Raw genomic sequence first — 43643 nt, forward strand, 5'->3', positions numbered from 1 at the left:
CTTTAATTTAATTTATAAGGCTTCGGGTAAGTTTGCTGGTGAGTTTAAATTATTAAGTAAAAAACTCAAATATGAGGCAAAACTATTTGAAGTATCTAAAATTAAAGAGCGATTTAGTCGTGATTGCCCAGCAAATAAGCCTGATAAACCCATCATAACCGAAATAACAGATATAACTGATTCAAGTGTTAAAGTGAACTGGAAAACTAACAGTGAAGACCCTTCATTACTCTATCGGGTACTTAGAGATTATGTAGACTTAGGTATTGAAACCTCAAATATGAGTTTTGTTGATAATGGTTTAGCACCAGATACAACTTATTGTTATAACATAGTAGCAGTTAATAATAGCCCTGAGCATTCAGAACCATCTGATGAGATGTGCGTAAAAACTGAAGCTGAAGATTTAACCGCACCGAATACTCCCTCATTATTAAGCGCAACTGCAGTTAGTTCAAGAAGTATTGAATTATCCTGGGCGCAGCAAAATGATGCCGATGCATTTATTGTGTATGAAATTGGGCAGTCGGGTAATTATATTGCTCAAGAACAAGTAACTACCTCTAATGCAGTTGTTGGAGGACTTGTGGCCGATACAGAGTATTGCTTTGCGGTGACGGCTATTGATGCAAATGGCAATGAATCGGACTTCACATCGCAAGCTTGTGCTACAACAAAAACAGCTGAAGAAGCTGTATGGGATATCTTTATTGCTTGTGTTGGACGAGATTACCAAGTAACTGCGAAGTTAGACTTAGATGAAGAATACTCGAGTGCAGTATCAGTTGTTGGTACTGGTAATGATTACGGCGGCACAGCATTGGCATTCAACCTTTATGGTATATATGGAGCTGACACCGGCATACTCAATGCTGATATAAATTGGACGTTTGAAGGCTCTTCTAGTGTAAGAAAAGAACGCTTCTCGGCTAATTTATCAACTGGCGACTCGGGGGATGTACCTATGGAATTTGTTGTCGATAATGGTGGTTGTGATGCTGTGATCCGATTTATAAAAGATCAACCAATGCAAAATGGCGTCTTACCTGCTCCAAGTTGGCCTATGATTGATAATAATCAAACCTTGTTAGGATATTAATGAGTTAACGTGTTTTATTCAATCAATAATAATCGGGGCTTAAATAAAGCCCCGACGACTTTACTGCTTGAAGGAGGGCCTAGCATACAAACCCATACCTTCTCTGTAGTCAAAAATAAATTACATATAAAGCCATTACTTAGCACTTATGCGATAGCTATATTTTTAATGTTATTAGGTGTGTCTCTTGTGCTGGTAAATAGTTACTTCTACTTTACAGAGTGGATTACTGACTATTTATGGTTGATAGCTCTAGGTATTGTTGTAGTAGGAACAGCCTTATTTTTTAGCCGCTATTTATACATAGTGATCATAAACCTACATAGTAAGCAAGTCACTAGATATGATCATTTATTCTTTAAAAGAATCTTACCGGAAAACTTACTATCCCAAAATGTAATAGGTTTTCAAGTACTAAAAAAAGAAATCTCTAAAGGTAGGGATAGGGTGACAATACCAGTTTATGAAGTGAATTTAGTATTGCAAGATTATTCACGACTATTGCTGTTTCATATAAAAGTGTCAGGTAAAGCTGAAACATTAATAGAAGAATTTAAAAAAATATCTCAATTAGCTCGGTTATGAATTGAGTTGAGGTTCCACTTAATGGGTTTAAGTCGATTAAACTATCCATATATCCCCAAAAATTCACAGTAAATGAACGAGAAAATTGTTATGAAATTATTGAAAATCAGATGCAATTAGTTGTGTGAATAAGGTACATTTCGTGAAAATATAGAGTTCAAAAATAGTTTTTTTGAAAAGAAGTGGGGCGACTGACGAGACTTGAACTCGCGACAACCGGAATCACAATCCAGGGCTCTACCAACTGAGCTACAGCCGCCACAAAAAGAAATACACCTTGTTTGGTGTGGCGCGCATAATACATAAAAAATCTTGCAATGGGAAGAGTTATGTTATGCTTTTACTAAATAATTTATTTTAAATGGCCTTATGGTGATAAAAGCAACTGTAATCCGTTCAATGTGGTTAGCTATTGGTTTGTTAAGTCTATCGTTGGGAATTCTTGGGGTGTTTTTGCCTTTGTTACCTACTACGCCTTTTGTTTTACTTTCAGCTTTTTGCTTTTCGAAGTCTTCCTCTCGGTTACATTTGTGGCTGTTAAATCATAAGTTGTTTGGACATTTAATAAGTGATTGGGAAAAGCATGGTGTTATACGTACTAAGGTAAAAATCATCGCTACTTGCTCTATGTTGTTACTGGTTTCTTACCCGTTGGTTTTTATGCCTTTCGCTAATTGGTTAAAAGCGATTGTAATTATAAGTATTGTATCCGTGCTTGCATTTATTTGGAGCAGACCATCAAGTCCTAAAAAAATATGAATTAAAATATTTACTTGCCGTAAATTGTAAGTGACGTTATTTCCAAAAGACTTTATAATTCTGAAAATTACCTAAATCAACAACAAAGGATGGATACATATGGACTCTGCAGTTAAGTGGTTAAACGAAAACTCTGACATGCTTTTACATTATGGTTTGCAAGCGATTGTAGCGGTAGTTATTTTCCTTGTGGGCATACGTGTAGCCAAAATGGCTGAAAAGCTAACTAAAAAGGCGATAGAAAAACGTAAAGTAGATAAAGCAGTTGGTTCTTTTCTAGCAAATATTGTTTACGCATTAGTATTTGCGGCAACAGTGTTGATGGCACTTTCGCAAGTGGGTATTGAAACAACGTCATTTATAGCAATTTTAGGTGCTGCAGGCTTAGCGGTTGGTTTAGCATTGCAAGGCTCACTGTCAAACTTTGCATCAGGCGTATTGATTATTATTTTACGTCCATTCAAATCGGGTGAATTTATCGAAGCTGCAGGACATTCAGGTAGCGTATCAAAAATTGAGATTTTCTCGACAGAATTATTAACGCCTGATAATAAAACAATCATCGTTCCTAACTCAGCTATTATGGGTGGTGCTATTGTTAACTACAGTCGTCAGGAAAGACGTCGTGTAGATATCATGGTAGGTGTAAGTTACGACTCGTGCCTAAAGCAAACTCGAGAAGTACTTGAAAATGTTATTAAATCAAATGATAAAGTGCTAAAAGATCCTGAGTTTTTCATCGGTGTACACTCTTTGGGCGATTCAAGTGTTAACTTTGTAACACGTTCATGGGCAAAAACTGAAGATTATTGGGCAGTGTATTTCTACCTACAAGAAAACTTTAAGCTAGCTCTGGATGAAGCAGATATTACAATTCCTTTCCCGCAAATGGATGTGCATTTAAACAAAATTAGCGAGTAATAGGCTCTTATAATGAAATTAAAATATTTAGCGTCTCTAATGGCATTGACACTTACTAATGTAGCTATTGCTGAAGATAAAGCATGGGAAGCAAGTAGTGAGCTAGGTGCTATTATCACCAGTGGTAATACAGAAACGACAACGTTTAAGTTTGGTGCAAATGCTAAACATGATATTGGTCAGTGGACTAACGAATATAAACTGAATGCACTTTACAAAGAAGATGAAGTAACTTTAGAAAGTGGTTTAAAAGAAACGCAGCGCACGAATGAAAAATACGGCGCTGCAATTCAAGCAAACTACAATCTAGGGGAAAAACATTCGCACTTATTCGTTGGTTTAACGCATGATAGTGATTACTTTGGTGCATACCGACACGAAACAGTATTATCAGGCGGTTATGGTTTCCGTTTAATTGATGAATTGAATATGACTTTGGGCTTTGATTTTGGTCCTGGTTATAAGTATTTTCAATACTCTGAAAAAAATAATGATTTTTTCAAAGACGGTCGCCCAAAAGCGGGTGAGAGTGATGATGAGTGGATTGCATTAGCGAAAGCTGATTTTAGCTGGACAATTAATGATAATGCTAAATTTACTCAGGGAATCAAAGTTGAATCAGGTAGCACGAATACCAAAAGCATTTCTGAAACAGCGCTATTAACTAAAATTAATGGCTCACTGCAGATGAAAGTTGGTTTTAATGTTACTCACAACTCAGATGTAGATGCCGATAAAGTAAATACAGATACAGAAACTGTGCTGACTTTAGTATATAGCTTTTAATTTCTAGCTTAACAAAATTGTAAAAGAGCGTTTAACGCTCTTTTTTTACATCTAATAATACTTGTTTAAATTTTTGATATAACTTATCTCGGGAAAAGTCATTATGACTTAGTTCGTAACAAGCCGATTGGGCTCTAGAGTACTCTTCTGAGTTGTTTAGAAGATTGCTGAGCATTTCTATAGACTTATCAAAATCATTTGAAAGCACTAAACCGCATTTAGTCTTTTCTATAAACTCCTTTTGCCAGCCACCATAATTTATCGCAATGGGGGTTTGTGATGCTAAAGCATCGAAAAGTTTATTTGCTGAATTGTGCCACATTTCTTCAACTGGACCGAATAAGCTTAAACATAAATCAGCTTCTCGATAGAGATACTTAACTTGTTCTTTAGCTATAGGGTCGAGAATGTATAAATTTTTGTTGTGTACCCCTAGCGATTTTGCTTTTGTAATCACTTCTTCTTTTTGCATGCCATTACCAATAGCTACAAAACATAAATTCGGATGCCTTTCGATAGCTGCTTTCGCTAGATCAACAATATAATCAACGCGATTTATTAACCCAAAAGTGCCTGCATAGACGATTAATTTTCGCCCATTAAGAAAGCTTAAATTATTATCTATAAAGTTTTGATTTGACGTTACCTCCTTGAATAACGCTATATCGCAACTATTTGGGATAACAGTAATGGAGTTTTCAGGAATTCCTTGCTTTTCCACACCACTTTTCATGCCTGGAGATAGTGCTATAACATGTTCAGAATTCTGGTAAATATACTTTTCAAAAGCATAAAGCATCTTGATGAGAAGTTTGTTCTTAATTGCTCCGACTGCAATTGGTAATTCAGGCCATAAGTCTCTCACTTCGAAAACCATAGGAACTTTTTTAAGTTTTTTATAAATAATCGCAGGGATACCAATTGTTAAAGGTGTGCTGGTGGCAAACAATACATCACATTTAATCGACAATGCTTTTGAAGAAGATACTAACGAGAATTTAATGAATTTAGCTATCCGTTTAATAAACGAATCTTTATTTGAGTAAGGCAAGTGGTAAACATGCAAAAGAATACCTTCGATATTTAATTCATTCCAGCCGGGTTTTAAAGAAAACTCTTGAGAATTCAAAAAAGCAGAAGATGTAACAAAAGTTACCTGGTGACCATCAGCCACAAGCCTTTTGGCAAACTCATAAGATCGAGTGCCGCCGTTACTTTTTGGGGTAGCAAAATATTGATGAAGATAAAGAATTTTCATTATATTGTTAACGTGTGGGTGAGTTTAGCTGGGGATTCTAGCTTAAAAGGCACTTTAGTACCTTAGTTTTCGATTTGATTGTCATTTTTTTTATATTTTTGGTATTATCTCGCGTCGATTTTCTATAACCACACTATCACTTTTTATTGTCATGTCAGGTTTAAACTTAGTCAGGGAGATATCAATGGCGCGTTTCTTATCGGTGTTTTTGGTGTATATGTTTGTCTTTTTTTCAGCTGGCACTTATGCGATCTCAAATCAACAAATGGCGGCATTTAAAAAGCTACCTGCTTCACAACAAGCAGCACTTGCCAAACAAATGGGGATCAACTTAAATGACTTAAAGCCAAGTGTAGCTAATACAAATAATACCTCGCAAATCGATTTTCAATCGCAAATAAAAGGCTATGAAGAAGAGCTCCCGCTTGCCACAGATTTCGACTCAAAATTTGAACCTCAGAAAGATACTTTATCTCTTTACGGAGCAGAAGTTTTTAACAATCCAGAATCGACATTATTAAGCCAAACAATTTCATCAGTTCCTTTTGATTATGTTTTGGCAATTGGTGATTCATTAAATATCAATTTATATGGCAAAGAATCTGAGTTTTATGAATTAGTCATAAATTCGAATGGAAAAATTATTATTCCAGGTATTACGCCTCTTGTTGTTGCTGGTCTCACTTTTTCACAAGCAACAGAAGTTATTACTTCTGCAATAAAACGTGAAAAAATTGGCATGCAGGTAACTGTTGCAATTGGACAGATACAACCTGTTAAAGTTTTTGTTGCAGGAGAGGTTAACTTTCCCGGTGATTATGTTCTGCCACCCTTTTCAAATGTAGTAAGCGCAATAAGCTTTGCTGGTGGGGTAAGCAATATAGCTTCATTAAGAAATATTACTATACGAAGAGGTAATCAAATCGTATCTAACTTCGATCTATACCAGTTATTACAAAAAGGGATTGCAAGTGGCAACACTATTCTTCGAACTGGGGATGTTGTTTTTATTCCATCAGCAGCCAAGCAGGTAAGTCTTTTCGGAGAGGTTAAGCGTCCTGCGATTTATGAATTAAAAAATGATGAGACGTATTTTGATGCTGTTCAATTTGCTGGGGGATTTTCGCCATCTGCATTCAAGAAAATTATTCGTGTTAAACAGCTTTCGGGTAGTGAAAATACTGTTATTAAGTCTATTGCACAAAATCAACTTGAAACGCTAATCCCAATTGATGGTGATGAGATATATATCGATAAGAAAAGTCAACAAGCATCTAATAGCGTAGCTTTGATTGGCGCAGTTTCTAGACCTGGTTTTTACCAATGGCATAAAGATCTATCTTTAGCACAATTATTTAGCACCAAAAATAATATTCTTTTACCAATTAGCGATTTAGGTTATGCACTTGTAGTTAGGGAGCAAAAAGAAAAAGTTGAAGTTTTTCAATTTGAACCTAAACAAGTCGAAAAAAATGACTTTAAATTAGTCAAGAATGACAAAATTATTATTTTTAGTCGTTTTGAATTAGAAAAGAATGAACGAGCTATGCTCGAAAATTATGCTTTATCACAACAAGATTTTGAATCTGAAGCAAGCTTGTATAAGTGGAATAATTATAAAAAACGATCTTTTGAACACTATATTAAACCGGAAGACGAACTTGTAGATAAAGCGGGAACACAAAATTTAAATAGAAAGGCTGAAATTGTTGAGTTACCAGAAGTATCAATTAAGTCTCCAATTTACATTGAAGAAATTTTTACTAATGAAACGCAAGAAAATTTACCTGAATTAGCGTTTTATAGCCGCACTAATTTGTTACCGAAATTGCTTCAACAGTTGGTGATGCAAAAAACAGGCGTTCAAGGTGCAAATATTGCAGAAATTTCGGGACGAGTAAAATACCCTGGTTTGTATCCTATTCCAGTTAATGGAAAAATATCAGATCTAATCAATGCAGCTGGGGGACTTATTGAAGGAGCTTATTTAGATCAAGCGGAGCTATCTCGTCAGTTTATGGTAAATGAATATTTATCAGTCAATAATATCGCAATAGATTTAGGTTCAATTTTGGCTGGTGATGTTGCCGCTGATATTCCATTGAAGGGAAGAGATTATCTTAACATTTTCCAAATACCTAATTGGCAGGAAAATATTTCAGTAACGCTTAATGGTGAAGTGAAGTTACCTGGTAAATATACTATTCGAAAAGGCGAAACCCTAAAGGATGTTATAGAACGTGCAGGCGGATTTAGTGAATTTGCTGATGTAGATGCAATTGTCTTTACAAGAGAGTCTTTGAGGCTAAAAGAACGTGAGCAGATTAGGCAATTAGCTGAGTCAATGAAAAAAGACTTAATAACCAATAATCTTAATTCTGAAAACAGTATTTTAGGAACTTCAAACACGTCTGGAATTGATAAATTAATTGATCAACTATCAGATATTGAAGCTGTTGGTCGTTTAGTAGTCGATGTAAATTCAGTACTTAATAATGAAATTAACCTCTTGTTGGAAGATAAAGATACTCTCTATATTCCTAGTAAAAAACAGTCAGTTAACGTGATTGGTGAAGTTTTTGTATCAACATCGCACTTGCATCAGGATAGTTTTACTGTAGATGATTACATCGGGTTAAGCGGTGGCATGAAAGATAAAGCGGCGACAGATAAAGTATTTATCGTCAAAGCAAGTGGTAAAGTTGTTATCCCTAGCAAAAACAGTTGGTTTGCTGTTGATACTGTTACATCACAGATTCAACCAGGAGATACTATTGTTGTTCCTCTTGATAGCCAATACAAAGATAATTTAACACTGTGGACACAAGTTACCCAGATCGTATATCAGTTAGGCGTTGCTGTTGCTGCAATTGGTAGTTTGTAATGCGATGTATTAATTCAACAGATGAAATAGTGCTTGGTGATATTTTTATAAGCGATTTGGAATAACAATACGCCTATTTTATTTTGACTAGTATTTCTGCAATGCTAATTGTCGTTTATGCGATAATGTTACTTAACAAGCATTAATTTAAGGTGATTACTTTACCTACAGAGTCTGAAGGTGTTTGTGGTCTATCTTCACAAGCTAATCAATTTTGGGGATTAGCATCTATTGAAGGTATCCTTATTTGCAGTTAATTCTTGGAGTCATGAAATAAGTGAGTATCAATTTGATAAAGATGTTTATGACGCTACTGCAAAAAAATGGATACGTTAAGTTGGTTTTCTACGAGTTGCTGAGCCTAGCTTGTTAGAGGCGTATCACAAAATGACCTCGGAATATTTAAATATCTAATTTTCATAAGGTTTTGCATTCTAAATGAATACTAATTCTGACAACAAAAAAGTAAAAGTTTGTCATTTATCTAGTGTACATCAAAGGTATGATACTCGTGTTTTCTTAAAGCAGCTGACGTATTTGAGTGAGTATTATGATACTCATTTTATAGTTGCAGATGGTCTGTCAGATGAAGTAAGAAACAATGTAAATATTATTGATGTTGGTAAGCGTAAAGGTCGGCTTGAACGTATTTTCAAATCGACTGATGATATATATAAAAAAGCCCTAGAGGTTGACGCCTCTATTTATCATATTCATGACCCTGAATTACTCCTTATTGCAAGAAAATTGCTTAGCAAGGGTTATAAGGTCGTTTTTGATGCACATGAGAATTTTTCTAAGCAGTTATTGTCTAAGCCTTACCTTAAGCCATGGCAAGGTAAATTACTATCAAAGTGTGCGAGCATGTTTGAGTCTTTTACGTTGCCTAAATTATCGGGATTAATAGCAGCAACGCCCTCAATTGCAAATAATCTCATGAAATATAACCAAGTTGCCACAGTTAATAATTTCCCAATGTTAAAAGAGTTACACTCTGAACAGTCTAATTGGGATGCTAAAAAACAGCAGGTTTGTTATGTCGGGGCGTTTGGAACTATTCGAGGCGCGAAAGAGCTATTTTCAGCTGCTGAACACTTTCCGCATGGAATAAATCTGAAAATAGCTGGTAATAGTTCAGAAACTTGGTGCCAACATTCACTTGAACGCGGCGATTTAAGCGGAGTGCAGTATCTGGGTTCTCTAAATCGCGAGCAGGTTAAGGAGCTATTGTCTGAATCAATGGCTGGCATTGTAACATTTTTGCCACTCCCAAATCATATAGATGCACAACCTAATAAAATGTTCGAGTATATGTCTGCTGGAATCCCGGTTATTTGTTCTAACTTTGAGCTTTGGCGAGATATTATTGAGAGCAATGAATGTGGATTGGTTGTGGATCCCGAAGACCCAGATGCAATTGCCCAAGCTATAGAAAAGCTTGTTTCTAACCCGGAATTAGCTGAGAGGTTGGGTAATAATGCACGTAAAGCTGTTACTGAAAAATACAACTGGGAAACTGAATTCAACTTTCTAAATGATTTTTACGAGGCGATATTAAATGATTAAAGTTGTAACTGTGATAGGCGCTCGGCCTCAATTTGTTAAAGCAGCTGTCGTCTCAAAGGCATTGGCGAAAACAGGCCTAATCGAGGAAAAAATTATTCATACTGGGCAGCACTTTGATGCAAATATGAGTGATATTTTCTTTGAGCAAATGGAAATACCCAAGCCTCATTATTCATTAGATATTAATTCTGGCGGGCATGGTGATATGACCGGCAAGATGTTAATTGAAATTGAAAAAGTACTAATAACAGAGCAGCCTGATTGGTTGCTTATTTATGGTGATACTAACTCGACTTTGGCTGGCGCATTGGCTGCATCAAAACTTCATATTAAAGTAGCGCATGTTGAAGCTGGATTACGAAGCTTTAATATGAGAATGCCTGAGGAAGTAAATCGTATTTTAGCAGATAGAGTAAGTGCGCTTCTGTTATGTCCGACTGACACTGCCAAATTAAACCTTTTCAATGAAGGTTATGACAAGATTGATACATCGATCGAAGTGTGTGGCGATGTGATGTATGACGCTGCGCTTTATTATTCTCAGAAAAAAAGTGATTCGCGCGAAGTTAATGGATTACTAAATAAAGGTACTCCCTTCATTCTCGCGACTATTCATCGCGCAGAGAATACAGATGATAAAATTCGCTTAGAAAATATATTCTCTGCATTTGAATCAATACATCAAGATGTTGAAGTAGTCCTTCCACTTCACCCGAGAACGCGCAACAAACTAGCTCAGTTCGATCTAAAACCCAATATTACGTTTGTAGAACCATTGGGTTATATAGAAATGCTTAAATTATTGAAGCATTGCGAGTTAGTGATTAGTGATAGTGGCGGTTTACAAAAAGAAGCATTTTTCTTTGATAAATATTGCATAACTGCGAGAGATGAAACTGAGTGGGTGGAGTTAGTTAATGCGAATGTAAACTTTTTAGTAGGGGCTAACAAAGAGCTATTGTTAGATAAATATGAAGAAGTTAAGACATTAGCGTTTCCCGCAGGTGTTGCAAAGTTTTATGGCTCAGGCGACGCTTCTGAAAAAATAGCTCAGATGTTGTTAAAATAGAGAATAGAATTGTATGAAGAATCAATTGATTAATAAGTTTGGCAATAAAACCGCCAAAATAGGCATTGTTGGGCTCGGCTATGTCGGTTTGCCGCTTATGTTAAGGTATAACGCGATTGGATTTGACGTGCTGGGCATTGATATTGACCAGATAAAAGTCGATGCGTTATTAAGTGGTCAAAGTTATATTGAGCATATTCCATCTTCCTCTATTCAACAGGCGTTGGCTAATGGTTTTGATGCAACTACTGAGTTTTCAAGAGCGTCTGAATGTGATGCGTTAGTGTTATGTGTACCCACGCCACTGAATAAGTACCGTGAGCCAGATTTAAGTTTTGTCATTGATACAACAGAAGCGCTCGCACCATACTTTAGAAAAGGGCAAGTGTTATCATTGGAAAGCACAACCTATCCAGGTACGACTGAAGAAGAGTTGCTCCCACGCGTGGAAGCGCACGGTTTTACCGTTGGTGAAGACTTTTTCTTAATCTATTCACCAGAGCGTGAAGACCCAGGTAACCCAGATTTTGAAACTCGCACTATACCCAAAGTGTGCGGTGGTCACACTGCAGCCTGTGCCGAAGTGGGTATTGCATTATATTCACCTGCAATTGATCAGGTTGTGCCAGTGAGTTCAACTAAAGCTGCTGAGATGACTAAATTATTAGAAAACATTCATCGTGCAGTCAATATCGGCCTTGTTAATGAAATGAAGATCGTAGCAGATCGTATGGGCATAGATATATTCGAAGTGGTGGATGCCGCGGCAACTAAGCCATTTGGTTTTACACCGTATTACCCTGGCCCTGGTCTCGGCGGGCACTGTATTCCTATTGACCCATTTTATCTAACCTGGAAAGCGCGCGAGTATGGTTTACATACGCGTTTTATCGAGTTATCAGGTGAAGTGAACACCGCGATGCCTGAATATGTCGTTAATAAGTTGATGGATGGCTTAAATCAGCATGGTAAAGCTTTAAAGGGTAGTAAGGTACTGGTACTTGGGATTGCTTATAAAAAGAATGTTGATGATATGCGTGAATCGCCGTCAGTTGAAATTATGGAGTTAATTGAAGCGAAAGGTGCTGAAGTAGCGTATTCAGACCCTCACGTACCAGTGTTTCCAAAAATGCGCGAGCATAACTTTGACTTGTCTTCGGTTGCGTTGACACCTGCGTCAGTTGCAGAGTTTGATGCTATCGTGTTAGCAACAGATCACGATAAGTTTGATTACTGCTTAATCAAAGAAAGCGCGCAGTTATTGGTAGATACGCGAGGCAAATATAGAGCGCCTGCGGACCACATTATCAAAGCCTAGTTTTAAGAGGATTTTCAATGAAGAATTTTGCCCTTATTGGTGCGTCTGGTTATATTGCACCTCGTCATATGAAAGCGATTAAAGAAACAGAAAACCATTTATCGGTGTGTTTTGATATTAATGATTCGGTAGGTATTATTGATAGTATTTCGCCGCAAAGCGAGATGTTTACTGAATTTGAGCGCTTTTATGACTTTGCCCACAAATTAAAGCGAGATGCAAATACCCAACTTGATTACGTGACGGTGTGTTCACCAAACTACTTACATCATTCTCACATTACTGCGGGTCTGCGTTTAGGCTGTGATGTCATTTGTGAAAAGCCGTTGGTACCAACTGTTGAGCAGCTTGACGATTTAGCTTTAGTGGAAAAAGAAACGGGCCGTAAAGTATACAACATTCTTCAATTGCGCCATCATCAAGCGATTTTAGACTTAAAAGAGCAAGTAGCGAACGCAAGTTCAGATGAAAAGCATGAAGTAGAACTCACTTACATTACATCACGCGGTAAGTGGTATATGGAAAGTTGGAAAGGCGACCCGCGTAAATCGTTTGGTGTAGCAACCAATATTGGTGTTCATTTCTTCGATATGCTGCACTTTATTTTTGGTGATTTGAAACGCAATGACCTGCACTTTATGAATGAAGATAAAGCATCTGGTTATTTAGAATATGAAAAAGCCCGTGTTCGTTGGTTTTTATCGATTGATGCCAATGATTTACCTGAATCGGTAAAAGGAAAACAGCCAACATTCCGTTCAATTACCTGTGATGGTAATGAGCTGGAGTTCTCAGGTGGTTTTACTGACTTACACACTGTGAGTTACCAAGAGATTCTAGCTGGACGTGGTTATGGTATTGAAGATGCACGTCATTGTGTGCAAACCGTTGAAGGAATTCGAAAAGGTAAAGTGCATATTGAATCTGAAGTGGAAGTTCACCCGTTTGCTAAAGAATTAATCTAATGAGTAACTATACGGTACATGACAGCGCCATCGTTGATGATGGCGCATTAATTGGCGACAATACCCGAATTTGGCACTTTGTGCATGTGTGCGGTGGCGCACAAATTGGGCAAGGTTGCTCACTTGGTCAGAATGTGTTTGTTGGCAATAGAGTCACAATTGGCAATAACGTAAAAATTCAAAATAATGTGTCAGTTTACGATAATGTTCACCTAGAAGACGACGTATTTTGTGGACCAAGTATGGTGTTCACCAACGTGTATAATCCACGTTCGTTTATTGAACGCAAAACGGAATACCGAGATACTTTGGTGAAAAAAGGTGCCACCTTAGGCGCCAATTGCACGGTAGTTTGTGGTGTTATCATTGGTGAGTATGCACTGGTTGGCGCTGGCGCTGTTGTTAATAAAGATGTACCGTCATTTGCTTTAATGGTGGGCGTACCTGCAAAACAAATAGGTTGGATCAGTAAGTATGGCGAGCAGTTGTCGCTGCCGTTAACAGGGGATGGTCAAGCGGTGTGTGAGCACACTGGAACCAAGTACCGTTTAAAAGATAGTCAGCTATCAATTGATATGGATTAATTAATGCAGTTTATCGATTTACAAGCGCAATATAAGCACCTGCAAGACAAAATAGACGCGCGCATTCGCAGTGTACTGGAACATGGTATCTATATTATGGGTCCTGAAGTACAAGAGTTAGAGCAGCACCTGGCAGAGTATGTTGGCGTTAAGCATGCAATCACCTGCGCGAATGGTACCGATGCGCTGCAACTCACCATGATGGCATTTGATATTAAAGCGGGTGATGCTGTTTTTTGCCCTACTTTTACCTTCTTTGCGACTGCAGAAGTGGTTGCGTTTGCGGGGGCTACCCCAGTGTTTGTTGATTCTGATGAAGCGACATTTAATATTTGCCCGCAAGACTTAGAGCGTCAAATTGAAAAAGTGATTGCCGAAGGTCAGCTTACTCCCAAAGCGATAATCGCAGTTGATTTGTTTGGTTTACCGGCAAACTACCCAGAATTAGAGCGCATTGCTAAAAAGTTTGGTTTAAAACTTATTGAAGATGCTGCGCAGGGCTTTGGTGGCGAAATCAATGGACAAAGAGCGGGCAGTTTTGGCGATATCGCCACGACTAGTTTCTTCCCTGCAAAACCATTAGGCTGTTATGGTGACGGTGGCGCTTTGTTTACCAATGATGATGAGCTTGCAGAATTATTACGCTCTTACCGAGTACACGGTAAGGGAAGTGATAAGTATGACAATGTCCGCATTGGTATGAACAGTCGTTTAGACACTATTCAAGCTGCGATTTTATTAGAAAAATTAGCTGAGTTTCCCACTGAATTAGTGAAGCGAAATGCAGCTGCAGAAAAGTATACAGCGGAACTTTCTGCGCGTTTTAATACACCACATGTACCGGAAGGTTACTTAAGCTCTTGGGCGCAATATACGCTGGTTGATGAAAATCGCGATGCGATAATGGCAGAGTATAAAGCACAAGGTATCCCGACTATGATTTATTATGGTACGTGCATGCATGAGCAAACCGCATTTAAAGATTTGGGATACAGTCATGGAGACTTTCCAGTAGCAGAACGACTAGCAAGGCAAGTATTTAGTTTGCCGATGCATCCGTATTTGTAGGAGGGGATATGAGATTTTCTCTTTTAATATTTTGTTTATTGTGGATAGCTGCTTGCTCTGAAGATAGACCAAATGAAAAGCAATTAAGAAATCAAAATATTGATAAGCTTTGGGGGGAAACAGTTACACCCTATCTTCAAGATGACTTATGGTTAGAGCAGTATACTTATGATGCAGGCCAAATCTTGATGGTACCTTTACATTTGGCTTTCAAGACAAGTGATGAAGATAAAATACAGGAGTTTCATGATTTTTTTAGTCGTTACTCTATCGTAATGACTGAAAGTGTTAATGAAAACCGCCTAAAGCAGCTCCAATTTTGGTATTTAACTTCGCAATACTTGACCTTTGTTTCACAGCGCGATGAGTGGCAACAGTATCATTCTGAAATAAGTAACTTTATTTCAGAATATTTAACTGACTTATGGTTTTATCGACCTATCCATGTGTTTGGTATTCATACAGATGGACTGAAAGAGCGAATACTTTGGAAATTGGAAAATAAAGATTATTTTCCAAAATATAAAAGAGCTACCTTTGACGAAGAGTTTTTCACTTTTGTGATAGCTGCAGATTTGAGTACATTAAAAATGGAACACAGTGATACTCATAAACAGACTCAAAAAGATATTCTTGATTTAGCGTTACTCGTTTTTGAAAGTGAGGTGGTGTACACATCAGATGGTTGGTTATACCAACCTGGACAATGGCAAGATTATGATGATTACTTATACGCAGGCCATGATGTTTTGACTGATTCGATGGAACCTAAACCAGTAGAGGGCATTGCACTAGATAGTTCGCATGCACATCGTTTTTCGTTATGGTTCGACTCTCTAATTAACAGTTCAGAATACAATAGCTCAAGATATTTATATTATTCAGATTTGAAAAAAGGTTTTATCAAACAGTTTATTAATAAGATAATAGAGCCCATCTCAAGTGAGTTTCCGGGTATGAGAATGAAAAATTATAGTGATGGTCATAACGGTATTTACCGCTATCGATTTCATGATGGTTCAGAGTCGGCTATAAAACTTGGATATGAAGCGTATAATTTGTCAGGAACACTATTCAGTGGCTTTTACCCTTTAATGAATGACGAGTTCGTAAATACGCAATATGCAGCAGCGTGTGACCTTTTTCCATTAGCTGAAGAGGTTGTTTTACTTTATATGGGTCTAGGGCCAGCAAGAGCAAGCCATGATTTGGTTAGTATGCCAAACTTCTTTACAAATGGCTTTGCTGAACTTATATGCTTGAGTTCAATTAAAATTAAGCAGTATTAGGAAATTTCTTTGATGACTAAAGATGTAGATTTTGCACAATTAAGTGTTTCTGATTTTATTAAACCTTTATTAATTCATAAGTTCAAAATAATCTTATCGACACTAATATTTTCTATAGCGGGTGTGTTTTATTCATTATCTTTACCAAATATCTACAAGTCTGAGGGGGTCTATATTCCAAACCTTGATGAAGGCGCAGGAGGAATATCAGGTTTAGCTTCGAAATTTGGAGGATTAGCATCTTTAGCTGGCATTAGTCTTGGATCTACTGAAGGAAATGAGTCTTTGATAGCAATTGAAACTTTAAAGGCAAGAGTTTTCATTCTCAAATTTATAAAGCAACAAAAAATAGAGGTAGAGTTATTTGCTGCGGAAGGTTGGAATAAAACTACTAATGAATTGCTAATAGATGAAGACATATATGATGTTTCAAAAAATGAGTGGGTTAGAGAAGTTGATGAAGGGGAATCCGTCAACCCAACAGATCTTGAATTATATGAAGCGTTTTTGGAGGTTTTAGAGGTTAATGTTGATGACGAAACAGGTTTGATTCGATTAGCAATTAAGCACTACTCTCCAAGTTTAGCAAAAAAGTGGCTGGAGCTTTATGTTGTTGAAGCTAATTCATGGATGAAAAATCAGAAACACAGCTTGGTAACAAAGAATATCGAAAATTTGAATAAAATCGTAAATGAAATTAAGTTAACTGACACTAAAAGTGTTATTTACGAGCTAATGGAAGAGCAAATTCAAGCAAAAATGTTAACGATGACTCGAGATGAATATGCATTTAAAACAATAGATCCGCCATTTTATCCAGAACTGAAATCTGAACCCAAAAGGGCACTCATATGTATTGTATTTGCTTTTCTAGGGGGATTATTGAGCTCTATCTTTGTGTTGGTAAAGAATGATATAGAGGCATAATGTTCTCTTCAATTAGAGTTGGCAGTTTAATAGCTTTTTGCTTTTATATTTATACTTTTGGTCTGGTTTTTGGGAGTAAAGTTTTTCTCATTACTCCTGCAGCCTCACTAATGAATATTATGTTCCTCGTAATTCTCGCGTTAGGTTGGTTGTATTTCATAAAGCAAAAACATGATATTCGTGATCTGGGGATATTTTTTTTGCTAGGCGCGTTTGTTTTTTCCATAGGTATTGCAACCGTTTTCTATCGTAATTCAGAGCAAATCAAAGACACTTTTTACGCTTTTCATATTGTGGCTATATTTTTGATTGTTTATACAATAATCAAAAATAAATTAATTACAAGAAACCAGCTTTTCAATTTTCTCTATTATCTTTACTTAACTCTAATATGTGCATCGATAGTGCAATTTTTGGGACTAATCGGATTTGGGATTCAGCTTTGGCATGAGGAGTTAAATATAGAGCATGGGATCGAACTAGTTAAAGGACCATTTAGCAACCCCAATAACCTGGCTATTATATGTTTAATGTTTTTTTGTATGTTGTACTGGATGGCTGAACAACTTTCTATGAGAAAAAAGCGGGTTATTCTTGTAGTTGTTACAGGCATCATATTATTACTAACATTATCTAGATTGGCTGTTTTGTTATTTATTTTGTTTTTCTATGGTTATTTGTTGTACCAAAGGAAATATAAGCTTTTTTCGTTTTTGCTGGTCGTGAGTCTTATATTCTTGGTTATGTTTGTTACTGTTATTTTTAGTCTCGAGCCAATGAAAGTTGAAGCTGATAGTGAATTTTCCTTTGTTGCACGTAATGTGAATAGGTTAATCGCAATTAGGGATATCGCCTCATCTTCTGGGAATGATAGTAGTGGGATTAGAATTAACTCATATTTATATTTTTTCTCAAACCTAGAAAGGGCGACTTTTCCGTATGGCAGTGGAAATTATTCGAATTTTTATATTAATACCAAATTTGACTCAAAACTAATTTCCCTGAATCCCCATTCATATATTATTGAAGTAATTTTAGCTTATGGAGCTATTTCTGGTTTCTTGTTATTGGGGCTACTATCTTATATGGCTATAACAAATATCAAAAATACGCGTACAGATAGGTACTTCATTTTTTTTCTTAGCTACTTTTTGCTTTTGACTAACATTCCTTCTTCCGTATTAAGAATGCCTTTGATTTGGTTATTTTTATTTCTAATTTTTTATTTTTGTATGTTGGAGAGTTCGGAGGACGAGATAAAACAACCAACTTTATTAACTAGTGATTAAGGTTGCTGCTTAAAAATAGAAAAATCAATGTAATGTATGCTAAATTACTGACGGATAAACTAAATTTATAAGGAAATAACGTGAAATTATTAATGCAGACGCTATTACTACCTTTATTTTTGATTGGGTGCGGCTCTGATAAAAAAGATCCAGAAATTAGTGACTCAAGTTACGAAATTATAGGACCTCAGAGTGCTTATGCGGGGGAAAAAGTTGAGTTGGCCTTATCTGCAAGTTCAAAAGAAAGTTTTACTTTTGATTTTTCTCAAACTGCAGGTCCAGAGGTCAATAATATTGAATTTGATGGTAACGATATTAGCTTTATGTTGCCGTTGTCATATGAAGATTATAAAACCTCTTTTAGTGCTATTTTCAACCCAGGAGAAGTTGGTGCAACTGAGGTGGTGTTTGATTTAACAGTAAGTAAAAATCTTCCTCCAACAGTTGTAATTAAAGGTGCAAATCAAGCTATAGAATTTACCCAAGTGCAACTCAGTGGCGAGCAAAGCCTCGATCCTGAAGGAGGTCATATTTCACTCGCTTGGGAAGTAACGAACGGTGATTTTGAGTTACAGGAATTAGAATCTGAAGTTGTATTTACCGTTCCTTCGGTTAGTAAGCAAGCGAAAGTTTCCGTTAAACTGACTGCCTCAGATGAGTATGGGCAACAAAGTTATGTTGAGCATGTAATCTCAATTACTCCGTCAAAAAACTCAGTTTATCAACTTGAAAAACCGTATCTAGCTGGAGAAAGCTTTCATACGCTAGGTATCAATGATGTCAATGGAGATGGCATAGATGAAATTATAACTACAGACTCTTTTGGTTCACAGTTAAATATTGTTTATTTTGAAGGAGAGTCATTTAGAGTTAAATCGCTTGATACCAATTTAAGTCATGTATCAATTGTGGCCTTTGTTGATTATAACGAGGATGCAGAATTAGATATTTTAATGGCCTCTCGCGACGGGTTCGATATATATATTAATCAGGGTGATTTTGACTTTAAAAAGGGAGTGAATTTATCAACATACTGGACATCTTCAAGCTGGAAAGATGATTTACTAAATAGAGGGCGGGTAACTAAATTATTTGTTGATGATATTAATAATGATGGCATTTTTGATATTACTTACGATGTTGAATGGGAGCAATCTCCAGACAACCGTTTATGTTTTGGTTCATTAAATACAGTTTTCCAAACTTGTTACCCAAACACAAGCTTTTATAGCCTAAGTACAGGAACGCCATATTATGAACAACCTAAAGAGATTACATCAGGATTTAGGTGGGTAAATGACAACTGGGGAGATTGGGGTGGCACTGATTCAAGTATATACGGCACTGTCATAAATAAGGAAAGCTTGAGTACAAATTTTGTTGTATTGCAGGAGCGACACAGTGGTTATGATTTAAAACAAAACCTGTTAGTTCTGGATGAAAGCTTAAATATAGTTAAAGAAATAGAACGAGAAAGAGGCTTTATGGATAGTACATCTAGCGTACATTTTGTAAAGCTATTAGATATAGATAGAGATGGTGATAAAGATATTATATTTAATTCAGAAGCTGACCAAACACTGTGGCTTGAGAACACTGAGCAAGGTTGGTTAGAGCCCTCGATATTATTTGGGCAGTACTTTCAACCTGTTGAAATATTTGAATTAAATGGTGGTGAAAGTGTTGGGTTGTTAGGGTTTGGAGAATATGATTATCGTGCAGAGAAGCTTTTTGTTACAGAGCTGAGTGATAAAGGAATTAACGAACCTAAATTTTTTACAAATTTGCCTGAAAAAAACATGAAGTTTTTTGGTGCATTTACGAATGCTCAAGCTATTGAAGGGGTAACGTCAGATAATAAAATGTTTACTTTTTCTCAGGCTGAAGAGTATGAAGAAAATATTATATTTGAAACTCGAAACGGAAATGAACAGCATATTGTTGATGCGCTTATTGTGCCAAAAAACTCTTTGTCAGATGTTGTCACAGTGGATAGTCTTGGTACCTTAAAATATTTCACACAAACAAGCTTAGGCATTTTTACTCCAGAAGTTCTCTGGTCGTCAAAAGAAGATTCAACTCTAGTTTTATTAGGGGCAACTGCCAATGACAGTCAAGAGGGAGTATATTTTTATTATGATGGTGAAATTAGAAATGGTAGAGGTGAATCAATCGTAAGCAATGTCGCTGAACCTAGTTTAATTAAAATATCTGATATGGATGGAAATGGTTTTGCTGACGTCATTTATGTTGATGAACAAAGTGATAGGCTTACAATAAAATTTGACGAAGGTACTACATTTTCCGATTTAACTTTACCATCGACAGGAAGAGTTTCTACTCTATCTGTCGGTGATGTGAATAAAGATGGTTTAATGGATATCCTCTATGGTTCTTTTTCGAAATCGTTGCTTATTCAGAAAGAGAATAGAGAGTTTCAAAAGAGAGATATCTACCATTATTCTGCAATGCCAACAATAATGGGCGATTTCAATGGAGATGGAAAGAGTGAAATCATATTCCAAAAAAATGCTTTAGAAGCGTATTCCATCGAATCTTTTGAAAAGCAAAGTGTTTGGCTTGGTGGGGGGATAGATGTTGCTTGGTTAGCTTCAGCTGATGTGAATGGAGATGGAGCAGACGATTTATTGCTAAATGAGTTTTGTAAACTTGAAGAAGAGTATAAACTCAGTTGGGCAAAAAATGTAGATGATAAAAATAGTTTAGACTTGATTCATTATCAAAACTGTTTACAGATATCAGAAAATAATATTGAAGATCTGGATGGAAACGATCTTTTTGATGTTGTGATTGACAGATATTGTGACAAAACAGGTCCTATTATTTTTAAACAGACATCCGTTAATGTGTTTAACAAAGAAAGGCCTAGTGAGCAATGTCATCCCCTTTCACTGATACGAGTGGGAGATATGGATGGAAACGGCAGTTTAGATACGTTAATACTCAACAAAAATAGAGATAAGTTAATTCAATACCTGCGGTAAGGTATGAGCAGTGCTTCTTACTTTTATTGTAAGAAGCACTATTTGTTCACTCTATATTCGAATAAGTTTCAGTTAATGCTTTTGATATTGTGCTGTGAGAGTATTTTGAAGATGCTAATAGCATAAGGTTCTTTTTGTTAATTGAGCGTTTAAGGCATATCTTTATTGACTCTGCCATCGAGCTTTCAGATAGATTACAGAGAATGCCTAGCTCATCAGAGTTTATTATCTCTGGTATTCCACCTACATTCGGAGCTACTACAGGGAGACCACAACTAAGGGCTTCAATGAGAACAACTCCAAAAGTTTCATAGTCACTACTTAAGCAAAAAAGTTGAGCTTGATTCATGAGTTTTGCTATTTCGGTTTTGTCTTTCTTACCTAGGAAGAAGATTCTATTCTCAAGAGTTAATTTTTTAGCCAAGCATTGAAGCTCATTCTTTAATGGTCCATCACCAACAATAACTAAATTCACAGAATCATTTTGTCTTGTAACTTGCTCGAATGCATTGATTAGTCTTTTGTGGTTTTTGATTTTTGTTAAGCTAGCCACATTAAGTATAAATTTCCCATATTGACTGCTAACACAAGGTTGATAAGTGAATTCTTTATCAACAATATTGGGTACACAAGTAAACTTAATATCGAATAAATGCTCCAGCGTGTTCCCTAAAGATCTGCTAACCGCTAAACAAGTACTCGCGTTTTTAAATGCGCGAAGGGCTACTTGATGAAAATAGGGAGTAATTTGGTTGTTTGCAAAGTGAGAGTAATGCTCTGTAATTATATATGGAATGCCATATTTTTCTTTCGCCCAAATGGCTGCTCCAGCCGCACTATAAACATGCACATGGATCACATCAGGTTTACCACAGGCTTTAATGTATTGCTTAATTAGGCGTGTTGTGAGTAGCGTTCTAATTTTATGATTTAGAGGTTGCAGCTTTGGCACAGCAGGAAAGCAAAGTTGTATTTCATTGTTGGTCTCTAACTGATCGATGTATGAAATATGTTTAAGTTCTGAAATTCGTAATAAACAAAAAGAAATCACACCAACAGTATGCCCTGACTCTCTTAATGCGTTTACTTGTGAGCGAAAAAAAGTGCCAGCCATTGTATTTGCTGGGTTTGGGTAGTTGACAGGTAAAACAAGAATGTGTTTCTTTTTATTCACACTATTACTCTTTGATTAAAGTTTTGTACCAGTAAAGTTGAAGCGCAACAATTGAGCTTCCTGCGGCTGAAAAATAAGTGATGGATTGAATGAAACTCGCACCAGTTAAACCAGCAGTAATAAGTGTCCCAAGAGATACCACACCATAGAATACTTCTAGTTTTAGCGCTGATTTTTGTTTGTTTTTTAAAATTGTGATGAAAGAAAATGCGCCTGCAATGGTTCTGAACAGAAACCAAGGCGATAAAGCTAAAATGATATAATAAGTTTGAGCCCATTCATTCCCAAGCAATGTTACCACCAAAGAGTCACCAATGAATGTAAAAATGCATAATGAGGTTAAAAATATAGAAACTAATATATACATCACCTTTTTAGCTAGGTGCCATTGTAGTTTATTATTTCCCTGATGATTTAGTGATGCAAATTGTTTGTGCAGTATTTTATTTGTGGCAACTGTGAAGAAACTTATCGGTGTACCAATAAGCCTGTTGGCCATAGAATATAGCCCAATACTAGAAGGTAGATAAAAGGTAGATAAAATATAGACAGGAGATTGCAGCGTTAACATGTTATAGAGGGTATGGGGAGCTAGATATTTTAAGTTGTTTTTATTGTATTTGTATGCATATTTTAGCAAAGCTTTACTTGGCTTGTTAAAAAAGTTGCATAATTTATATATAGCTAAACTACCGATAAGTATGTAGCCTAGTGCAAAACCCCAAATTTGTCCTAAGGGGGTTATATCAGCCAAAATAAAAGTAAAGGATACTACAAATATGGCTCTAATAATAATAAGTCTGCCTACTTTACCTACGTCATCTTTCCAGATTAAATAATTTTGAAATGCATTAAATGCGGACCAAAAAAAACCGGTAAGAATTCCTCCCAATACATAGATATGAACTGAAATAAATAAAGTAGTAATCCAAAAGAGCGTTGTCATTATTATTAACATGCTAACTGCAATTACAGCATATAATTGTATAAATGCTCTAATTGTCCGATTGTTATTTCTGGCACTTAATAATGAAGCCTCAACTCGCAAACTAAATAAGACAGATGTAATTGCGGCAGTAGCAAGATAAATAGCGAAATCAGCAAAGTCTTGTGGTGAATATAAACGTGAAAAAATAGGCAGTGCTAGTAACGGAAGTAACTGAGCAACAGCGGTGCTATTTACAATTTTTGAAATGTCGAAAAGGATTTTTTTTATCACGAAAGAAAATCTATGTCGGATTTAGTTTGGCTTGATTTTACCCAGTTTGAGCGTTAAAGCATAATTTATATTACATAAGTAAAACGACATCGTATCTCTCGATATTGAAGCTGTGATAATATATGAAATAAGATTATTTGTATTAGAGATTATAGATGCTTAACACTTCATTGAGCCCTTGGCCTTCATTTACGGAAGAAGAAGCTAACGCTGTCAAAAATGTTTTGTTATCTAATAAGGTAAATTATTGGACAGGCAGTGAGTGCCGAGAATTTGAGAAAGAATTTGCGGACTTTGCAGACTCTAAATTTGCAATTGCCGTTAGTAATGGTACGACAGCGCTAGAATTGGCTCTTAAAGCTATTGATATTCAGCCAGGCGATGAAGTGATTATTCCACCTCGCACCTTTTTAGCCACAGCAAGCAGTGTTGTTACTTGGGGGGGCATACCTGTTTTTGCTGATGTTGAACAAACCAGCGGTAATATTTCAGCTGCATCAATCAAACAAAAAATTACTCAAAAAACGAAAGCGATTATTGTTGTTCACTTGGCAGGTTGGCCATGTGAAATGGATGAGATTTTAGCGCTAGCCAAAGAGCATGATTTAAAAGTAATCGAAGATTGCGCCCAAGCACACGGTGCGAAATACAAAGGGCGTTCCGTTGGTAGTATTGGTGATATCGGTTGCTGGTCATTTTGTCAGGATAAAATCATGACCACAGGCGGTGAAGGTGGCATGGTAACGACAAATGATAAATCACTTTGGCAAAAAATGTGGTCATTTAAAGATCACGGCAAAGATTATGATGCCGTTTATAACCAAGAGCATCCGCCAGGCTTTAGATGGTTACACAATAGCTTTGGCACTAACTATCGTATGACTGAAATGCAGGCGGTTATTGGTCGTATTCAACTGCGTAAAATGGACGCGTGGTTTGCGGCTAGAAATAACAATGCAGCGGCAATACTCTCGTCACTACAAGGTATCAACTGCATTGATGTCCCTGTATACCCTGAAAATATTGATCATGCGCAATACAAGTTATATGTCTATGTCAATCAGGCAGAGTTAGCACAAGGCTGGACTCGAGATCGTATTGTTGACGAAATAAATGCGTGTGGGGTGCCTTGTTATCAGGGCAGTTGCTCTGAAGTGTATTTAGAAAAAGCATTTGACAACACAAACTTCAGGCCTGAAGCACCACTCATGACGACTAAAATAGTGGGAGAAACTAGTTTGATGTTTTTAGTACACCCAACGTTGAGTGCTTCTGAAATTGAAAAAACTTGTTCTGTAGCAGCTTCAGTGTGTAAGCAAGCGAGTCTTTAATGATTAAAAGATTAATGGACTTTACTGTAGCATTGATTTTACTCGTGAGCCTATTTCCTATACTTATTTTGGTTGCAGTATTGGTCAGAGTGAAGTTAGGTGGCCCGGTGATATTTAGCCAACAAAGACCAGGTCTAAATGGCAAAATATTTAAAATGTACAAGTTTCGTTCTATGACAAATGAAACTGACAATCAAGGTCAACTTCTTCCCGATGAAATTAGGTTAACAAAATTTGGACGAATGTTACGTGCTACCTCATTGGATGAACTTCCTGAGTTAATAAATATCCTAAAAGGTGATATGAGTTTAGTAGGTCCAAGGCCGTTACTTATAGAATATCTGCCTTTGTATAATGAAGAGCAAGCAAAAAGGCATAATGTACGACCAGGAATTACTGGTTGGGCTCAAGTAAATGGTCGAAATGCTATTTCTTGGCCTGAGAAATTTGAATTAGATCTCTGGTACGTAGAAAACCAAAGTTTGATTTTGGATTTTAAAATATTATTTATGACTTTTCATAAAGTAATTAAAAAGGAAGGTATTACTGCCGATGGTGAGGCTACAACATCTTTTTTTAAGGGAAATAATTTAGATGATTAATGATGCGATTGTGAGCTTAAAAGACATAACAGAGCAAGGCCATGCTATTTATCAATGTTATTTAAAGCATGGTAAAACATTCTTTTATGCAAAACAGCTTTTTGCAAATAACCTGTTGAAGCTGAATGTTCTAGAAGTAATTATACAATCGCAACAAATTGAATATGTGAAAGCAAGTAAACTATTGATTGAACATATAAAGTCTTGGCAAGAGCAATGGATAGAGCTTCAGATAAAGAGTGACCCTTCAGATAATGATGAATTTGTTTTTATAAGTAGAACACCATATCCAAAAGAAGCTGAGCTAATATTTAATTAAATCAATTTATTATGAAAGTATTATTTTTATCTAAAAAGCATGACGTTCACTCTGAAAAAGCGCTAACACATCTTAACCAATTTGGTTGGGAAGTTGTTTCTTGTTTTGGCGTTTGGGGTGAAAAGCTACCACCTGATGCTCAAACATGGGATGGGGATTTAATCATATCGTACCTTTCCCGCTGGGTCGTCCCTGAGAGTTTATTAGTTAAAGCTAAAGTTGGTGCCATTAATTTTCATCCTGCACCTCCAGAGTACCCCGGTATAGGTTGTATAAACTTTGCTCTTTATAATAACGAGGGAACTTTTGGTGCTACTTGTCATCATATGTTGGGCAAAGTAGATACAGGAAAAATTATTAAAGTTAAGCGTTTCCCTGTGTACGAAAAAGACAATATTCAATCTTTACTTGAAAGGACATATGATTATCAATTGTCTCTTTTTTATGATGTTATGGATCAATTTTATACTGATAAAGCTTTCCCTGAAAGCCAGGATGAATGGAGTCGGGAGGCTTATACTCGAAAGGAATTTAACGAGTTATTTAAAATTAGTTTAGAGATGGATGAAGAAGAAACTAACAAAAGAATTAGAGCTATTAGCTTTAATGAGTTTCAACCGTGGATTGAATTCCACGGTAAAAAATTTTATTACAAATCCGAATAAAAATTATATTTCAATTTAATATTGAATGTTTTAGTCTGCCCACAAATAAATTTTAAGGTAGTAAAGATGATACGCAATAATCAGTCTGGTTTTTCACTTGTCGAGCTATTAATTGTAATGGTTATTATTGGTTTAATAGCTTCAATTGTTGGACCTGCAATGTTTGGCAAAGTCGACTCTTCAAAAGTAAAAACAGCTCAAGCACAAATGCAGCTTTTAGGTGCAGCAATTGATACGTATCGCCTAGATAATGACGAGTTTCCTGAATCACTGGATAATTTAGTAACTAAAACAGGTCGATATTGGGATGGTCCATATTTACCTAAAGATGTTCCGAATGATCCTTGGGACAACCCTTACTTTTATGAAAGAACAGGTAAGGGTTATACCTTACAAAGTTTGGGTAGAGATGGAAAACAAGGTGGTGAAGATCTTGATGAGGACATCGTATACCGATGAACCACCTGTTAGAAATTATCAATGAACTCAGAGCATCTGACCCTGTAACTAATTCAGAGCTAGAAGCTTACACTTCAGGGCATCACGTTACACCTGAAACGACGATATGCTCATTGGCTGGTGTATCTGAAGAAAAATTACTAGAGTTTGTAAGTGAGAAAACAGATTGTAGATTAATTACCTTTTCTAATGCTGTAAACTTTATATCAGAACAACAAATTAAAGATGCTTACCAAAAGGATGTTAATTGGGATTTACTTGCTAAATTAGGATGGTATCCATTAAGTCTTGATGATGATGTAATTAATATAATTACAAACAAACCATTATCTTCAGAAGCTGCGAATTTACTTGCTTTCAATAATATAGAATATAATTTGTGTTTAGCATCTGAGTCGCTTTTACAGCGAGTCGTAACACTTTTTGAACAAAACAAAGAAGTCATTTCCAGTGGTATCGTTGAAGTGGAGCGTTTGCGAGCATTAGCTTCTGAGGCACCAATTGTTAATTTGGTTAATTCTCTTATACAGCGCTCTTTAGCACTTAAAGCTTCAGATATGCATATTGAACCCGTTGAGCAAGGCGGACGAGTTAGGGTTCGTGTTGATGGCGTGCTCCAAAAATTAGATGACATTCCTAAAAGCTTAGTGCTGCCTGTAGTATCAAGAATAAAAATATTAGCGAATTTAGATATTGCTGAAAAACGTCGTCCTCAAGATGGGAAAATAGCACTTCATAATTTAAATATTGATATTCGAGCGTCTATTCTTCCACTCAACAACGGCGAAAGTGTTGTTCTTAGATTTCTTGAAAAAGGCTCGTTGAGGTTTGATATAGCTGAGCTTGGTTTTGAACCTGATACAATAGAACGAATTAATCAAGACTTAACTAGAACTGCTGGTGTTATTTTAATGACTGGCCCTACGGGTTCAGGTAAAACTACATCGCTTTATTCTTTTTTACAGCAATTAAATTCTAGCCATGAAAAAATAATTACACTCGAAGATCCAGTGGAATATGAACTGGAAGGTGTAAACCAAATTCAAGTAAATAGCGATATAGGCTTTGACTTTGCTGCGGGTTTGCGCAGTATTGTTCGACAAGATCCAGATGTAATCATGGTTGGTGAAATTCGTGATGCAGAGACAGCCCGTATAGCAATGCAATCATCTTTAACGGGTCACTTAGTATTTAGTACTGTGCATACTAATGATGCCCCAAGTGCTTACGTAAGATTGATTGACCTTGGTGTAGACGAATTCCTTTTAAATGCTTCAGTGATATCAATTATTGCTCAGCGCCTTGTTCGAAAGCTTTGTGAGGATTGCTGTATTGAAGATGAAAACTCAGATCAAATAAAAGAAAAACTACTCCACTCCCATGGGAAAATTATTGGAAGCTCCATCAAGATAAATAAAGCTGTGGGCTGTGAAAAATGTAATGGTACTGGTTACAAAGGGCGTTTAGCTCTAATTGAGTATTTACCTAATGATCAATTTATTAAAGGTACAGCTAAAGATTCATCATTTACACTTCGGGCTGAAGAATACATGCAAGAAAGTGGTTTAAGGAGTCTTTACCAAGACGGCATTGTAAAAGTGGCAAAAGGTCTTACCACAATAGAAGAAGTTGTAAGAGTAGCCGGTTAATGAAAGCATTTAAGGTTGTATTTGTTGACAGCAGTGGTGTGAAAACTACTAAGCAATTTACTGCAAGTGATGAACTTGAAGTCTACCAGCAGTTAGAAGAATTAGATGCAACGCCAATAAGTGTTAAAGAAGCGCAAAAAAGTGTTCTTGATACGATCAGAGGGGATCGTATAACACCTAATATGATTGAGCTGGTGATTACTAATCTTGCCAGTTTACTTTCTAGTGGAATTAGCCTCGATAAAGCACTAACACTTGTAGCCAAATCTTCTGAAACAGCAAGCTTAAGCCAATTAGTAAGTCAAATTCAAAACGGTATTCGAGGTGGTAAGTCATTTGCCGATTCACTGAGTCAGTTTCCTGAATATTTTGATGAGCTGGTGATAAATTTAGTACAAATTGGAGAAAGTACAGGCCAATTAGATAAAGTCTTAATTGATCTAAGTGGTCAACTTAAGTTTCAAAGTCGTATCAACAGCCAAATAAAGCAAGCCGCAATTTATCCATTGGTTATTGTTTTTGTTTGCATTCTCTCAATTCTGTTTATTTTATACAGTGTTGTGCCGCAGCTTTCAGGCATGCTTGAGCAAGTAAAAGATTTGCCTGGTTATACAATTGCGCTTATGGCTACGTCGGATTTTGTTAGAAGTACCCCAGGTACATTTACATTAATTGCAATTGCAGTATCACTCTTTTACTTTATTTTTACAGATTCAACTTCCATAAAAGAATCTCGTCAAAAAATAAAGTTAGTATTACAAAAAGCCCCTTTAGTAAGAGGTATGGTTGCGTTATCTCAGCAGTTAAGGTTTGCATCTGCAATGAAATCAACTCTCAACTCAGGATTATCTATTACCGATGCACTTAACCTATCTGCGAACACCTTAACGGATACAGGTGCACAGTTAAAATTTTTAGAAGTTAAAAGTAAAATTCAATCCGGTGTTAGTTTAACCAAATCAATGGAAGATACTGGCTTGTTTACGGTCATGGAAACAGGATTTATTGAAGTCGGTGAGGAGACTGGTGATTTAGCGAAAGCATTTAGTGAAATGTTAGAGCGGAAATCCCATGAATTTGATACGAAGCTAGCTAGCACACTTAAAATGTTAGAACCATTACTTATTTTGTTTATGGGCGTGATTGTTGGCGGTGTGGTAATAATTATGATGCTAAGTATTATGAGCGCGCAGAATGTGGGTATCTAAACAAATTGGTATGACGTTACCTGAAATTCTAATAGTACTTGCATTAATGGCTGGTAGTTTGTCTATTGTTGCGCCATTGTCAGTTGAAATGGTGGAAAAACGTCGTCATAAGCTTGAGCTTTTTGAACTTAAATCTGAATTGGCAAATTTGCAATACAAAGCTAGTTGGCTAAACCAGGATTTATCTATCAGACTAGATAATGAAAAGTTAATTATATCAGACAGTAATAACAAACCCATAAGGGTTAAATCTTTCGATGAGCTTCGCTTTGATAAAGAAACTTTGCTTATCAACAAAGCTGGTTGGGTTAATTCTTGTGTGATAAAAGTGAGCAAGAATGGCCAGGTTTCTCCTATCAATGCATTTGAACGCTTATGCAAAAAAAACAGTTAACAGGTTTCTCTTTAATTGAGTTGTTGATTGCGGTAAGTATTATCACAATGACAATTGCACTCACGAATGTAATATATGCAAATTTTGTTCAAAATGATCAGCGCTTTAGTGCAAGAAGTGAAATGTATGCTGATTTACTTGAATTAACTGACGAAGTAAGAGAAGTTGTTAAAAATAGTGAGGATGAGAAGGGTAAGGGCACACTTAACAGTACAGAGTGTGACTGGCAAATTGTTAGAAGTGATAAAAAGAAAGGCTTTAACTTTGACTTAGAGACAGGGAAAACGACAAGCGGGGGTGTTAATTATTTTTTACAAGCTATCGAACTTTCATGTAAAAACAATAATTTTGAAATTAAACCATTTGAAATTTCTGTATTGAAAATAGATATCGGCAATTTTGGAGACTTAGGCTAGTATGATTAAGCAAAAGGGTTTCACTATTGTTGAAATGTTAATTACGCTTACTATTTTGATGTTAGTTTTAGCGCTCAGTTATCAGGCGCTGTCTGTTTTTTTAAATGCTGCAAGCAAAAATAGAAGTGACTTTTCAAAAGCTCAAAGTACAAGCTTAGTTCGCGTTAAACTGCGCTCATCAGTTCGTGGAATGCTCGATTACTATGTACTTAATTCTCAAGGGCATATGCGGCCGTACTTTTTCCAAAACGATTCTGTAATTCAGTACATATCTGTTACTCCTCTTATTTTTTCAACGGAACCCGAGGTATTGGTTACTTTGCAAGTAAAAGAGTCTGATTTTGGTAATGGCAAGCAGTTAAAAATTTTAGAATGCAAATTAAAAGATAGAATGCCTTACGAACAAAATGAAGTTCACTTTCCTATTAACGACAATTGTGAAGTATTAACAGATAAAATATATGCTGAAAACATCGAGCTAAATGTAGAGCGAATAAACGGCAGTGAAAACTTCTTAAGCTTGCCTGGGTTCACAGCTGTTGAAGATGCATTAACATTTCATTTATTACCGAAATCTATATCAATTAAATTGTACGACTCAAAAATTGAACAGGCCACTGAGTGGCGTTTTCAAACCAAGATAGAGAATAAGCGTAAATACTTCGCAATGGATGGTTTTGATGGAAATGCCTAATTACAACTTTAATAAAGGCGCTGCTTTAATTAGTGTGCTATTGGTTGTTTCATTATTGACTTGGGTCATCACATACTTTATCGGGAAAACAACACAACAAATTGAGCTTGCAAAATTACAAAAAGAAAGGGTAATGGCTGAAATTCAGGCTGATTCATCGGTGGATCAAATGCTTTTTGCACACTTTTCTAAGTCCTATTTATCAAACGATGAATATAAAGAATGGAATTATCGAGGCACACCTTTTCAGATTGATAAATCAACCACAGTTACACTTCAAGATACTCAAGGTAAGTTATCCTTGATCAACTTAAATGAAAATTTGTTTACTCACTTTTTGCTAAGTAATGGGTTTAAGCACAATGAAGTTAATAGAATTAAAGATTGTTTAGCAGATTGGCAAGATAATGATGATTTGTCACGTTTAAATGGCGAGGAGTCAGAGTATTATCAAACTCAAAATTTGCCATCACCAAGGAACAAAAGAATCCAAAGCATGTCTGAATTATCGTTAATATGTGGATTTCCTTCAGAACAAAGTAAGCAACAACTCATATTAAATAACCTTTTGCTTTATAGTATGGGAAGTTTTAATCCATTGTTTGCAAGTAAACAACTCATCAAGGGAGTTCAATTATCTCCAGATAGAAAAAGGTTATTGAACGATTTAGTTGAAGAGGGAAATTCAGCATTGGCACAAAAGTATTTTGGCGTAGCTGATTCTTCTTTAAGTGCGATGAACATGCAATTATCTAATGAAATTGAATTAAGTGTAAAAGTAACTAATGGGGACGCTGTAGCTATTCGCAACATTGTGTTTAGTCAAAATATACGGTATAAACCTAGGCCCATTCTGCAGTTCTGGCACTGGTCTGAATAATAAAGAGATATGATGACAAATTTGTTCAAAAAAATTGACAAGATATTTCAAGAAAAAGCAGCATTTTACGCCTCAGATGAATTTGTTATTGGTGAACTGAAAAGTGCTCCTATTATCATAATTTCTGCAACTCGAGTGCTAGAAAAAAAAACATTTTTTAAGATCAATAAGAAAAAAAATCTTAAGCTGGCCGTTGATTTATTTGTCAAAAAATCCTCACCTTTTAAAAGTTATCACTCATGGGTTGATTTTTTTAAAGCTTCAGATGGTTATTTTGTTGTTGTTTATTATGTAACAGAAAACGTATATCAAAACTTAAAAGCGCACCAGACCAAAGGTGGGATAATTCTGCCTGAACAAGCTTTGGTCAGAAAGTCGCCTGAACTTGCTTGTACGATAAATGGCCATGGAAGTTACATTGCTGACCCTAACTACAAAATGCAATTTAACTTACCAAAAGCAAATTTACTGCAAAAGTTGGTTGAACATCAAGGTGAAACACAAGAGTTATCAAACTTTGTCGCAAAACTCTTTAATTCATTGAATGCAAGTAAAATACTGCCATATTGGGAAAATATTCATCTAGGAGATAAAGCTGAATTTAACTTTACATTAGGGCATTTGGTATCGGTTTTTTCTTTACCACTTTTCTATTTATCTCTAACAAGTGCTTGGCTTTATAGTGATCATATTAAAGCCTTAAAAACATATGAAGAAAATAAAGAAAAAATATCTGAATATAAAGCATTGGAGAGGAATTTTGAAGAGATGCAAAGTGAGCTATCTCAATTAAGAAAACCATTTGAGAATTATCTGTACCCATACAAAATATTTGATGTAATGAATCAAATAGATGTATTTGTAAGTGTTCAATCCTTCAGTATTAATAGTACAGAAATATCGATAAACGGAATTTCTGATGATGCAAGTTTAGTGTTCAAAAAATTATCTGAAGATAAAAGGTTAAAAGACTTGAGGTATGTGAGACCAGTCAGGAAATCAGGGAAGCGAGAATCTTTTACCATAGGCTTTAAGTTAGAAAATTCATGAAAATTTTATCAACATCTATTTTTGAGTTAGCCGCTCAAAAAAATATAAGTGAGAAGCATGCAAAGTTGTTACTTTTTTGTTTGTGTTTATTGTTTATTAAATTTCTAGTAATGCCAATTTTAGATTGGCAAATTGAAGTCAAAGAAGAAACTGACTTTTATAAATTACAATATCGAAACGAAAGCAGTATTATAGCATCCACAAATAGTATTATAGAAAGCGAAGCACAATTAAAAAACGAACTTCACGAAGTTCAAAAACTATACTATCAAGGCTCGGAAACTTCCAATCAAGTAAAAATTAATGGACTAATTGATGCTAAAGTAGCTGAGCTAGGGTTGCGACTTTCGTCGAAAAATTCCGGTAAACTTTATGAAAAAAATGGTGTTATAACCGTTGAGTACACGGTCCGTGTCCGCGGTTATGCGTTAGAGCTACAAGAGTTTGCTTATTGGCTAGATAATATAAGTCCTAAGTTGCTAATTCAAAATGTGCGTTTTTCATCCTCTAGAGGAGCATCCGCTGTTGAGCTTAATGTACGATTTCAACAGTTAATACTAAAAGAGGCGTTTGAGAATGAATAAATTAATTGCTGTTCTTTTTTTGATGATCTTCTTATTTGATGTTTGGTTTAGAATATACCCAAGTGATTTAGCTGATAAAAGAATTGATTTTTATAAAGAAAATGATCCATTTGTTCATTTGGTTCCTCCATCAAAGCCAACATTTAATAAGAATTTATTTGGTGAAGTTGCTAAAGAGAAAGAAAGTTTGCCGAAAGACGTGGTTGCAAAAAAACCAAAAGAGCCTGAATTGGAATTGTTAGCTGTATTTTCAACGCCAAGCTCATATGCATTTGTGTCATTAAAAGATAGTAATCAACCAGCAAAAAAAATGCATATAGGGGAGTCTTATAAAGGCTTTCAACTAAAAGAAATTAATGGAACCAAAGCGTTATTCGTCAGGGCAAATAAACAAATCGAATTGAAGGTTTTTAAAGGGTAATTAAATGAAGTTTAAAAAGTGTTTATTAGCAAGTGTCGCAATTACCTTATTTGGTTGTAACACCACTGAACCAATCGTTATTGAATCATCAGTCCTTAGCAATAAAGATAGGGCTATGGCGCAAAAAGCAGTTCCCGTTGAGCAAGCTAATAATGTGGGTGAGCTAGCATTAAAAGAAATTGAAAGCATTGATGGTGCAGGCATTACCCCACCAAGTACAGAAAAGGACGCAACACCAGCTTTTGATAATAAAAAAGTAACAATTAGTGCGAATAATTTACCTCTTTCAGATTTTATCCACTTAGTTTATTCGGAGCAATTGGGTTTAGATTATTCGGTGTCAAACGCTGTAAGAAATGGCCAAGAGCGAATTACATTAAACCTTCAAAATCCAATTGCTAAAGAAAAGCTTTATCTGAGCGCAAAAAATATTTTGGAGCAAAATAACGTTATTTTTGCCGCAAAAAACGATATTTATTTTTTTGACAAACGTAAAGCTAATACTAAAAGTGGATTTAATTTAGGGGTGGGTAGAAATTCGGCAGATGTACCTGATGTTTCTGGTCAAATTTTGCATGTTGCGCCACTTTATTTTGCTGATTGGGCGTCTATCAATCGTGTGGTAGCGACGTTAACAAATGCTAAAGCGCAATATATGAATGACCGTAATGCTTTATTAATTACTGGGGTTAAATCCGAAATAGAGCAGGTTTTAAAGATTATAAATGCATTCGATAGACCTTCTGCTAAAGGTAGGCACATTGGTATCGTTGAGTTGGTTTATCTAACACCCGAAGAATTTGAAGAGCAATTAACAGAAATCTTTGAAATTGAAGGTTTACGTGTTGCTGGGCCTGGGAAAGAAGGTGTTGTAGCTATAACACCTATGAAAAGAATGCGTTCTGCTCTTGTACATTCTGCTTCAATAGATGTTTATAACCGCATTATGTATTGGGCAGAAAAGCTTGATGTACCAAGCTCGTCTGATGGAAGACGTTACTATACGTATTTCCCAAAGAATGTATCAGCTATTGATATGGGGAAAAGCCTTACTCAATTGTTTGAACTTAGCAATGAAGTAAAAAAATCAACCACTGGCGATTCAGCTAAGACAGAATCAAAAGCTTCAGGCTCAAGTATGCAAGACCTTGCTATGACAATTGATGAGATTCAAAATGCGTTAGTATTTTATGCAACGCCATCAAAGTATCATGAAGCGCTGGAATTAATCGAAAGACTTGATGTTATGCCAGGGCAAGTGCTTATAGAAGCCGCTGTAGTAGAAGTAACACTTGAGGATAGTTTTAGTCGTGGTATTAATTGGTCACAGTCTGATGGCTTTGATGCTCAGCCAGAAAGATCCTCTTTATCAATCGGTAACGGTCTTAGTTATGTGATTCAAGGAGTTGACTTTAATGCTTCATTAGAATTCTTAGAATCCAATAGTCGAATTAAAATAGTATCTCGCCCGCGAGTTTTGGTTCGTGATGGCCGTGCTGCAACTATGAATGTAGGGACGGACATACCAGTAATTACCCAATCAGTAAATGATTTAGATAATACAGATCAGGTTTTACAAACAGTTCAGTACAGAAATACAGGTGTAAGTTTGAATGTAACACCTACAATTAACGCGCGCGGTGTAGTTGCAATGCAGCTTAGTCAAACAGTATCCGCTGTAGGTGAAGATAAAATCGATGGGATTAATTCTCCAACAATTTTAAACCGTTCATTTAATACTGAATTATTGGCTCTTGATGGAAAAACAATTATTTTGGGTGGTTTAATCAGCGAGAATGCTTCGGATGGAGGTACAAGTGTTCCTGGGCTTTCAAAGTTGCCGCTGATAGGGAATTTGTTTTTCGGAAGCAAGAGTGAAAGTAAGAACCGTGTTGAATTGGTTGTGATGATAACACCAAGAATTATTGCTAGTGAACAAAGTATAAACGATGCTATAGAAGCGATAACATCAGAATACGAAAACTTTACATTTGATTTGTAACAGCAATATCTAAATATTGATTCGATTTCTAGTTTATTAAATAAATGTAAAAAACAATAATAAAATCATTGCTACAAAATGGTTATTTTGCTCTAATTAGCTTATGTTTTAATTGACAGATTTTTGTCTAACCGCTATAAATTAGCGGCTAACTTAAATGTTGGTTAAAACAATAACAATTTATAAACAGGTAGTAGTTGGCAATTTATACATTGACATCTTTATCGCCTGTGCTTTAATACAACCTTTAATTGGTATACCAAAAGAAATAAAGTTCTAAAGGAGAAACTTAATGAACTATAAAAAAGGTCTAGTAGCGCTAGCAATCACAGGTGCTTTAGCTACTCCACTTACAGCGTCTGCAGCTGCTAAGTTTATCACTTACGGTGGTCAAGTTGGTACAGGCTCAAATCGGTCCACAAACTGCTGCATCTAACATTGGTGGTGGTTCTAACGTAAATGTAGCTGGTATTGTAGACGTAGTTAACGATGACTTAACTGTTGACCAAATTCTAGCTGGTTTCGAAATTGACTTCGATGCTGATACAGTTGGTACAACTAACGGTTCTTTCGTTGGTTCAAGCCGTACAGACGTTTCAATCGGTTACACTGCTGACGTAGAAGTTCCAAACGAAGCTACATACACGTTCAAGATCCACGATGGTGCTAACAATGCTGCAAACGGTGGTCTTTCACTTGCTGATATCGCAAACGTACGTTTAGTTGCTCAGGTTGCTGTTGCTGGCGCTGGTACTGGTACTGCTGCAGGTGATTTCGTAGAAGTTGGTAAAGTAGTTTCTTATACGCAAGATGCAAACGGTGTTATCTCTGACTTCATCATGCAGATCGATACTAACGTTGCTCGTTTAACTGGTTCAACGTTTACTTCGCGCTACAACCTAGATGGCGATATCACTACACCTGATACTGTTCCTACATCTGGTTTCCAACTTGCAGATCCACTACCAGCTGACATTCAGTTATTCTTAGTTTCTTCTGCTCCTAACAACGGTGACGCACCTGGTGCATACAACCCGCTAACATTTGAACTTTCAAATGGCGCTGTTGCAGGCAACCAAATCCACCTTGATATCACTGAAGTACGTAACACGTCAAACATCGTTCTTGATGCACTTTATCAAGGTGCTAAGAGCCACGTAATGACAGTTACAGATGGCTTTGAGTTAACAGTTGTTGACCAAGCAACTAACGTAATTGAAGTTGAAACTGATCGTACTACTTTCGCAGATTGCGAAAATGGTTCAAATCTTCTTGGCGACGAAACTGTTACTCTTAACGGTTCTAACCCAGGTCAAGATTATGTATGTGCTTCAACAGGTGACCGCGTTGTTTCTCGTGCAAAACTTTCATTTGCAAGTTCTGCTGATGTAGGTCTAGATGTACGTAGCGGTAACGTTATGGAATTCCAACTTTCTCGTAAAGACGGTGAGTCTTTATCAGGTGTTGATTCAATTTCATTCGGTGCTGTTACTGATTCAACACCAACTGCTGGTGTTTACTCAGGTTCAGGTACTCTTCTTAACATCGGTTTAATGGATGCATTAAACACAAACCAAGAAGCTAACCTTGATATCACTGCTGACGGTATTGATCCATTATTCCCGAATGCTGGTGATGCAGCTGACTGGGTACTTACTAATGTAGTTATCAAGTCTGGTATCGCACTTACTCAAGACGTTACAGTTCCAGTTGTTTACGGTGAAACAAACACTGTTATCGCTGGTCCTTCAACTGTTGTGCGTGCTGACTCTCGTTCAGTAGCTGTTGACGGTGTTACTCACGTTTGGGACATCGACGGTGCTCTATTCAAGACTCCTTACCTTTACAGCCTACCAAATGCAAACGGTTGGGGTTCAGTAGTTAAAGTAACTAATGAATTCACTGCTGATGCAGGCATCCAAGCTGATATCATCATCGCTCCAGCTGGTGAAGGTGCGGGTACAGACGCAGGTATGGATACTCCAGCTGTTGGTAATACTTTCGTAGGTGTTAAACTACCTAAGATGGTTCCAGCAATGGGTCAATACACATTTAACGGTACTGACTTAATTGAAGCTATCAATACTCAGTTTGGTGCTGGTACTGTTGATGCAACTGCTAACTGGCACATTGAAGCGACATTCCTAGTGAATGCTCCTCAAAACACAGTTCACGCTGCTGCACAGAACAAGAGCCCAGACGGTCGTGCTGACGCTCCAGTTCTTTACAAAACTAATAACTCAGCTGATGGCCGTCAATGGCAATAAGCTGCTAGTTTTCTAGTATTATTTTAAAAGGGTGCAGATGCACCCTTTTTTATTACCTCTTAATAAGTTAATCGCATATAACTTGTGAATTCTACAAAATAAAAAAATAAATCTTTAAACTTTAGTTTCAAATTTACCTTCGATTACAATCTTATTGTTGTACCGTATATTGCCCCTATAGTATTATGAGCGCAAATCTGGCTATTAGGTCTTAGATTTAACTGATTTTCTCGGAGTAGTGTATGAAGTTTCGCTTATATTCTTGTTTGTTGATGCTAGTAGCATTCATTTCTTTTGATACCTTCGCTTCTTTTGCTGGTAAAAAATGGGCTGATATATCTACAGGCAAAGCACATACTATGGCGCTTGACTATAAAGGTGATATCTGGGTATGGGGGGCCAATAATAATTCCCAATTGGGTTTAGGTAATGGTAGTCCAATCCAATCAGATAAACCCATCCGTTTGTCTATTCAGGAAAATCAAACCGATATAAAGTTCACAAAGATATTCAGTGGCCCAAATTCAAGTTTTGCATTAAGTGAATCAGGTGATATTTGGTCTTGGGGCAGCAATAGTAAAGGTGTGCTTGGCCAAAATGCAGGTAATGCCGTTATACAATCATTGCCAACAAAAATAACATTATTCAGGGAACAAAGTGTTGATGGTGAAGGTGTCGTCACATTAGTAGATGTAGCAGACGTAAAGTTTAGTGATTTAAAAGTGTATAACAGTGCTGTTATCGCAAAGTCGTTAAATTCAAAATATTATATTTGGGGTGATAACCAAACTGAACTGTTTGGTGCTAACTTGCCTCAGCAAATTATTCAAGTACCTACTGAAGTAAATTTTAATATAAATGAAACGACAACTGTATCAGGTATTTTTGTAACTGACGGTTACTTTACGCCAACTCTTTTTGTTTTGTTATCAAATGGCGAAATCTACTCAAAAGGCGATAACTATCGTCAAACAACAGGTACAGGTCACTTAGGTACTTATCTATCTGAATTCAAAGTTGTTCAACATCCAAATAATTTAAACTGGAAAACACTACATTCTATAAAAGAAACTGTTATTGCGGTTGATAGTAACGGAGATGTATACCGTTGGGGATTTGATGCTAAAACACCTAAATTGATATTCATGGATAGCGGGGAAACTGAGCAATTTAAACCTTTTAGTCAACTGCCATCTAATCTCAATGAAGTTTATAACAGAATTTCTGTTGGTTATAACCAAACAGCAATCATTGCTGATAACGGTGACTTATTCTTATGGGGGAAAAATGATTATTTTTCGATCACACACGAAGAGTATGTCAATTTCTATTCATACCCTACCAAATACGTAAATACTCGTTGGAACAGTCTTAACAAAATTGGATTACATGATGAAAGTGTAGTTGTTCTATCTGATTCTAGAGAAATCTATACATGGGGAAGTAACTATGTTGGTGCGCTTGGTTATCAATCTAATTACTTGAGAAATCCTGCTGTAGGGCAAAGTGCTGAATCAAGAACTCCTAGTCAAGGGTATTCATTTTCGAATATATCCACATCTTATGATAGTCAGCAGCAGAAAGCTCATACACTTGCTATAAAAGTGACTGGTATTTGTTATCCTAATATGCCGCAGTTAGATAGTGATAATAACCCTGCAACATTCAATCCTGCCAATTATGATAATGATTCGGTGTGCTCTTTATACAGCACCTTAGAAAAAGAAGAAAAATATGGTGAAATTTGGGGTTGGGGAAATAATAGCTTTAATCAATTAACCAGCACTATTCTAGATCCAAACTATGAAGGATCAAACGATAAAGTAATTGACTATCCATCACCAATTTTTGGTAAATCAGTAAACGATATATCGCTTTATGATAAATCATGGCGGTTTATTGAAACTTCAGGTAGTAGCAGTTACGCGATTGATACAGCTGGAAAACTATACTCATGGGGTAGAAATAATTATGGTCAACTTGGGCTGGGGATTGCTGACTCAATCGTATCAAACCCGACTGAAGTCACAGGTAACACTTGGCATTCAATATCTGCAAGTAGTTACCATGTAATAGCGATTGATACTTCAAACCGGCTCTTCTCTTGGGGTAATAATTGGAGTTATAAATTAGGCACAGGCGATAATGTGTGGTTGAACTTACCTACTGAAATTAGTGCCGGAATAACCCTTAGTCAGAACGAAACCTGGCTACAAGTTGCTACATCAATCTATTTTAGTACAGCTATTACCAGTGAAGGTCGTCGCTTTGTCTGGGGGTCACAAGAAAATGGACGCCTAGGTAATAATTCAAAATCTGGTGTTATAGCTATTCCTACATATATAAATGATGGATTCAATTGGCAGAGAATATCCGCTTCAGACACATATACTGTAGGTGTGGCAAATAATAAACTCTACATCTGGGGCGACAATATTGAGCAAACTCTAGAAGCAGATCCTGACGTAACTTTAGTTGAACCACATCGTCTTACCCCAGGTGAGTTTCCAGATGGAAGTGATATTAAAACTGTAACCTCATTCAATGACGTGGTTAGTTCAAATGATACCCATTATGCGTTAGACAATAACCGAGCCTGGGTTTGGGGTAGTGGAAGTAATGGCTGGTTAGGTGATGGAACGCTAAGTGTAAAGCAAGTGTTGCCAAAGCTTACTGCAACAAGTTATGAAATTTCAGCTATTTCAACTTCTGGCAAAAGCACTGCAGCAATTGATATAAGCGGATTATTGTTAGGTTGGGGAGATAATCAACACAATCAGTTAGGGTTTAGCAATACTCCTGGAAAAATTTATAGTGAATCAGCGAAGGTCGTATTGATTGATGATGCTGATGGAGATGGAACACCTAACTATCTAGATGTTGCACCTGAAAACCACTTGTTAAGTAAAGATTCAGACTACGATGGTATCGCTGATGAAAATGATTCTGATTCAGATAATGATGGTCTAGAAGATGATCTTGAAAATAGCCTAGCCTTCCAAGATAGTTTCGACGCAACTGATGCAAACCAAGATTTGGATCGTGACGGTCTTACTGTTAAAAAAGAGTATCTAACATACTATACTTGTGATTCATATTCCTTTGAGGGTACTTTAAACGACCCTAATTGTAGTACTAATAAATCTCTACCTAAAAATTTGAGCGTTGAATACTTGGCTGCTTTAACAACTAAATATAATGAGTTGAAAACAAATGGTGGTATTGCTGCAAATGTTTCATTAGATAGTTTTTTGAATACTTTCATTAATAGAAGGTATTTCTCTTTTGAAAGTAATGACTTAGGAACTGTTTCAGCGTGGTATGATGAGCAGTACTCAGAAACTGCTACATTCCGAGAGCGCGCTGAAGCGCGAATCGCAAACAATTCATATGTAGGTTTCAAAACTACTGACACTTCAACTGAAGTTACACCTATCAATACACTGTATACAGCTGCTGATTCATACAATGGCTCGCAGTCCCTCATGCTTACCTCAACCAATTCGGCTGTTAGCTTTAATAGAGGATTTGGTAAGCGTTGGAGTTCATATATTGAAGATTTAACATCTGGTGAGGTTTTCTTTGCTTATAAAACGAATGATGCGTTTCTAGCTGGAGCCGATAAGTTAGAACTGCTGGTAGTCGGCCATGAATATAATCATCAATCAACTTTTACAGATAGAGTATTATGGTCTTCAACTTCTAAATCAGATGTAAATATAAATGATGGTTGGATCCTTGTTAGCGTAAATAATCCATACACCTCTGAACAGGGGGCCTATCAGCTTACTTGGCGTTTAACCAAATCTACTGGCAACCATGAGCCTCAAATATACCTTGATGCGCTAAGTTTCCCATTAGAACTGAATAATAACCCAACAACAACTACAGGATTTATTTTCCCAATTGAATATAGAGATCTTATTGTTGGGGTTAATACAAATTCGGCTGATCCAGATAATGATGGTTTATCAAACAAAGACGAATATCTTGCTGGAACAAATCCAAATAATCTCGACACTGATGGTGATAAGATACCTGATGGGTGGGAAGTTTTGTATGGAGCAAATCCACTTGTAGATGATGCAAACGCAGACTTAGATAATGATACATTGTCAAATTATCAAGAGTATTTAGCAGGCACTAACCCAAAAAGTACGGATTCAGACAATGACGGTTTACCGGATGGTTGGGAAGTTGCTAACGGAACCAACCCTGTTGTAGCTGATGCAAATGGTGACTCAGACGGTGATGGACTGACCAATAAGTATGAATACGATAATGGCTTAGATGCAGGTAATAACGACCAAGACAATGACGGCATAATTGATGGTCAAGATAACGACCCATTAGTAGCAGCGGATAGTGATGGTGATGGCTGGGATAATGCGATAGAGCGAAGTGATGTTGCATTGGATGAGTCAAATCCAAATGATGCTTGGGCAGATTCAGATAATGATGGTCGTCCATTAGTACTTGAAGGGCTAGAAAGTACAAATAGTGGTGCAAAAGATAATGATGTTGTTGGTCAAACCAGAAACTTGGTTATCCAAGCTTATGTAGACACAATGTCATTTAGCCACATTCCATCAGCTTACCTAACAGATTTAGGAGCTGGAAGTACAGAAATAGACCTTAAGATAGCAGATGTTAATGGTGGTAATTTAACACCGGCACAGTTATACCATGACTTATTGCTAGATTCGAACTCAGACTTTGCTGTGATGGGTTTTATCGGTAGAACTTATAAAGCTGTGCTGGATAGAGAAGTAAATCTATCAGGGGCAACCTTTTATCGAGAAGTTTTAAGCACAGGGCGAATGACCCAATTAGCAATGGTAACCAATTTTGTTAATTCAACGGAGTTTACTAACCGCTATGGTAATGACTTAAGCAGTGAGGCTTTTGTTACCTTAGTCTATCAAAACGTATTAGGG

At 36.4% G+C, this 43643-nt stretch carries 37 protein-coding genes and 1 tRNA gene (1 of these 38 running past the window's edge); 34 read left to right on the plus strand and 4 right to left on the minus strand.

Annotation, left to right across the window (positions count from 1 at the left end; translation table 11 throughout):
• Together AAEU29_RS19475 and AAEU29_RS19480 are read left to right on the plus strand one after the other, a co-directional pair.
• Positions 1 to 1099 carry the final stretch of an immunoglobulin-like domain-containing protein gene (locus AAEU29_RS19475; RefSeq protein ID WP_421974867.1) on the plus strand. Its footprint begins 1832 nt before the window's first position, so 1099 of the gene's 2931 nt are visible here — the last part of the coding sequence; its start codon lies off the left edge, out of view; its stop codon occupies positions 1097 to 1099.
• 9 nt (positions 1100 to 1108) lie between these two features.
• Positions 1109 to 1684: a hypothetical protein gene (locus AAEU29_RS19480; protein WP_421974868.1), complete on the plus strand. Its 576-nt coding sequence runs from the start codon at positions 1109 to 1111 to the stop codon at positions 1682 to 1684.
• A 183-nt stretch (positions 1685 to 1867) separates the two neighbouring features.
• Here the strand turns inward: AAEU29_RS19480 and AAEU29_RS19485 are convergent.
• Positions 1868 to 1943: transfer RNA gene (locus AAEU29_RS19485), tRNA-His, on the minus strand.
• A 140-nt stretch (positions 1944 to 2083) separates the two neighbouring features.
• On the opposite strand from AAEU29_RS19485, the gene AAEU29_RS19490 reads away from it, so the two are divergent.
• The 3 genes from AAEU29_RS19490 (at position 2084) to AAEU29_RS19500 (ending at position 4150) form a co-directional block, all read left to right on the plus strand.
• A complete protein-coding gene (locus tag AAEU29_RS19490; protein ID WP_421974869.1) occupies positions 2084 to 2443 on the plus strand; it encodes a YbaN family protein in 360 nt (119 codons plus the stop codon).
• A 99-nt stretch (positions 2444 to 2542) separates the two neighbouring features.
• Positions 2543 to 3364: a mechanosensitive ion channel family protein gene (locus tag AAEU29_RS19495; RefSeq protein WP_421974870.1), complete on the plus strand. Its 822-nt coding sequence runs from the start codon at positions 2543 to 2545 to the stop codon at positions 3362 to 3364.
• 12 nt (positions 3365 to 3376) lie between these two features.
• Entirely contained in the window at positions 3377 to 4150 is a 774-nt protein-coding gene (locus tag AAEU29_RS19500) for a DUF481 domain-containing protein (protein WP_421974871.1), read from the plus strand.
• Positions 4151 to 4181: 31 nt separating this feature from the next.
• Here AAEU29_RS19500 and AAEU29_RS19505 read toward each other — a convergent pair whose 3' ends face one another.
• Positions 4182 to 5408 carry a glycosyltransferase family 4 protein gene (locus AAEU29_RS19505; RefSeq protein ID WP_421974872.1) on the minus strand — a complete coding sequence of 409 codons (1227 nt, stop codon included), beginning with the start codon at positions 5406 to 5408 and terminating at the stop codon, positions 4182 to 4184.
• Positions 5409 to 5592: 184 nt separating this feature from the next.
• Between AAEU29_RS19505 and AAEU29_RS19510 the strand changes: the two genes are divergently transcribed.
• The 11 genes from AAEU29_RS19510 (at position 5593) to AAEU29_RS19560 (ending at position 21372) form a co-directional block, all read left to right on the plus strand.
• The gene (locus AAEU29_RS19510; protein ID WP_421974873.1) at positions 5593 to 8292 is read left to right on the plus strand and encodes an SLBB domain-containing protein; all 2700 of its coding nucleotides are present in this window, start codon (positions 5593 to 5595) and stop codon (positions 8290 to 8292) included.
• 438 nt (positions 8293 to 8730) lie between these two features.
• The gene (locus AAEU29_RS19515) at positions 8731 to 9858 is read left to right on the plus strand and encodes a glycosyltransferase family 4 protein (protein ID WP_421974874.1); all 1128 of its coding nucleotides are present in this window, start codon (positions 8731 to 8733) and stop codon (positions 9856 to 9858) included.
• The gene (gene wecB, locus AAEU29_RS19520) at positions 9851 to 10927 is read left to right on the plus strand and encodes a non-hydrolyzing UDP-N-acetylglucosamine 2-epimerase (protein WP_421974875.1); all 1077 of its coding nucleotides are present in this window, start codon (positions 9851 to 9853) and stop codon (positions 10925 to 10927) included. Before AAEU29_RS19515 ends, wecB begins: the two co-directional genes overlap by 8 nt.
• A gap of 13 nt (positions 10928 to 10940) precedes the next feature.
• Entirely contained in the window at positions 10941 to 12245 is a 1305-nt protein-coding gene (wbpA, locus tag AAEU29_RS19525) for a UDP-N-acetyl-D-glucosamine 6-dehydrogenase (protein WP_421974876.1), read from the plus strand.
• Between the two features lie 17 nt (positions 12246 to 12262).
• A complete protein-coding gene (locus tag AAEU29_RS19530) occupies positions 12263 to 13210 on the plus strand; it encodes a Gfo/Idh/MocA family protein (RefSeq protein WP_421974877.1) in 948 nt (315 codons plus the stop codon).
• Positions 13210 to 13794 carry an acyltransferase gene (locus AAEU29_RS19535; RefSeq protein ID WP_421974878.1) on the plus strand — a complete coding sequence of 195 codons (585 nt, stop codon included), beginning with the start codon at positions 13210 to 13212 and terminating at the stop codon, positions 13792 to 13794. The genes AAEU29_RS19530 and AAEU29_RS19535 overlap by 1 nt, the downstream gene beginning before the upstream one ends.
• A 3-nt stretch (positions 13795 to 13797) precedes the next feature.
• Positions 13798 to 14862 carry a DegT/DnrJ/EryC1/StrS family aminotransferase gene (locus AAEU29_RS19540; protein WP_421974879.1) on the plus strand — a complete coding sequence of 355 codons (1065 nt, stop codon included), beginning with the start codon at positions 13798 to 13800 and terminating at the stop codon, positions 14860 to 14862.
• A gap of 8 nt (positions 14863 to 14870) precedes the next feature.
• Complete coding sequence (locus AAEU29_RS19545) at positions 14871 to 16151, plus strand: hypothetical protein (RefSeq protein ID WP_421974880.1); 1281 nt, start codon at positions 14871 to 14873, stop codon at positions 16149 to 16151.
• 12 nt (positions 16152 to 16163) lie between these two features.
• Complete coding sequence (locus AAEU29_RS19550; protein ID WP_421974881.1) at positions 16164 to 17078, plus strand: lipopolysaccharide biosynthesis protein; 915 nt, start codon at positions 16164 to 16166, stop codon at positions 17076 to 17078.
• Positions 17078 to 18367, plus strand: a complete 1290-nt coding sequence (locus AAEU29_RS19555; RefSeq protein WP_421974882.1) for an O-antigen polymerase — start codon at positions 17078 to 17080, stop codon at positions 18365 to 18367. The genes AAEU29_RS19550 and AAEU29_RS19555 overlap by 1 nt, the downstream gene beginning before the upstream one ends.
• A gap of 80 nt (positions 18368 to 18447) precedes the next feature.
• Entirely contained in the window at positions 18448 to 21372 is a 2925-nt protein-coding gene (locus tag AAEU29_RS19560; RefSeq protein ID WP_421974883.1) for an FG-GAP repeat domain-containing protein, read from the plus strand.
• A gap of 46 nt (positions 21373 to 21418) precedes the next feature.
• Here the strand turns inward: AAEU29_RS19560 and AAEU29_RS19565 are convergent, their stop codons facing one another.
• Both AAEU29_RS19565 and AAEU29_RS19570 read right to left on the minus strand, forming a co-directional pair.
• A complete protein-coding gene (locus AAEU29_RS19565) occupies positions 21419 to 22546 on the minus strand; it encodes a glycosyltransferase (protein ID WP_421974884.1) in 1128 nt (375 codons plus the stop codon).
• Positions 22547 to 22550: 4 nt separating this feature from the next.
• The gene (locus AAEU29_RS19570; protein ID WP_421974885.1) at positions 22551 to 23765 is read right to left on the minus strand and encodes a lipopolysaccharide biosynthesis protein; all 1215 of its coding nucleotides are present in this window, start codon (positions 23763 to 23765) and stop codon (positions 22551 to 22553) included.
• 155 nt (positions 23766 to 23920) lie between these two features.
• Between AAEU29_RS19570 and AAEU29_RS19575 the strand changes: the two genes are divergently transcribed.
• The 18 genes from AAEU29_RS19575 to AAEU29_RS19660 form a co-directional block, all read left to right on the plus strand.
• Positions 23921 to 25096, plus strand: coding sequence for a DegT/DnrJ/EryC1/StrS family aminotransferase (locus tag AAEU29_RS19575; protein ID WP_421974886.1), 1176 nt, complete (start codon positions 23921 to 23923; stop codon positions 25094 to 25096).
• Positions 25096 to 25698 carry a sugar transferase gene (locus tag AAEU29_RS19580; RefSeq protein ID WP_421974887.1) on the plus strand — a complete coding sequence of 201 codons (603 nt, stop codon included), beginning with the start codon at positions 25096 to 25098 and terminating at the stop codon, positions 25696 to 25698. Before AAEU29_RS19575 ends, AAEU29_RS19580 begins: the two co-directional genes overlap by 1 nt.
• The gene (locus AAEU29_RS19585) at positions 25691 to 26017 is read left to right on the plus strand and encodes a hypothetical protein (protein ID WP_421974888.1); all 327 of its coding nucleotides are present in this window, start codon (positions 25691 to 25693) and stop codon (positions 26015 to 26017) included. Before AAEU29_RS19580 ends, AAEU29_RS19585 begins: the two co-directional genes overlap by 8 nt.
• An 11-nt stretch (positions 26018 to 26028) precedes the next feature.
• Positions 26029 to 26682 (plus strand): formyltransferase family protein, encoded by a 654-nt coding sequence (locus tag AAEU29_RS19590; RefSeq protein ID WP_421974889.1) that lies wholly within the window; start codon positions 26029 to 26031, stop codon positions 26680 to 26682.
• A 66-nt stretch (positions 26683 to 26748) separates the two neighbouring features.
• Positions 26749 to 27141: a type II secretion system major pseudopilin GspG gene (gene gspG / locus AAEU29_RS19595; RefSeq protein ID WP_054978866.1), complete on the plus strand. Its 393-nt coding sequence runs from the start codon at positions 26749 to 26751 to the stop codon at positions 27139 to 27141.
• Positions 27138 to 28790, plus strand: a complete 1653-nt coding sequence (locus AAEU29_RS19600; RefSeq protein ID WP_421974890.1) for a GspE/PulE family protein — start codon at positions 27138 to 27140, stop codon at positions 28788 to 28790. The genes gspG and AAEU29_RS19600 overlap by 4 nt, the downstream gene beginning before the upstream one ends.
• On the plus strand, positions 28790 to 29998 hold the full coding sequence (locus AAEU29_RS19605; RefSeq protein ID WP_421974891.1) for a type II secretion system F family protein: 1209 nt from the start codon (positions 28790 to 28792) through the stop codon (positions 29996 to 29998). The genes AAEU29_RS19600 and AAEU29_RS19605 overlap by 1 nt, the downstream gene beginning before the upstream one ends.
• Positions 29985 to 30392, plus strand: a complete 408-nt coding sequence (locus AAEU29_RS19610) for a pilus assembly FimT family protein (protein WP_421974892.1) — start codon at positions 29985 to 29987, stop codon at positions 30390 to 30392. Before AAEU29_RS19605 ends, AAEU29_RS19610 begins: the two co-directional genes overlap by 14 nt.
• Positions 30374 to 30808 (plus strand): type IV pilin protein, encoded by a 435-nt coding sequence (locus tag AAEU29_RS19615; protein WP_421974893.1) that lies wholly within the window; start codon positions 30374 to 30376, stop codon positions 30806 to 30808. The genes AAEU29_RS19610 and AAEU29_RS19615 overlap by 19 nt, the downstream gene beginning before the upstream one ends.
• 1 nt (position 30809) lies before the next feature.
• Positions 30810 to 31502: a PulJ/GspJ family protein gene (locus tag AAEU29_RS19620; protein ID WP_421974894.1), complete on the plus strand. Its 693-nt coding sequence runs from the start codon at positions 30810 to 30812 to the stop codon at positions 31500 to 31502.
• Entirely contained in the window at positions 31489 to 32382 is an 894-nt protein-coding gene (locus AAEU29_RS19625) for a type II secretion system minor pseudopilin (RefSeq protein ID WP_421974895.1), read from the plus strand. The genes AAEU29_RS19620 and AAEU29_RS19625 overlap by 14 nt, the downstream gene beginning before the upstream one ends.
• Positions 32383 to 32394: 12 nt before the next feature.
• On the plus strand, positions 32395 to 33432 hold the full coding sequence (locus AAEU29_RS19630; RefSeq protein WP_421974896.1) for a hypothetical protein: 1038 nt from the start codon (positions 32395 to 32397) through the stop codon (positions 33430 to 33432).
• Entirely contained in the window at positions 33429 to 34016 is a 588-nt protein-coding gene (locus AAEU29_RS19635) for a hypothetical protein (protein ID WP_421974897.1), read from the plus strand. Before AAEU29_RS19630 ends, AAEU29_RS19635 begins: the two co-directional genes overlap by 4 nt.
• Positions 34009 to 34437: a hypothetical protein gene (locus AAEU29_RS19640; RefSeq protein WP_421974898.1), complete on the plus strand. Its 429-nt coding sequence runs from the start codon at positions 34009 to 34011 to the stop codon at positions 34435 to 34437. The genes AAEU29_RS19635 and AAEU29_RS19640 overlap by 8 nt, the downstream gene beginning before the upstream one ends.
• 4 nt (positions 34438 to 34441) lie before the next feature.
• Positions 34442 to 36439, plus strand: a complete 1998-nt coding sequence (locus AAEU29_RS19645) for a secretin GspD/PilQ domain-containing protein (RefSeq protein ID WP_421974899.1) — start codon at positions 34442 to 34444, stop codon at positions 36437 to 36439.
• Between the two features lie 292 nt (positions 36440 to 36731).
• Positions 36732 to 36875 (plus strand): hypothetical protein, encoded by a 144-nt coding sequence (locus AAEU29_RS19650; protein ID WP_421974900.1) that lies wholly within the window; start codon positions 36732 to 36734, stop codon positions 36873 to 36875.
• Complete coding sequence (locus AAEU29_RS19655) at positions 36835 to 38706, plus strand: hypothetical protein (protein WP_421974901.1); 1872 nt, start codon at positions 36835 to 36837, stop codon at positions 38704 to 38706. Before AAEU29_RS19650 ends, AAEU29_RS19655 begins: the two co-directional genes overlap by 41 nt.
• Positions 38707 to 38948: 242 nt before the next feature.
• A partial coding sequence (locus AAEU29_RS19660; protein ID WP_421974902.1) for a DUF4214 domain-containing protein occupies positions 38949 to 43643 on the plus strand: 4695 nt, incomplete at its 3' end.

It is taken from the genome of Pseudoalteromonas aquimarina, from assembly GCF_049257255.1.
In the GTDB taxonomy this organism is placed as follows: domain Bacteria; phylum Pseudomonadota; class Gammaproteobacteria; order Enterobacterales; family Alteromonadaceae; genus Pseudoalteromonas.

Excerpts from the sequence above, each read along its gene's own strand:
- AAEU29_RS19580 (WP_421974887.1), top strand. The coding sequence starts at position 25,096 with ATGATTAAAAGATTAATGGACTTTACTGTAGCATTGATTTTACTCGTG.
- AAEU29_RS19605 (WP_421974891.1), top strand. The coding sequence starts at position 28,790 with ATGAAAGCATTTAAGGTTGTATTTGTTGACAGCAGTGGTGTGAAAACT.
- AAEU29_RS19550 (WP_421974881.1), top strand. The coding sequence starts at position 16,164 with ATGACTAAAGATGTAGATTTTGCACAATTAAGTGTTTCTGATTTTATT.
- AAEU29_RS19545 (WP_421974880.1), top strand. The coding sequence starts at position 14,871 with ATGAGATTTTCTCTTTTAATATTTTGTTTATTGTGGATAGCTGCTTGC.
- AAEU29_RS19600 (WP_421974890.1), top strand. The coding sequence starts at position 27,138 with ATGAACCACCTGTTAGAAATTATCAATGAACTCAGAGCATCTGACCCT.
- AAEU29_RS19555 (WP_421974882.1), top strand. The coding sequence starts at position 17,078 with ATGTTCTCTTCAATTAGAGTTGGCAGTTTAATAGCTTTTTGCTTTTAT.
- AAEU29_RS19630 (WP_421974896.1), top strand. The coding sequence starts at position 32,395 with ATGACAAATTTGTTCAAAAAAATTGACAAGATATTTCAAGAAAAAGCA.
- AAEU29_RS19620 (WP_421974894.1), top strand. The coding sequence starts at position 30,810 with ATGATTAAGCAAAAGGGTTTCACTATTGTTGAAATGTTAATTACGCTT.
- AAEU29_RS19590 (WP_421974889.1), top strand. The coding sequence starts at position 26,029 with ATGAAAGTATTATTTTTATCTAAAAAGCATGACGTTCACTCTGAAAAA.
- AAEU29_RS19500 (WP_421974871.1), top strand. The coding sequence starts at position 3,377 with ATGAAATTAAAATATTTAGCGTCTCTAATGGCATTGACACTTACTAAT.
- AAEU29_RS19510 (WP_421974873.1), top strand. The coding sequence starts at position 5,593 with ATGGCGCGTTTCTTATCGGTGTTTTTGGTGTATATGTTTGTCTTTTTT.
- AAEU29_RS19650 (WP_421974900.1), top strand. The coding sequence starts at position 36,732 with ATGAACTATAAAAAAGGTCTAGTAGCGCTAGCAATCACAGGTGCTTTA.
- AAEU29_RS19635 (WP_421974897.1), top strand. The coding sequence starts at position 33,429 with ATGAAAATTTTATCAACATCTATTTTTGAGTTAGCCGCTCAAAAAAAT.
- AAEU29_RS19615 (WP_421974893.1), top strand. The coding sequence starts at position 30,374 with ATGCAAAAAAAACAGTTAACAGGTTTCTCTTTAATTGAGTTGTTGATT.
- AAEU29_RS19515 (WP_421974874.1), top strand. The coding sequence starts at position 8,731 with ATGAATACTAATTCTGACAACAAAAAAGTAAAAGTTTGTCATTTATCT.
- gspG (WP_054978866.1), top strand. The coding sequence starts at position 26,749 with ATGATACGCAATAATCAGTCTGGTTTTTCACTTGTCGAGCTATTAATT.
- AAEU29_RS19640 (WP_421974898.1), top strand. The coding sequence starts at position 34,009 with ATGAATAAATTAATTGCTGTTCTTTTTTTGATGATCTTCTTATTTGAT.
- AAEU29_RS19625 (WP_421974895.1), top strand. The coding sequence starts at position 31,489 with ATGGAAATGCCTAATTACAACTTTAATAAAGGCGCTGCTTTAATTAGT.
- AAEU29_RS19540 (WP_421974879.1), top strand. The coding sequence starts at position 13,798 with ATGCAGTTTATCGATTTACAAGCGCAATATAAGCACCTGCAAGACAAA.
- AAEU29_RS19495 (WP_421974870.1), top strand. The coding sequence starts at position 2,543 with ATGGACTCTGCAGTTAAGTGGTTAAACGAAAACTCTGACATGCTTTTA.
- AAEU29_RS19530 (WP_421974877.1), top strand. The coding sequence starts at position 12,263 with ATGAAGAATTTTGCCCTTATTGGTGCGTCTGGTTATATTGCACCTCGT.
- wbpA (WP_421974876.1), top strand. The coding sequence starts at position 10,941 with ATGAAGAATCAATTGATTAATAAGTTTGGCAATAAAACCGCCAAAATA.
- AAEU29_RS19490 (WP_421974869.1), top strand. The coding sequence starts at position 2,084 with ATGTGGTTAGCTATTGGTTTGTTAAGTCTATCGTTGGGAATTCTTGGG.
- AAEU29_RS19645 (WP_421974899.1), top strand. The coding sequence starts at position 34,442 with ATGAAGTTTAAAAAGTGTTTATTAGCAAGTGTCGCAATTACCTTATTT.
- AAEU29_RS19585 (WP_421974888.1), top strand. The coding sequence starts at position 25,691 with ATGATTAATGATGCGATTGTGAGCTTAAAAGACATAACAGAGCAAGGC.
- AAEU29_RS19610 (WP_421974892.1), top strand. The coding sequence starts at position 29,985 with ATGTGGGTATCTAAACAAATTGGTATGACGTTACCTGAAATTCTAATA.
- AAEU29_RS19575 (WP_421974886.1), top strand. The coding sequence starts at position 23,921 with ATGCTTAACACTTCATTGAGCCCTTGGCCTTCATTTACGGAAGAAGAA.
- AAEU29_RS19505 (WP_421974872.1), bottom strand. The coding sequence starts at position 5,408 with ATGAAAATTCTTTATCTTCATCAATATTTTGCTACCCCAAAAAGTAAC.
- AAEU29_RS19535 (WP_421974878.1), top strand. The coding sequence starts at position 13,210 with ATGAGTAACTATACGGTACATGACAGCGCCATCGTTGATGATGGCGCA.
- wecB (WP_421974875.1), top strand. The coding sequence starts at position 9,851 with ATGATTAAAGTTGTAACTGTGATAGGCGCTCGGCCTCAATTTGTTAAA.